Below are 49126 nucleotides of genomic sequence, written 5' to 3'. Positions count from 1 at the left end.
CGCGGGGGGCGCGCGCTCCGCCGCAACCTCCGGGGCTGGCTCTTCCTCGCCCCGGCCATCGCGCTCGTCGGCCTCTTCACCATCACCCCGTTCGCGCAGGCCATCCTCCTCAGCTTCCAGTCCTGGGACGGCGTCAGCCCCGACACCCCCTGGGTGGGACTGGCCAACTACGAGTTCGTCGCCTCCGACCCGATCTTCTGGGCCTCGATGCGCAACGTGCTCTACTTCGGCGTCGTCGGCTTCTTCGCCGGCAACGGGATCGCGCTGGGGATGGCGCTGGCGGTCAACAGCATCACGCGTGGACGGACCATCTTCCGCACCGTGTTCTACCTGCCGGGTGTGCTCTCGGTGGTGGTCGTGGGCCTGCTCTTCTCGTTCATCCTCGCTCCCGGGTCCGGCGTGCTGAACCGGCTGCTCGACCTCGCCGGCCTCGGCGCGCTGGAGCAGAACTGGCTCGGCGAGCCGTCGGTCGCGCTGCCCGCCGTGGCAGCCGTGTTCGTGTGGTTCCACTGGGGCTTCGGCTTCCTGCTGTTCCTCGCCGGCCTCCAGGACGTGCCCAGGGAGCTCTACGAGGCCGCGGAGCTGGACGGTGCGAACCGCTGGGCACGGTTCCGCTACGTCACGTGGCCCCAGCTCGCGCCGGTGACCTCCATCGTCAGCCTGTTGACGCTGCTGGCCGCGCTGCAGATCTTCGGCACCGTGCAGGTGCTCACCGACGGCGGGCCGGGCTATCACACCATGGTCCCCACCTTGGCCATCTACAACGAGGCGTTCGTGAACTGGCGGTACGGCAGCGCCGCGGCGATGTCGGTCATCTTCGGTGGTGCGCTCGTGCTGCTGTCGGTCGTCCAGCTCGCCGTCACCGGACGGAGGTCGCGCGCATGACCACGACGAAGGACACCAGGACGCCCTCCGGGGCGCGCCAGGGGAGCGCGGAGGAGGTCGGCACGCCGGACCGCCGTCGGCGCCCGGTGCGGCTGGACCGCGTCGGCCTGTACGGGCTGCTCGGCATCGCAGCCGTGACCGCCCTGTTCCCGCTGTTCTGGATGCTGTCCGGATCGCTGCAGACCCTGCCGGAGCTGCTCGCCAACGAGAGTTTCCTACCTACCGACCCGCAGTGGGGCAACTACGTCACGGCGTGGGTCCAGGGGGACCTCGGCACCTACCTGCGCAACAGCGTGATCTACACCGCCTGCGCGGTGGTGGGCATCCTGCTGGTCTCGAGCCTGGCGGGGTATGCCCTGGCCCGGCTCGACTTCGCGGGGAAGGGTGCCTTCACCGTCGTGCTTCTCGCCGTCATGATCATCCCGGCCCCGGCGATGTTCCTCGCGCAGTACAAGCTGCTCATCTCGCTCGGCCTGACGAACAGCCCGGTCGGCTACGTCCTTGTCCTCATCACCTCGGGCATACCGATGTCGACGCTCATCATGCGGAGCTTCTTCGCCGGTCAGCCGAAGGATCTCGAGGAGGCCGCAGCGCTCGACGGCGCCGGCCCGCTCACGATCTTCGCAAGGATCATCCTGCCCCTCGCACGACCGGGGCTCGCGGCCGTCGCGGTGATCCAAGGGCTGGCCGCATGGAACGAGTACCTCATGGCGCTCGTCATCTTCGACGACAACGCGCTCATGCCGGTACAGCGCGGGCTCACGGCGTTCACCTCGGCCGAGACGCCGCAGCAGCAGGTCCTCCTCGCGGCCACCGCCATCTCGATAGTGCCCGTCGTCATCTTTTACCTGATGGCGCAGCGGCACATCGTGCAGGGCATCGGCGCGGGAGCCATCAAGTGACGCCCGGCACAGCCCTGATGGTCATCTCGCCTCGTTCGCCGAGGCCAAGAGCGCTTTGATGATGCTGGCGCTGCCGTCGACCAGGATCTCGCCCTCCCGTGGTCCGTGAGGTCGCGGATGACCTGGTGGGCGGGTGCGTTGACGGTCGGCGGTACGGGCCATTTTCTGGAGGGTCATGTGGCCGCGCCTGGCAGAGGCCTGCTCGAGCGGCCGGCCACCGCGGCAGGCTGCGGCAGGTGCCCAGCTGTCAGCGAACGCAGTGCGGCCGCCGCGCCTTGCTCGTCGATGGTGCCCGTGACGCTGGTGGCAACGGCCTTTACCTGCTCGTCGGCCTGGCCCATGGCGACGCCGTGAGCGGCCCAGGCGAGCATCTCTGCGTCGTTCAGCCCGTCACCTATCGCGACCGTGTAGTCCGACGGCACGGCGAGGCGGGCGCGAACGAGCTCCAGGGCGGATGCCTTGGATGTTCCGTGCGGAGTCACGTTGATCCAGCGGGCTCCTTCAGGCGTCGCGCTCACGCCCAGACGGCGCAGGGGCTCGATCAAGGAAACCGCGCTGGGGCCGTTGACCACGACGCGAGTGGTGGGGGAGGCCCAGAGCTCCTCAAGCCGCTCGACCATCCGCTGGTGCCCATTGAGAAGTCCGTGGGCAAACCACTTGTTGACGAGCCAACCCCGTCCGAAGTCCTCAGCTCCGATCCGTACCTCGCGGAGGCGAGCGCTGGCCAGCAATGCCACCGAGCGAGCGTGGAACGTGCGTCGCTCATGCAGTGAGTACCCGTCGAGCGCGGTGTTCTCGAGGCGCGCGGTCACGGCCCCGTTGGACGCGACGATCCACTCGTCCGTCAGCCCGAGACTCTTGGCCACTGCCATGGCACTGGTCAACGTTCTGCCGGTGGCCAGAACGACGTGATGCCCGGAACCGCGGACCCGCTCGACTGCTTCGATCGTGGCTGGTGGGACATCCACGCCGCTGCTCACCAGGGTGCCGTCGATGTCCAGCGCGACCAGGTACCGCGGCGCGCCGATCCGTGACGGCAGGCCGTGCGTATTGCGCCTGAGGCCGGTTCGGAGATCAGCCGAGGGCCTCTCCGAACTGCTACAGATGGGCGCTCCCGGTTGTTCACGTGCAGATAGCTGGCTCGGCCATGCGTCGTTGAGCCGAATTAGCAGGATATAACGGGGCATACGGTGGCAGCGTGTCCGCAGGGAGTGCCCGTGCAGGAGCTGCACCGCGATCATGGTCTTGCCGGCCCGGAATGTCAGGATCGATAGTGTGCACCGGGGACTGAGCCTCCACGGGCCGGCGTCAGCACTGACGGCGTCGAACACCGCACCGTCCTGGTCGAGAGGTCCTGTCATGGCGTGGAGCACTCGAGAGCTCGCCGAGCTGGCCGGCACCACGGTGAAGTCCGTGCGGTTCTACCACGAGCGAGGCTTGCTCGAAGAGCCCGACCGACTTCCCAACGGTTACAAGCAGTACGAGGTCCGTCACCTCGTCAGCCTGCTCAGGATCCGTCGGCTCACGGAGCTGGGAGTCCCTCTCGCGGACATCGACACGGTCCGCGCGGGCGACACCGGCGCATCAGCGGCACTTCGCGAGCTCGACGCGGAACTCGCGTCGAGCATCGAACGTCAGGTGGAGGCTCGCTCCGCCATCGCGGCGATCCTGGACAACGGCGGTCCGGCCGACGTCCCACGGGGCTTCGAGGCCGTCGCACCCAGGCTTTCTCACGCCGACAGCTCGCTGGTCCACGTCTACGGTCAGCTCTACAGCCAGGCCGCCATGATCGACGTCCGGCGCATGGTCGAGGACGAGCCGGCCGGCGGGGCCGACGAGTTCGATTCCCTGCCTGATGACGCGGACGAGGCGACGCGACAGCGGATCGCGGCGCAACTAGCCCCGTACATCGTGCGGCAGCTGCGGCGCTATCCCCGCCTGACCGAATCGGGAGAACACCTGTCGAAGGGCGAGCTGGTTGCCCGGCAGACGCTTTCTGAAGCTCTTGCGGAGCTGTACAACTCGGCCCAGATCGACGTCCTCATGCGAGCGGGCCGTGCTGCGCAGGCGCAGCCAGGTCCGGAAGGCAACGTGAGAACCAGACCACGTCCCGGTCCCACCGGGTCCTTGACCCTGCCCTAACGGCATGGCGTGAAGTATCGCTCGGCCGTCGAGAGCCGACGGGCGTGCCTTTCACTTCATGGAGCACAGATATGCGACTCTTCCGGAGCGCTCTTCAAACCGTTCAGGCACATCGCCGCGCGTACCTGGTCCTGAACGCTGTCTTGTACGGCTCGGTCCTCGCCGGCTTCGGGGTCGGTCTGATCTTCCCCGGTCTGACCGCCGCGCAGATGGAGTCTTTCGAGCGTGAAGGTACTGGCGACCTGGTGAGGTCGCTGCTCGAGAACCCCTGGCTGTTCGCCCTCGCGATCCTGGCCAACAACGCCCTGCGAGCCGCCCTGCTCAACCTCGTCCTGCCGTCGCTCGTCGTGCCGTTCGCGGGGATCGTCTGGTACGCCTACACCCTGTTCCCCGTCGGCCTGCTCCTCGCACCGGTCGACCGGGACGGCTGGCTCACCCTCATCCCACACTCCCTCACCGTGGTCATGGAGATCCAGGCTTACGTGCTCCTCTCGCTCGGCGCCTACCTCTTGGGCAGGGCCTGGATCCGACCGCAGTCGGTCGGCGCCGAGAACCGTCGGCAGGCCTACGTGGGAGGGCTGCGCCAGCTCGGTGTACTGAGCCTTCCGGCGCTCGCGCTGCTCGTGGTCTTCGCGCTCTACGAGGCATTCTCGGTGATCTACCTGGTGCCCTTGCTCACCGGGGGCTGATGAGCCCTCTTCGTCGACCTGGGCGACGGGCCGGACCGGCGTCAGGCGTCGCATTCGTCCGGTTGCCTCGCGGGCCCGAGCGAGTGGGGCACACCTGTTGTTGAATCCGAGTAACGTCTATTCGGAAACGGTGGCCGCGATGAACGGTCTGAGCCTGGGGATCCCCGGGGTGGTGGGGGTCAGACCAGGAACGCACTTCTGTGCGCTCTACTCAGGCCCGGACGAGCGCGACCGGCTGTTGTTCTCCTTCCTGGAGGAGGGGTTGCGACACGGTGACAAGTGTCTGTGCCTGATCGACGACGTCGAGCCGGAGCGGGTCCGCGACCGGGCCTTGCGACCGGCGGGCCCGGAGCGCTCGCCCCGGTCGGCTCAGCTCGACGTCGAACGGGCGTCGGACACCTACCTCCGCTCGGGGGCGTTCAGCATCGACGACATGATGAGCTTTCTCCTCGAGCGGATGGACGCGGCCGTCGGCGACGACTTCGACCTCCTGCGTGCCGCCGGCGAGATGTCGTGGGTGCTGCCGGGTCCCCCGGGCTGGGAAGACCTGTTCCGCTATGAGTCGGCCGTCAACCAGGCCGTCGTGCAGATGCCCGCCATCCTCATCTGCCTCTACGACCTGCAGAAGTTCGGGGCCGACATGCTCGTCGAGGTGCTGCACACCCACCCGCGGGTCCTGCTGGACCGCACCGTGATCGACAACCCGCACTACGTGGACCCGACGGAGTACGCCCCGCCCGCCGAGCTCACCTCGGGATCGCCGTATCCGCTGGTCAAGGCAGGTGCGGGTCGCGAAGAGGTAACGGACGAGTGGGCGTCCCTGACCGACGCGGAGCTGCGGATCGCCTCCGGCGTCGCCCAGGGGCTGACCAACCGCGAGATCGCGGAGGAGCTGTACCTGTCCCCGCACACCGTGGATGCCCACCTCAAGCACGTCTACCTCAAGCTCGACATCCATACGCGCGTCGAGCTGACCGTGCTCGCCCTGCAGCACCACGGCGCAACGGGCTAGCCCGGGCCCGGTCCCTCGATTACCCCGTTCACGGGATGTGGGTGACGTGCACGCCCGAGCAGCATGGCCGGTGGAACGTACCTCCGGCGAATGGACCAGTCATGGGCAGGGCAGTCGGTATCGACCTGGGAACGACCAACTCGGTGATCGCGGCGATGGAGGGTGGACAGCCGCAGGTCATCCCCAACACGGAGGGCAACCGGACGACGCCGTCGGTGGTCGCCTTCCTGGAGAACGGCGAGCGGCTGGTCGGTCAGATGGCCCGACGCCAGGCGATCCTGAATCCGAAGGGCACGATCTACTCGGCGAAGCGGTTCATCGGCCGCAAGTTCGACGAGGTCAGCAGCGAGCTGAACGCCGTCTCGTTCGACGTGGTCGCCGATCCGGACGGCGCGGCGCGCTTCCGGGTCAACGGAAAGCTCTACGCCCCGGAGGAGATCTCGGCGCAGGTGCTCCGCAAGCTGGTCGACGACGCCGGGAAGTTCCTCGGCGAACGGGTCACCGAAGCGGTCATCACCGTCCCCGCGCACTTCAGCGACGCGCAGCGGCAGGCCACCAAGGACGCCGGCAGGATCGCCGGGCTCGAGGTGCTCCGGATCATCAACGAGCCGACGGCGGCGGCCCTGGCCTACGGGATGGACAAGCTCGAGAACGAGACCGTGCTGGTCTTCGACCTCGGCGGCGGCACGTTCGACGTGAGCATCCTGACGGTCGGGGAGGGGGTGGTCGAGGTCCGGTCGACGGCGGGGGACAGCCACCTGGGCGGCGACGACTTCGACCGCCGCATCGTCGACCACCTGGCCGAGGAGTTCAAGAAGTCCAACGGCATCGACCTCCGTGACGACCCCCAGGCCCTGCAGCGGCTGTTCGAGGCTGCCGAGAAGGCCAAGGTGGAGCTCTCGGCGGTGTCACAGACCGCCGTCAACCTGCCCTTCGTCACTGCTGATGCCTCGGGCCCCAAACACCTCAACGTCAACCTGATGAGATCGACGTTCGAGCAGCTCACCGACGACCTCGTCGAGCGCTGCCTCGGTCCGGTCAAGCAGGCCATGAAGGACGCCAAGGTGACCGCGGACGACATCGACGAGGTCATCCTCGTGGGCGGCTCGACGCGGATCCCGGCCGTGCAGGCGCTGGTACGCCGCCTGACCGGTGGCAAGGAACCCAACATGACCGTCAACCCGGACGAGGTCGTCGCCATCGGCGCGGCCGTCCAGGCCGCGATCATCAAGGGCGACGTCAAGGACGTCCTGCTGCTCGACGTCACGCCCCTGTCGCTGGGTCTCGAGACGATGGGCGGGGTGATGACCACGGTCATCGAACGCAACACGACCATCCCGGCCCGCCGCACCGAGATCTTCAGCACGGCGGAGGACAACCAGCCGGCTGTCGACGTCGTCGTCCTCCAGGGCGAACGGGAGCGAGCTGCCGACAACCGCGTGCTCGCCCGGTTCCGGCTGGAGAAGATCCGGCCCGCGCCCCGCGGCGTGCCCCAGATCGAGGTGACCTTCGACATCGACGCCAACGGCATCCTGCACGTCTCGGCGCGCGACAAGGACACCGGCGCCGAACAGCAGGTGACCATCAGCGAGACCTCGACGCTGAGCCAGGAGGAGGTCGACCGGATGATCAAGGACGCCGAGTCCCACCGTGGCGAGGACGCGGCGCTGCGCGAACGGGTCGACGCCCGGAACGAGCTCGACTCCGTGGCCTACCAGGTCGGCAAGGTGCTCGAGGAGGCCGGCACGTCCGTGCCCGAGCACGACCGTGCGCGTGCCGAGATGCTCGTCGGGGAGGCCCGGCAGGCTGTCGAGGGCGACGAGCCTGTCGACCGCCTCCGCGCACTCACCGGGGAGCTCCACCAGCTGAACCAGGCGCTCGGTGCCGCCACCCGCGGTGCCGGGTCGTCGACGGCCGGATCGTCGACGGCCGGGCCGGCGAGCGCCTCCGGTGGTGGGTCGTCCGGTGATGACGACGACGTCATCGACGCCGAGTTCACGTCCCACTGACCGCCATGTCCGAACACGAGGCACCCACGACAGCGGCTCCGGGGGACGAGCCAGGGGAGGACACGACTCCGGCGGACGAGGCACCGGAGCGCGAGGACGAGCGTGTGTCCGAGCCTGTCGACCAGGCTGGCCGGATCGCGGAGCTCGAGGACGCGTGGCGGCGCACGGCGGCCGAGCTGGACAACTTCCGCAAGCGGTGCGCCCGCGACGTGGTCAGCGCCCGCGAGCAGGAGCGGGCGGCCGTGGCGAGTCGATGGCTGCCGGTCCTGGACAACCTGGAGCGGGCGCTCGAGCACGCGTCGTCCGACCCGGACCCCGTGGTCGAAGGCGTCCGGGCCGTGCTCGCACAGGCGGTCGGCGTCCTGGCCGACCTCGGCTACCCGCGGCGTGACGACGCCGGCCGGGCCTTCGACCCGGCCGTGCACGAGGCGGTCAGCACCGTGTCGGGTGAGGGACTGGTGCCCGGCACGGTCGCTCAGGTCGTGCGTCCCGGCTACGGCTCCGACGACAAGATCCTGCGGCCGGCCGCGGTCGTCGTGGCCACCAGGGCCTCCTGATGGCCAGGGACTTCTACGAGGTCCTCGGTGTCGGCCGCGAGGCCGACGCGGCCGAGATCCAGCGTGCCTACCGCAGGCTGGCGCGCCAGAACCACCCGGACGTCAACAAGAGCTCCGACGCCGAGGAGCGGTTCAAGGAGATCGCCGAGGCCTACGACGTGTTGTCGGATCCCGAGCTGCGTCGCCGTTACGACGCCTTCGGCGACGACTTCCGACGCGTTCCCCCCGACACGGATCCAGCCGCCTGGCGCCGGGCCCGGACCTACGCCGATGCCGGCGCGGGCACGGGCGCGCGCGACCGACGGTCGTCGGGGGCCGGATTCGGATCGGGAGGCTTCGGGGACGACGTCGACATCGAGGACCTGCTCGGCGGAATCTTCGGCGGCGGGCGGCGCGGGGGACCGGGTTGGGACGCCTGGGGACCGGGCCCGGTCGCGGGTTCCGACCACGAGGCCGAGGTCGAGATATCGGTCGAGGAGGCCTACCACGGCACCGAGCGCAGCGTCGCGATCAGCGGCACCTCAGGCCCTCGCACGCTCGACGTCAGCATCCCGGCGGGTGTGGTCGACGGCCAGCGTATCCGGCTGCGCGGCCAGGGCGGGCCGGGCAGCGGATCGGCCGCGGCCGGGGACCTGTACCTGGTGGTTCGGATCGCCGACCACCCGCGCTACCGGGTCGAGGGTCGCGATCTCCACACCCTCGTCCCCGTCGCGCCGTGGGAGGCGGCGCTGGGCGCCTCGGTCTCCGTCGACACCCCTGGCGGCGCCGCCACGGTGAAGGTCCCGGCCGGCTCGTCCAGCCACCGTCGGTTGCGGCTCAAGGGCCGCGGGCTCCCGCACCGACGAGGCAAGCCGGGCGACCTCTACGCCGAGCTGCAGATCCGGGTTCCCGACGCTCTCACCGACGACGAGCGACGGCTCTTCGAGGAGCTCGCGAAGGTGTCCGGCTTCGACCCGAGGAGCAGACGATGACCGTAGCCAGGCACTACGCCCTCTCCCGGCCGTACCGGCTCAGCCTGGACAGCTATGCGCAGGTCACCGGCGTGCATCCCCTGCTCGTACGCCGCCTGGTCGCCCTCGGGCTGCTGGAAGTCACCCGCGACGCGCAGGGCCGGTTGTGGTTCGACCCCTCCCAGGTGCGGGAGATGGCCAGGATCCAGCGGCTGCGGATGAGCCTGAACCTCAGTTACTCCGCCATCGGGCTGGTGGTCGAGCTGCTTGACCGCATCGCGGAGCTGGAAAGGACACGTCGGCGAATGCCGCGACGAGGAGACGCCCCATGGACATGAACAGACTGACCCAGAAGTCGCAGGAGGCTCTGCACGACGCCCAGACGAAGGCGTTGCGCTTCGGCCATGTCGAGGTGGACGGGGAGCACCTGTTGCTGGCTCTCCTGGATCAGGCCGAGGGCCTGGTCGCCCCGCTGCTGACCCGTGCGGGGGCAGATCCGGAGCGGCTGCGCGAGGACCTGGAGGCGGAGCTCGGTCGCCGCCCGCGGGTCAGCGGCCCTGGTGTGACTCCCGGGCAGGTGCACATCACCCAGCGGCTGTCGCGGCTGCTCGACGCCGCGGACCGCGAGGCCCGCAGGCTCAAGGACGAGTACGTCTCGGTCGAGCACCTCGTCATCGCCCTGGTGGAGGAAGGCCCGGCCTCGGCGGCCGGGCGGCTCCTCCAGGCACAGGGGCTGACCCGGGACACCTTCCTGGCCGCGCTGACCGAGGTCCGAGGGCACCAGCGGGTGACCTCGGCGACCCCGGAGGGAACCTACGAGGCGCTCGAGAAGTACGGGCGCGACCTCGTCGCGGCTGCGACGGCCGGCAAGCTCGAGCCCGTGATCGGCCGGGATGCGGAGATCCGCAGGACCATCCAGATCCTGTCGCGCAAGAGCAAGAACAACCCCGTGCTGATCGGCGAGCCCGGGGTCGGCAAGACGGCGATCGTCGAGGGGCTCGCCCAGCGGATCGCCGACGGTGACGTGCCTGAGGGTCTGCGGGACAAGACCGTCTTCGCGCTGGACATGGGGGCGCTCGTCGCCGGGGCGAAGTACCGCGGCGAGTTCGAGGAGCGGCTCAAGGCCGTGCTCAACGAGGTGCAGTCCGCCGGGGGTCACATCCTGCTGTTCGTCGACGAGCTGCACACGGTGGTCGGCGCGGGCGCCGGTGAGGGGGCGATGGACGCGGGCAACATGCTCAAGCCGCTGCTCGCCCGCGGCGAGCTGCACATGATCGGTGCGACCACCCTTGACGAGTACCGCACGCACATCGAGAAGGACGCGGCCCTCGAACGCAGGTTCCAGCCGGTCCTCGTCGACGAGCCCGACGAGGAGGATGCCCTCTCGATCCTGCGCGGGCTCCGCGAGCGGTTCGAGGTCTTCCACGGCGTGCGGATCCACGACGGCGCGCTGGTGGCGGCGGTGACGCTGAGCCACCGCTACATCTCCGACCGCTTCCTGCCCGACAAGGCGATCGATCTCGTCGACGAGGCCTGCGCGATGCTGCGGACCGAGATCGACTCGATGCCGGCCGAGCTCGACGAGCTCACCCGGCGCGTGACCCGGATGGAGATCGAGGACGCGGCGCTCTCGGCGGAGGAGGACTCCGCGAGCAGGGCCCGCCTCGAGGAGCTGCGCAAGGAGCTGGCCGACGCGCGGGCCGAGGCCGATGCCCTGCGCGCGCAGTGGGAGGCCGAACGGTCGGCGCTACGAGAGGTGCAGTCCTTGCGTGAGGAGCTCGAACAGGTCCGCGTCGAGAGCGAGAGGGCCGAGCGCGAGTACGACCTCAACCGGGCGGCGTCGCTCCGACACGGCCGGCTCCCGGAGATCCAGCGCCGGCTGGAGGCGGCCGAGTCCAGGCTCGCGGGCAAGCAGGGCGCTCGCGGGCTGCTGCGCGAGGTGGTGACCGCCGACGAGATCGCCGACATCGTGTCGCGGTGGACCGGCATCCCGGTCACGCGGCTCCAGGAGGGGGAGCGTGACAAGCTGCTCCGGCTCGACGAGGTGCTCCACGAACGTGTCATCGGCCAGGACGAGGCGGTCCAGCTGGTGGCCGACGCCGTCGTCCGCGCCCGCTCGGGCATCAAGAACCCCCAGCGGCCCATCGGCTCGTTCCTCTTCCTCGGCCCCACCGGTGTCGGCAAGACCGAGCTGGCCAAGACGCTGGCGGCCGCGATGTTCGACACCGCCGAGAACATGGTCCGGATCGACATGAGCGAGTACCAGGAGCGGCACACGGTCAGCCGGCTGGTCGGAGCGCCCCCCGGCTACGTCGGCTACGAGGAGGGCGGTCAGCTCACGGAAGCCGTGCGCCGCAAGCCCTACTCGGTGGTCCTGCTCGACGAGATCGAGAAGGCCCACGTCGACGTGTTCAACACGCTGCTCCAGGTGCTCGACGACGGCCGCCTGACCGATTCCCACGGCCGGACCGTCGACTTCCGCAACACCGTGCTGATCATGACCTCCAACATCGGCTCGGAACACCTCCTCGATGGGGTCACCGCAGGTGGTGAGATCAAGGACGAGGCACGTTCCATGGTGATGCGCACCCTGCAGTCGCACTTCCGCCCGGAGTTCCTCAATCGTGTCGACGAGATCGTGATGTTCAAGCCGCTGACGCTCGCCGAGATCGAGCGCATCGTCGACCTCCAGCTCGAGGAGCTGCGCGAGCGGCTGGCCGACATGCGGATCACGCTCGACGTCACCACCGAGGCCCGCCGCTTCATCGCGGACCAGGGCTTCGACCCCGCGTACGGCGCCCGCCCGCTGCGTCGGTACATCGCCCGCGAGCTGGAGACGCAGGTCGCCCGGGCGCTGCTGCGCGGCGACGCCGCCGACGGCGGCACGGTCTCGGTCGACGTCGCCGACCGGATGATCACGGTGACCGCGACCGGAAACCCGGCAGAGGCGCGGGCAGTCGCATGACCGCATCCACCCCGACGTCGACGACGATCGTGTGCAGCCACTGCGGAGCCAGGAACCGTGTTCCGGTCGTCGCCCGGGGCACGCCCCGCTGCGGGAGGTGCAGCACCCCGCTGCGCTGGGTGGTGGACGCGAACGACGCTGACTTCCACGCCGTCGTCGACGAGTCGAGCCTGCCTGTGCTGGTCGACGTGTGGGCGCCGTGGTGCGGGCCCTGCCGCATGGTGAGCCCGGCCCTGGAGAAGCTGGCCGGCGAGCTGGCCGGCAACCTCAAGCTCGTCAAGGTCAACGCCGACGACAACCCCGAGGTGAGCCGCCGGTTCGACGTCCGGTCGATCCCGACGCTGGTCCTTCTCGACCACGGCGAGGTGGTCGACAAGCAGATCGGCGCCCTCCCGGAGCCGCGGCTGCGTTCCTGGCTGGAGTCCGCGCTCCCGGCGAGGTCAGGATGACGGCCCTGCGCCAGTGCCTGACCTGTGGCCAGGTCGGCTGCTGCGACTCGTCACCCATGCGGCATGCGCGCGCTCACGCCGCCGCGACGAGCCACGTCGTGGTGCGCTCGATCGAGCCGGGGGAGGACTGGAGGTGGTGCTATGCCGACGAGCAGTTCGTCTGAGGCCGAGCTCGAGGACCTGCCCGAGACCCCCGACACCACCGGTGCCTACCCTCGACTCACCGACGAGCAGATCATGCTGCTCCGCTTGAGATCCACCGCGTCGACCGCCCGGTCGTCAGCGAACGGCCGGAGCCTTGCTCCTCAGCGAGGTCAGCGCTCTCGTGGGTCCCGGAGAGCCGCCATGGCCTCCATGAGCGTCGTGTGGACATAGGTCAGCTCGGGCGTGGCGAACGACTCCCAGTCCTCGTCATCAACCGGCTCCGTCCAGTCGCCGTCCCCGTCGACGTCGGCCTCCTCGGCGCTGCCCGCGGCGTCGTTCGACGGGTTGTGCTTGTAGACCCACCACAGATGACCGAACGGATCCGCGAAGCGTGCCAGCACGTCGCCCCAGAACTCTGTCGGCTCGGTGACGACACGCGCGCCGGCTCCGGCGGCGCGCTGCAGTGTCGCGGCCGGGTCCTCGACGTAGACCCGGACGAATGCCGGCGTGTAGGGCCACTGCGGCTTGCGGTCCGCGATCGTGATCGTGGAGTCGCCGATCTGGACCTCTGAGTGCAGGACCAGTCCGTCGGTGTCGGCGGTGCGGGCTTCCGGAACCTCGGTCGCGTCGAAGACGTCGAGCAGGAAACGGATGAGGCCGGCGGCGTCGTCCGACCAGATGAAGGGGTCGACCGTCGCCGATCCGGAAGGGGCGGCTGGAACGGCGCGTGGGGTGGGAGCGGACATGGGCTCTCCTGGTTCTCGACCGGACTGCCAGTCTCGTCGGCCTTCCGGACAGTATTTGGCCACTTGTCGATCTAGCCTGAGGAGATGTCGACCAGTTCCCGCGCCCTCGAACTGCTCGGACTCCTGCAGAACCGGCGTCACTGGCCTGGTGACGAGCTCGCCGGCCGCCTCGGAGTCAGCCCGCGCACCCTGCGTCGCGCCGTGAGCGGGCTGCAAGAGCTCGGCTACCCGATCGTGACGACCCGAGGAACGGGCGGTGGCTACCAGCTCGGCGCCGGTGCGTCGCTCCCGCCGCTCGTGCTCAGCGAGGACGAGGCCGCGGCCACGGTGCTCGGGCTCAAGGCGATCGCCACGGGTGCCCACCCCGCTTCCGCGGACGACGCCGTGAGCGCGATGGCGAAGATCGTGCAGGTGCTCCCGCCCCGCATCCGCGGCAGGATCGACAGCCTGCGGGCCGTCGCCGTCCCCGCGAGCGTCGAGCAGCGGGCGGCCATCGGTGATGTCACGGCGCTCACCACGCTGGCGCTCGCGTGCCGTGACAGCGACGCGGTGGAGTTCTCCTACCGGTCCCACGGTGGTGACGAGTCCCGGCGGACAGTGCAGCCGCACAAGATCGTGAACGTGGACAACCGGCTCTACCTCGTCGCCTGGGACCTGGATCGTGCCGACTGGCGTACGTTCCGGATCGACCGCGTCACCGGACCGCACCGCACCGGGAACCGGTTCGCACCACGTCAGCTGCCCGGCGATGACCCCGTGGCCTTTGTGAACGCCCGGATCGGCGACCTGTCATCGCGCTTCCGCGTGCGCGCCACGGTGCACGCGCCCGTCGAGCGGATCAAGGCCGAGATCGTGCACTACGGGACCGTCAAGCCGATCGACGACGGCTCGTGCGAGGTCTGCATCGCCGCAGAGTCGCTGGACTGGGCGGCTTTCTGCCTCGTGGCGATCGGCGCGCCCTTCGTCGTGCACGGACCGGCTGAGGCTGTTGACTACATGCGGGCCTGGGGCCAGGCGCTGATGCAGGCGACGGCATCGGCCCCCGGGATCCGGTAAGTCACTCCACCAGATGTTCCGGGCGCACGACACGCCAGACGACGAAGGGGACTGCTGCACGCTCAGGTGACGACTGGTCTCATGCGGCGAGCTGGGCCGGTGCGGCATCGATCCCTGGAGGTATCAAGCTCTCCCGACGCGAGTTGGAATATGCCGCGATGAGGGGAGATTGACAATCGTCGAAGCGCCAATCAGGAGGGTGACGAATGCCGCGTCTGCGGATCCACGGGAACGATGTCCACTTCCAGGAGTACGGCGATCCAGGATCCCCGCCGCTCGTGGTCGTGCACGGGCTCTACGGCGAGGCATCGACGATGGCGCCGCTGGCTGAGCGGTTCGCGGACCGGTTCCGGGTCATCGTGCCCGACGCGCTCGGCCACGGCCTGTCGGCGCACCCACCCGCCTTCAGCCTCGAAGACCAGGGGCGGATGCTCGCCGGCCTGATCGCTGCCCTCGGCTACGACGCGGCTTCGCTGCTCGGGGTCTCGATGGGCTCCTACCTGTCCGCGCAAGCGGCGGCCCACGAGCCCGCACGGATCTCCGGGCTCGTACTGGTCGTCTCCAAGGCGCACGGGCGGACCTCGTCGATGGCCGCCTATGCTGCCCGCGAGGGCTTCGACCTGGCCTCCGCCACCCCGGAAGAGATCGTCGGGTTCATGGCCGGGGCTCTGTGGTCGCCGCACACCCTGCAGCCGCGCCGCGAGGAGCTCCTGGCCGCGCAGCTCCGCTTCCAGCAGGTGGTCCTCACCCCGGAGGACCGGGCCGTGATCGACCAGTCGCTGCGTGACTTCGACCTGCGGCCCATTCTTCCGGCGATCACTGCGCCGACCCTGGTCGTCTCCGGTAGGGCCGACGGGCTGAACCCGCCCGAGGCCGGCGAGGAAGTTGCCCGCGGCATCCCCGGGGCTCGGTTCGAGGTCTACGAGCACTCTGGCCATATGTTGCCCTTCGAGGAGAGGGACCGGCTCGTCGCCGAGGTCGAGGGCTTCCTGCTCGGCTGAGAGGTAGGTCCCGGGACCCCTCCGGGGGCGTGCGGGGCGGAGGCGATGGACGTACTCCCATCGAATCGCAATATAAGGGTGCGCGTCAGGCCGGCGTCTCGGGCGAGGTCGCGCCGTACCGTCCCGGCGGCCTCGACGCTCGGTGTGACGCGGCCCGTCGGGCCGGATGGTGCCGCGTGAGAACGCCGAGAACGGGCCCCCGCTGCGGCACGGCATCACGTGGCGATCCGGTCCCGGAGCGAGCCCTCCACGTCGTCGAGCGCAGTCTGGATGCGGCTGTAGACGCGTGGGTTCAGGAGGGCGGTGCCGTCGAAGTCACTGGAGGAGGCGTAGACGGAGACGGGCAGTGTCCGTGCCTGAAAGAAGGCGAAGAGCGGCCGGAGGGCGTGGTCGACGACGAGTGCGTGGTGGTGGCTGCCGCCGGTCGCGAGCAGGAGTACCGGCCGGTTGGCCAGGGCGTACTGCTCGACCAGGTCGAAGAAATGCTTGAACAGGCCGGTGTAGGAGCCGCGGAAGACCGGGGTCGCCGCGACAAGCAGGTCGGCCGTCTCGGCGGTGCGGAGCTCGGCGTCCACCTCGGGGGTGACGCTCTCGCGGTCGACGGCGGTGGTGAAGCCCGCACCGAGGCGGTAAACGTCGACACGGTGCACCTCGACGGGCATCGTCCGCTCCAGGGTGCGGACGGCGACGTCGGCCAGGGCGGCGGTCCTGGACTGTTCGCTGGGGCTTCCGTTGACGACGACCACACGGAGTGGCGTGGGCTCAGGCATCGCCGGGCTCCTTGTCGAAGGTTGCCGTCTCGCCGAGCGCCTTGCGGACGGCTGGTGCGACCTCGGTGCCGAGGCGTTCGACGGCGGCCAGAAGCTCGCGCTGCGGCATGCTTCCCGAGCCCATCTGGACGATGATCCGGGTCAGGCCGTACAGCTCACGGAAGCGAAGGATCTTGTCGGTGACCTCCTCCGGGTCGCCGACGAGGTAGCTGCCGGCGGGGGAGGCACCGGCGTCGAACGCTTCGCGCGGCAGCATCATCCCGCGGCCACGTTGGTGGTTGTGCTCCATCATGAACCGGGCGAAGGACGGGTACATGGTGTCGCGTGCCTGCCGCGAGCTGCTGCCGACGTAGCCGCCCACGCTGATGCTGACGGGCAGGGTCGCAGGGTCGTACCCGGCCTGCTCGGCTGCCGCGCGATAGAGCTCGATCGACTCACGGTGCAGGTCCATCGGGCCGAACAGGATGGCGAGCGCGAGCGGCAGGCCGCGCGTGCCCGTGCTGACCGCCGACGCGGGAGAGCCTCCGACGCCGACCCAGATCGGGATGGTCTCCCCGTAGGCGCGGGGCGCGATGTCCGCGTCCACGAGGGGAGGGCGGAGCCTTCCGGTCCAGGTGACCGGGTTCTCCCCGCGGATGCGGAGCAGGAGGTCGAGCTTCTCGCGGAAGAGCTCGGAGTAGTCGGCGAGGTCGTACCCGAACAGCGGGAACGACTCGGTGTAGGAGCCCCGGCCCGCGATGATCTCGGCCCGGCCCGCGGAGAGCAGGTCGATCGTGGCGAACTGCTCCCAGACGCGCACGGGGTCCTCCGAGCTCAGCACGGTGACGGCGCTGGCGAGCTTGATCCGCTTGGTGGCCTCGGCCGCGGCCGCCAGCAGGATCGTCGGCGCGGAGCCGACGAAGTCGCTGCGGTGGTGCTCGCCCATGCCGAAGACGTCCAGGCCGACGTCGTCGGCGACCCGGGCCAGCTCGATCGTCTCCCTGGCTCGCTGGTGCGGGGTGCGGGTGGTGCCGCTCACGGGGTCCGGTGTGACCTCGCCGAAGGTCATGATCCCGATCTCGAATGCCATTCGTCTGCGTCCTCTCTGTGGTGCCGCGAACTGTGGCGACACCCGAACAACCTTCCTGCGCAGGCAACTATTCCGACGACGCGTCGTGCTTCGACTAGGTTTTGCCCATGGCGACTGAACGGCTGACCGGGCTCGAGGACGAGGCATGGCGTGGCTTCCTGGTCGCCCACGAGCGCATCTGGCGTGAGATGGAGGACGGTCTGGCTCCGCTCGGGGTCAGCATGGCCGAGTACAGCGTGCTCGGGCTGCTGGGAGAGGCCGGCCCGGGCGGGATGCGGCTGAGCGAGCTGGCCGAGCTGCGGGGGATGTCGACCGGAGGGTTCTCACGGCTCGCGGGCCGGCTGGAGCGCCGCGGCCTGATCGAGCGCCGCCGGGTTCCCACCGATGGTCGCGGGTACGACGTCGTCCTCACGCGAGCAGGGCGGTCGTTGCTGCGCGCGGCGTGGAAGCGTCAGCGCGCCGACATCGAGCGGCTCTTCCTCGGCAGGCTGAGCGACGAGCAGCTCAGAGCCCTGGCCGGCGTCTGGGGAAGTCTCGCCGACCACGAGGCCGGCTGATGCCCTCGGCGGCTTCGTCCGCGAAGCCAATTCTGAGCTCCATGTTCTGGCGGATCGCCTGTACCGGCTGGCAAGAGTAACGCTGCACGCGAGTGAGGATCGGGCCGCAACCGCCGATAACCGGTTCGAGCACTATTCCGTCTGGAGAGGGAGTGATCACCGCCGAAGTGCTCGCCATAAAACTGAACCGGATCACGGCCACTCGTGGTGGCGGCCCGGGGGCACTCGACGTCGAAGCCTGCCCTCAGCGGTTCTTGCGGAAATGGTTGATCAGTGCGATGGCTGCGAAAGCGAGCCAGCCGACGAGGACTGTTGTGACTGCCGCGACGAACAAGCCGCTGCCGATTGTGTATGCGATCACACCCGAGGCGGCCCCGGCAATGAGCGGCATCAATGCGTCGCCATCGACTCGGCTTCGTCGTTCAGGCGTTTGACCCATGTGTATGAGGCTATCGCGAGGCCGCGGCGCAGCCCATGTACCTTCCTGCTCCGGCATGGGCAGCGAGAAAAGTGTGCCAGGCGACCCTCTGGAGCGTAGTCAGCGATCCCTGTCCAAGAGGTGTGCGGCCGGGCGTCGGCCGCTGCTTGCCCGGGTTCTCGGCGAGTCCCGACAACACCTTGTCGAGGTGGACCGGCGGCGGTGGGGCGTCCGACACGACAAGCGACCCTTCTGGCGCGGCAAGCTGACCGCAGAGTCTCCCAGGAGCGGTCTTCGCAGGTCACGCCGCCCTAGCGATCGGGGGAGGGCGTGACGATACCTGCCAAGTCCTCCTCCGGACACCGCATCGGTGGCGTGGGTCAGAGCCTGAGCGGCTCTGCCGCCTTCGAGAGGCCCAGCAGACCCATCGGAGCAGGTGGCGTCCCGCCCGGTCGGGCGGGACGCCGTGGCGTGGTCAGGCTGCAGCCGGGCTGTTTCAGGTCACGCCGCGAGCTGCTTCTTCAGGGTCTCGACGTCGTGGACGTTGGACATCTGCACGAACTTGCCGTCGCGGACCTTGTACATGGCGATCTCGTCGATCTCGATCCGAGCGCCCGTCGGCGCCACACCGAGCCATTGCTTGGTGGGTGTGCCGTGGTTGACGGAGTGGCAGGACAGCGTCCCGCCTTCTGCGTCGATCACGACCTCCTTGATCTCCCACCGGATGTCAGGGACGGCGTCCGCGATGCCCTTGAGCGCGGCGATGACGTCGTCGCGGGTAGCCGGCTGGCCGTGGGAGACGATCGACTCGGCGACGAACTCGTCCATGCGGTCGAACTCGTGCGCGTTGAGCGCCTTGGTGTAACGGTCGTAGAACTCGCGGATGTTGAAGTCGGACATGACTGCCTTTCTCGCCCGGTGTCCGGGCCTGTGCTCATGTTCACCTGCACCCTCGATGCTGCCGGAGCGTGTCCGTAAGATCCATGACGCGGAGTCCATACTTCTTTACACATCGTCCAGGCTCTGCCGGTCAGGGGAGCGTGACCGTCACCGCGGCGGGGGCGGCCGCCATCGATGCCCGGATGAGTCCCCGCAGCTCGGCGCGGGTCGCGTTCGTCTCGGCGTCGGGCGCCGAACGCCACACGTCGACGGCGGCCCGGTGGCCGGCGACAGCGACGGCGCACACGATCCGGGCCGAGAGGTCCGCCCCTGGTGTGCCGGCCAGCCGTTCCACGATCGCGTCGACCACCTGCTGCGTGAATCGCTCGCACACCAGCATGCCCGCAGCGTCGATCGTCGGGTGGGTGCCGCTCAGTCGTGCGCTCAGCACTGCGAGGCGCTCCCAGCCGGGTGGCATCTGATCGACGACGTCGACCAGTGCGTCGCCCAGAACCACCAGCAGCGGCCCGCGGCGCGCGAGCACCTGATCGAGCTCGGTGATCAGCGTGCGCCAGACGTCGTTCAGCGGGGTCAGGGCGAGGTCCTCCTTGCCGGCGAAGTAGCGGAAGAAGCTCCGCTTGGACACCTCGGCCTGGTCGCACAGCCAGTCGACGGTCACGGCGTCATACCCACGCTCGACGAAGGCTGGCAGCGCGATCTCGACCAGCCGCTGCCTGCTGCGGGCGATCCGTCGGCTGCGCAACGTGCCGGTGGCGGGCGTCGTCGTCATGCGCCGATCCTAGCAAAATGGCACTCAGTAGCAGTTGGCATACAGTAGCGCCATGCTCGCATGGACGGTCGACCACTCGTCACCCAGTCACCTCGGCCTGCGGGAGGTGCCGGACCCGGCACCAGGACCGCACGACGCGGTCATCCAGGTGCGAGCCTTCGCGCCGAACCACGGGGATCTGGAGGTCCTGCCCAGCCTGCCTGACGGCATGATTCCCGGCTGGGACGCGGCAGGCGTCGTCGTGGCCGAGGCTCTGGACGGGACCGGGCCGCGCCTCGGGCAGGTGGTGGCGTCGCTGGGGACGGACAGCGCCTGGGCGGAGCGTCGGCTCGTGACCGCAGAATCTGTCGGGGTCGCCCCCGACGGCGCTGATCCCCACCGCACGAGTGTCGTGCCGGTCGCCGCCACCAGCGCGCTGCGCGGGCTGCGCCGCCTCGGCCCGCTGCTGGGGCGCCGCGTACTGGTGCTGGGCGGGACCAGCGCTGTCGGGCTGTTCGCCGTGCAGCTCGCTGCCCGCGCCGGTGCCGAGGTGGTCGCGACGACCAGGAACCCTGCCGCGCACCAGCGGCTGGTCGAGCTCGGCGCGCACGAGGTCATCGCCTCGCCGTCCGACCTGGACGGCGACGTCTCCGGCGTGCTCGACCTCCTGGGCGGTACGTACCTGGTCCAGGCGTTCGCGCGGCTCGCGCCCGGCGGCACGCTCGTGGCGCTCGGGCATGCGGCCGGGCAGGGGGAACACTTCGCGTACGGCGACCTTTTCGGCGACGCGGCCCGGCACGACCGGTCCCTGACGACGTTCTTCCTCGGCGCCGAGCCCGACCTCGGCCCCGACATGGCGTGGCTCGCGGCCGAGATCCACGGCGGACGGCTCGACCCGGTGGTCGGAGCCGTGCGGTCATGGCGCGAGCTGCCGGATGCCTTCGCCGCCGGGGTGGAGCGGACGTCCGGCAAGATTGTCCTGACCATCGAGTGAGGGACCAGGACTTCTGGCGGTCCACCGCGGAGAGAGCCTCACCGCGAGGAGTGGTCCTGGGCCCACCAGGCCGTCGGCCGGACGACGAACGCGACGTGGCCGGTTCGCACGGGATACGCGGCCCCCGTGTACTTGCGCGCGATCTGGTCGATGATGTCCTGGCCCCGGCCGCCGTCCACCCGCTCGACGACCACGCCCCGGACGGACGCCATGTCGTAGGCGTTGTCGGGGGCGGTGACCGAGACGGCGACGCGCGGATCACGAGCGAGGTTGCGGTCCTTGCGTGACCCCTCGATCGTGAAGAAGACCAGCTCGGAGTCGCCGTGCCGGTCGATCCACAGCGGCACCGAGTGCGGACTGCCGTCCGTGTCGAGCGTCGCCAGGTGCGCGACGGCGCCTCCGGAGAAGTAATGGACGACGTCGGACCAGTCCTTCATGAGGTTCCTTTCGTACTCTCCTGCGAACGCCGCTCGTGTGGCGACCGCTGTCAGCGTGCCTCGGCACCGGGGTCGAGCAGAAGTGACGCTGCGTCGCCACCTGCCGCGTGCCTGCTCGCGTGACGGCGCGGGGTGAGTCCCAGCAGACGTCGCCTGTGGCTGTCTCACTCGTTGAGACAGTATCCGATGGTTCTTGTCGGGTTTGTGCGGTCTGGCTACCTTCCGCGGCACGTCGCCCCGCGACGGTCGTCCAACCTGAAGGGAGCTCCTCCGCATGTCCGACAGCACTCCTGGCACAAGCCCCGCCGCCACACCCGTCACCGTGGAGTCGGTGCGCCGTATCCACCTGTCCGAGGACTGGCTCGCCACCGGCGTGGGCCTGGCGCTGGTCGTCCTCGGCATCCTCGGCCTGATCCCTGAAGGGCTGGTGCCCTGATGAGCACACCACCGCAGCCCGCCACGCCCGACGACGACGCAACGCCCGCCGCCACGCCCACCGCCGTCGACGGCGACCGTCCGGGACCGAGCGACCCGGGCGACGTCGCGCTGGCCGGTTCACCCGTCCAGACCGGCCGGCGTCAGGGTGCCGTCTGGGTCGTCGCCGGCCTCGTGGTGCTCCTCGGGATCGCGTGGCTCACCCGCTACCTGGAGCAGAACGTGCCGGTCTGGCTGGAGGACACCTCGCTGGGCGGGATCGCCAAGTCGGTCGAGTACCCGGTCTATGCGATCGCGCTCGGGCTGCTCGGCAACCTGGTGCTGTCCCTGACCGGCGTCAGGGACAGGCTGGCCGCCGCGTTCCGCACCGAGTTCTTCATCAAGACCGGTCTGGTGCTGCTGGGCGCAACCGTCAACCTGGCGCTCATCGTGACGGCGGCGGGCCCCGCCATCGCGCAGGCGTTCGGCCTGATCGTGCTGGTGTTCGGGTTCACCTGGTGGCTCGGCGGGCGGCTCGGGATCGACCAGAAGCTGCGGGCCCTGCTGTCCTCGGCGGTGTCCATCTGCGGCGTGAGCGCGGCGATCAGCGCGGCCGGGGCGGTGCAGGCCAAGAAGGAGCAGCTCGCCTACACCGCGAGCATCGTGATCCTGTTCGCGCTGCCGTCGATCTTCGTGCTCCCGGCCCTGGCCGAGGCGCTCGACCTGTCCCCGGCGGTGGCGGGCGCGTGGATCGGCGGCAACATCGACACGACGGCGGCGGTGACGGCGGCCGGCGCGCTCGCGGGGGACGACGTGCTCGCCGTGGCGGCGATCGTGAAGGCCACGCAGAACGCGCTCATCGGGGTCGTCGCGATCGCGCTGACCGCCTGGTTCGCCTTCCGGGTGGACCGGACCGAGGGCGCGCCCCGTCCGCGGGCTTCCGAGCTGTGGACGCGGTTCCCGAAGTTCGTGCTCGGGTTCCTCCTCGCGTCGGTCGTGGCCACCGTGTACGTCAACACGGTGGGCGCGGACGCTTCCGCGGACAACATCGCGGTCCTCAAGTCGCTGAGCACGGTGTTCTTCATCGTGGCCTTCGTGTCGATCGGCCTGGAGTTCAAGGTGTCGGCGGTGCGCGAGGCGGGTTGGCGTCCGCTGGTCGTGTTCGGTGCTGCCGCCGTGTTCAACCTCGTGGTCGGGCTCGGCCTGTCCAGCGTCCTGTTCGCGGGGGTCGAGGTCTAGGCGGGTGCCGGCCCGGACCCGCGACGCCGGGGACGGGCCGGCACCGTCGTCCGGCCGTGGTTCACTGACCCCGTGACGCGACCCCTGCGCAAGCTCGGTTTCCTGACCATCGGCCTGTTCGACCCGGACCACCCGCGCGCGGGGCACGAGGCCACCCTGCGGCTCATCGAGCTCGGCGAGCAGCTCGGCCTGGACAGCGCGTGGCTGCGCCACCGGCACCTGCAGCACGGCATCTCGTCCCCGGTGGCGGTGCTGGCCGCGGCCACGCAGCGCACCAGCCGGATAGAGCTGGGTACCGCCGTGACCCCGCTGGGCCTGGAGAACCCGTTCCGGCTGGCGGAGGACCTCGCCACTGTGGATGTGCTCTCCGGCGGCCGGCTCAACCCCGGGGTGAGCGTGGGCCCGCCGATCCACTGGGACCACCTGCGCGACCACCTGTATCCGACCACGTGGCAGCACGAGGACTTCTCCAAGGCGCGCGTGGAGCGGCTGCTGCACAACCTGTCGGGCGGCGCGGTCTCCACGTTCGAGGGGACCGAGGGCATCGAGACGTACTCCACGCGCATCCAGCCGTACTCGCCGGGCCTGCGGGAGCGCGTCTGGTACGGCGCGGCCTCGGCGTCGTCGGCGGCCTGGGCCGGGTCGGCGGGCATGAACCTCCTGACCTCCTCGGTGCTCGACGCCGGGGACGCGGAGCGCCCGGACTTCGCGGCGCTCCAGCGCGAGCAGATCGAGCTGTTCCGGGCCGCCCACCCGGCCGGGCAGGCGGCCCGGGTCTCGCAGGGCCTGGTGGTGATCCCCACGGACGGCGCCACGCCGGACCAGGTCGCCCGGTACGAGGCGTACGCGGCGGCCCGCCTGCCGCGCACCGCGGCGCCCGTCGCGGCGGGACCGCGCCGCATGCTCTTCGCGCCCGACCTCGTGGGGCCCGCCGAGCAGCTCGCCGAGCGGCTGAGCGCGCACGCCGGCTTCCAGGCCGTGGACGAGGTCGCGTTCGCGCTGCCGTTCACCTTCGACGAGCCGGACTACGTGCAGATCCTCACCGACCTGGCGACGCGGCTCGGACCGCTGCTGGGCTGGGAGCCCGCGCGGCCCTCGGCCTGACGCCGCACGACGAGGTCCACACCCGAAGAGGCATCCCGTGCGGACGACGTGCGTCCGGAGGCCCCCTGCCCGGTCTAGGTGTCGTACCCGGCGCCGCATGCTGCCGTGACGACCTCGCGCCACAGCTGAGGGTGGGTGTGCCAGAAGTCGTGGGGCACGTCGGGAACCGTCTCGAATCGAGCCTTGGGGACGAGCGCGCGCAGCTGCGCGAGCGGCCATGACGGGCGGATGTCCGCGCCCGCGGCGAGGAAAGTCATCGGCACCGGAGAGTCGGCGAGCTTCCGCCAGATCCCGGGCTCGTGGATCCAGTCGAGAAACGATGCCTGGAGGGAGGTATGGACCTCGGGAGACCAGGCGATGTCGGGTGCTGGATCGGTTGCTTTGCCCGCCTCGTACTGCGCGGACCAGGTGCGGTCCTTGTGCAGCCCGTGCCCGGCGATGCCGACGACCTGGGCCACCGACCTCGGGTGGTCGAGTGCGTAGCGGACGGCCAGGTCGCTGCCCCAGGAATGGCCCAGCACGGTCCATCGTTCGACGCCGGCAGCGTCGCGCACCTCTTCGAGGTCGGCCACCGCCTGTGCCATGGTGTGTGGGCCACCGCCGGACCGGCCGACGCCGCGGGGCTCCGGAAACCATGCCCGGAAACCCTGCGGAGCCAGCTCGTCGGCCTCCAGGTAGTGGACACAGCCTGGTCCGCCGGACAGCACGACGACGTCCGGCCCCGCACCGTGGACGCCGACATGGAGTCTCGTGCCGTCCGGGGTCGTCACTGCCGTGGAGTCCATTGCGCGATGCTATCGATCGTGTCCAAGCTCCTCCGAGGAGCCTGGCATGCGGATCTCCGGGAGCGATCGAGCACGAGAGATGGGCGTCCCCTGCCCAGAGGAGGTAAAGGACTGTGGCGAACCCGCCGTTCGTCTTGGAATCAATGATCTGGTGGATCGTTCAGCGCGAACCGTCGGAGATTCGCTTCCCGGCCGTGCGAGACGTCATGAGTCGAGCGCTGCGCCGAATGGAGGCGCTGGATCGCGACAGTGCTGGACTGTACGCGCACCTGGTCGCGCGCGCCGAGTCCGAATTCGAGCACGAGTACCTTGATTCCTGCTTTCCGGAGGCGGCCGGCTTGACCCCGGCTTCGGAGGTCTCCCTACGCGGTGTGCCTGGCACTCCGATGCACATCGACCACCCGGACCGTCGATGGCGAGTTGACAATGTCGACTTTGAGATACGCGACCTGGACGCCGCCGTCGAACTGTGGTGGTTCGGCAGGCGCAACACAGAAGTGCTGGACGATCTCATCTTTGACGGCGTCGAAATTGCTGTCTCGAACGTGTTGGGACGCTCCCGGCGTCAGGCCAGGATGTTGTTCGACGGGCTCTGGGATGAGGCGCGCGACGCTCACGAGAAGTCCTCGTTGATCACCGCTCTCGCCGAAGAGTTCTCTCGACGAGATATCTTTCAGGATTTTCCGATCTTGTATCGGTGGACCGACGTCGATGGTCCGGTTCGCGAGGAGATGCTGAATCAGGGCTATCTGGCCGGCCGGGCGGACGGTCCATCGGGTCCACCTCCCGAACGGCCTGACTGGGTGGCAATCGCGCGGGGCTTTTGGACAGACGTGCGCGAGCTGGATGAGGAGGGCCGCCAGGATGCTGCGATCGATATGGAGGTGCTCTTGCGCGGGCCGGTTTTTCGGTCCGTCTTCATCTTCCGAGAGCTGTGGTCAAGCGCGCACAATGACGACGAGCTGATCTGGTTGTTGGACTATTTTCGTTTTCCGTTCTGCGAACTGGATTTGTCGACGAAAATCCCAGAGATCAAGGATGCTGCCCGCCGAAGTGCGGAAATCCGGTATGTGCTGGAGAGGCTCACGTCGTAGCAATGGGGGTGTTGGTCGTCGTGGCTCCGTCGGACGGTTCCGCAGCCCGGTGCCCGCGGGGCGGGTGAATGTGCACCGCATGGCGCACCACCTCTTGACCACCAGCGGCTGCCCCGATAGTCCGGTATGTGCCGATGGCCAGGCGCGAACGATGCCGCTGGTCACCAGCGCACAGACCCAGCTACCAGCAAGGAGAGTCGTGAGCCGTGCCCCACGTACCACCCGAGTCCTGAACACTGCGCTGGGCCCTTTTGTCAGGGGCTACCGGGACCCCGCCGCGTCCTGGGCGAAGGCGGTCGCGCAGGTCGAGAAGACCGCAGGTACCCAGGACCGCCGGTTCGCCGACGACCTCGGCCAGATCCTCCAGGGGGCAGCCGAGATACCGCGGCTGTCGCCGCTGGGCTGGTTCCTGATCTTCAACGAGGTCAAGGGCAAGTACGCCAACCGGCTGCGGGTCAACCGGGTGCTGTCCGAGCACCCGCAGGTCGCCGAGGAGCAGATCATCGCGCCGGTGTTCGTGTGCGGGCTGCCGCGCACCGCCACCACGCTGGCCCACCGAGTCCTGGCGCAGTCGCCCGACCACCGTGGTCCGCTGACCTGGGAGCTGCAGCACACGACCTTGCACGACCCGCTCGCGGCGCGGCGGGTGATCAAGCAGCTCGAGCAGGCCCTGTCCCTGATGGAGCTGGTCGCTCCCGGTCTGCAGCACAAGCACCCGACGTACATCGACCGGCCGGAGGAGTCGGTGCTGTTCTTCGCGCACGGACCCCAGTGGCCGCTGCAGCGCGGACCTATGCCGTCCTACAGCGCCTGGCTCACCGACCAGTACGACGTGACGTCAGAGTACGAGTACCTGAAGCTCGGCCTGCAGGTCCTCCAGCACGGGCGCGAGCCCAAGCGGTGGGTGCTGAAGTACCCGGGGCACCTGGGCGACATGGACACCATCCAGAAGGTGTTCCCGGACGCGACGTTCGTGTGGACCCACCGTGACCCCGTCACGGTCATCGGCTCGTTCGCCAGTCTCCTGGAGACGCTGCAGGCGATGTGCCTGTACGAGACCGACCCTGCGGCGATCGGACGAGCCACGCTGGATCATCTGGTCACCCAGGTCGAGCGCGGCCTGGCCGCGCGGATGAGCATGCCGCCGTCCTCGATCGTGGACGTGCCCTACCACAAGCTGTCCGCCGACCCGGTCACCGTGGTTCCCCGCCTGTACGCGGCGATCGGGGCGAGGTGGACCACCCGCGACCAGGAACACCTGGCCGAGGTGATCGCCAGGCCGAAGGGAGCGCCGTCCCACCAGTACGACCTGTCCCGCTACGTGGACCGTGCCGAGGCCGAAGCGGCCTTCGCGCAGTACAACCGCATGCTGGACCGCCTCGACCTGCGTGACGCCACCCCGGCCGTCGAGCTGTGACAGGCATCAGCGAAAGTCCCCGGCATGGTCGATCGCCCACTGCTCGAAGGGGCGGCCGGTCGAGCCGGTGACGGCCGCGTAGTCGGGCGTGGGGGCCTCGGGACGGTCGACGGTGCTCGCCCATGACCTGAGGGCGCCGTCGGCCATCGCCGCGGACCACCCGGCGGACATCAGCGCCTCGCGGACCTCCTGCGCGGGGAGCTCCTCCCAGGTCACCGTCCTCCCGACGGCGGCCCCGATGGCGCGCGCCTGTTCCCGCTGCGTCAGCGCCGAGGGGCCGGTGATCTCCGGTACGGCGCCGACCAGCCGGTCGGTCAGCAGGGCGATCGCGGCGACCTCGGCAAGATCGGCCTCGTGCACGAGCGCGCGGGCGCCGTCGCCGTAGACCCAGCTGACCGTCGACCGCTCCCGCACCTGCTGCGCCCAGCCGAGGGTGTTGGCCGCCATCCCTCCCGACCGCAGGAGCGTCCACTCGACGTCGGAGTCGCGGACGGCCTGCTCGATGTCGGTGTGGAACTGGAGGATCGGGTCGGGGGCGGGGGCGCCGTCGTCCCGGACCCCGATCGCCGAGAGGTAGACGACGCGCCGGACGCGTGCCGTGATCAGGTCCACGACTGCTCGCGTCAGCTCACCACCGCCCAACGGCCATACCAGGAAGACGCGATCGACGTCGCGGAGCGCGGCTCGCACGGAGTCGAGGTTCGTCAGGTCCCCGCGCACCACCTCGACGCCGTCGGGCAGGTCGGCGGAGCCCGGGGTGCGAACCATCGCCCGGACCGTCACGTCCTCCCGGTCGGCGGCCAGGCGTCTGACGAGCGCACCCCCGACGTTCCCCGTCGCGCCGAAGACCAGGACCCTTGCTGTTCCGGTAGTCATGCGGTGATCGTGCGACTTCGACCCGGGTCGAAGTCAACGCGTGGGTTGCTCGATAGGCTCGTCGAGTGACCGACCACCGCGAGCAGCAGCCGGAGATGAGCGTGGGGGAGCTGGCCAGGCGCGCCGGGGTCAAGGCCTCGACCGTGCGTTTCTGGGATGAGCATGGTCTGCTCAGGAGCCGGCGCACACCGGGGAACCAGCGACGTTTCGACGACGTCTCCCTGGCTCAGGTGCGCTTCATCCGATGGTCGCAGGACGTCGGCGCGTCCCTGGACGCGATCCGGTCCGTCCTGCACAAGCTGCCCGCGGGGGTCGCTCCGAACCGCGCGGTCCAGCTGAGAGCGGCCCGCTGCTGGCGGGAGCACCTGGACCAGGAGTCCCGCGAGCTGCGGGCCCGGTACCAGCGATTGACTCAGCCATTGGCGTGAGCTTCTTCGCCTGACGTCTAGCCACCATCATCCGGGCCGGACGCGGCCGAGCACGCGGCCCGTGACATTGCCGGGCCTCTGGTCAGGTCCACTGCACACTCGTTTCCACGGCCGGTACAAGGGTCGCGAGCAGTGCGAACACGGCGCGCAGGTCGGCCTGGCTCGGCGTGGGCAACGCGGTCGACCCGCCAATCATCAGGAGGTGCGGTACCAACGCGGCGACGCGCGCCTGGTCCGGGTCGGGCAGGACGTCGCGCCACAGAGGGGTGAGGGCCTCGAGCCGTGCCGTGTCGACCCGCTCCTGCACGGTGCGCGCGGCCGGGTCGGCGAACGCCCATCCGCGGACCGCGGCCTCGAGGCGGGGGTCGAAGGAGAAGTGGTCCGGCAGCCGTGTCAGCGCGTCCCGGGGCGGCAGGCCGGCGACGGCCGCCAGGGCTCGTCCCACCGCATCCAGAGAGTCCTGCTCGTACCGATCCAGGATCGCCTGCCGATAGTCCTCGATCCCGCCGAAGTGGTGATGGAAGGAGCCCTTCGTCAGCCGCAGCCGCCCTGCGATCCTGTCGATTCGTAGGCCTGTGGTTCCTTGCTCGCTGAGAACAACCAGGCCTTCGTCGATCCACTGCTCGCGCGAAATCATCTATAGAACATACCATGCCGCATGGTATGTTCGGCGGATGGTGCTGCTTCCCGACCCTGCCTGGCCCGTCGTCGTGCTTGCCGTGATCTCACTCGTGGACGGCGTCCTGTGCCTCAAGCCTGCCTCCTTCATCGCCGCGTGCTTCGACGACGTCGGCTTTCCTCGCACGTACTGGTGGGTGGCGTCGCCGATCAAGTTCGCTGCGGCCGCAGGTCTCGTGGCTGGCATCTGGATCCCAGGACTGGGTGCGCTTACCACCGCCTGCCTGGTGCTGTACTTCGTGCTCGCGATCGCCATGCACGTCCGGGCGCACGACTTCGGCCGGAACCTGTTCCTCAACGCCACGGGGATGCTCCTGCTCTGCGTCGCGACGCTCGTGTTCACGTGGTCGTGAAGTCCGCCGTCATCGCCATGTCCTCGTGCTCCAGGTTGTGGCAGTGCAGCAGGAACGCCCCCGCGTGGTCCGCGAACCGGACTGCCACCTCGACCCCTCCCAGGGAAGCTGCCGTCGTAGGTCCGCGACGCCGATGCCGAGCGCCACCGCGACCGGGCTTTCGTTTGAATGTGGAAGGATTGAAAATGCGCGCGAACGGGTGAAAGCCAACTCGGAGGTGTTACATTCCAATGCGGAATGATTCAATCTGGATGCGGACCGATTGAATCCGTTTCCTGGACGTGACCGGCCTGTGAACAATGGTCGACCCGCTTGAAGATCCCGATTTTGTCTCGGCATGATGAAAGCAATTCACCGCGACAAAAACGAGGGGTCATCGTGAATCACCAGCCCATTCTCACCGTGACAGGCATGCTCGCGGCCAGGGCCGAGGAGAGGCCCGACGCGACCGCGATAGAACGTGTCGGCGCCGGCCGGCTCAGCTACACGGCATGGAACCGGCGCTCCCGCGCGGTCGGCCACGGCCTCGTCGCCCGGGGCGTCCAGCCCGGTGACCGGGTGGTCGTGCGCGCCTCCGGTGACTGGATCGCCTTCGCGGTCGCCTACGTCGGGGTGCAGGCCGCCGGCGCGATCGCCGTACCGGTGCTGGCGTCCGGCAGCGACGACCACATCGCCCGCGTCTGCGCGGAGGCCGGGGCGGTCGGCGTCATCGCCGACGTGCCCGTGGCCGGGCTCCCGGGCTGGTCGCAGACGGTGCGCCAGCTCGAGGCGGGCCGGCCGACCGGCTCGACCGGGGTGGCGGTGAGCGGCGCGGACGACGCCGAGATCCTCTTCACGTCCGGGACGACCGGACGGCCCAAGGGCGTCGTCTCCACCCACGACAACCTCACGCACGCGGTCCGGCCGCGCGGTGACGTCGCGCCGACGGGGGAGGAACCGGTGCGGAGGGTCCTGCACGCGCTGCCGCCCGCCACGAACGCGGGCCAGAGCCTCATGATGCAGACGCTGAGCGCTGCGCCGCACAGCATGATCGTGCTCGAGAAGTTCGACGCCGACGGTTTCCTCGGTGCCGTGCAGGAGCTTCGGCCGGACGACGTGGTGCTGGTCCCCGCCTACGCGCTCGCGCTCCTGCGGGTCGGGACGCGGTACGACCTGAGCGGGGTGCGGCAGGTGCGGACCACGAGCGCGCCGATCTCGGCCGCCACGCTGGCCCGGCTCGCCGAGCTGTTCCCGACGGCGAGCATCGTGAACATGTACACCTCGACCGAGAGCTGGCCCGCGCGCCTTCGGATGCGCTTCGACCCGGTCCGGCCGTTCTCGCTCGGCAAGGCGCACGGCCGGAGCGAGGTACGCATCGTCGACGGCTCCGGTGAGCCGGTGGCCGCGGGCGTGTCGGGGTCGGTACAGCTCCGGATGGACGGCGTGCGCCCGCGTCGCTACTGGAACGACACGGACGCGAGTGCCCGGGTCTTCCACCCGGACCGGTGGGTGAGCACCGGCGACGTGGGCAGGCTGGACGACGACGGGTACTTCTACCTCGAGGACCGCAGCGCCGACACGGTCAACGTCGGCGGGCGCAACGTGTCCACGCTCGCCGCGGAGGGCGCCCTCGAGGACCACCCCGACGTGGAGGAGGCGGCGGCGTTCGGGCTGCCGCACCCGACGCTCGGGCAGTACCTCGTCGCCACCGTCATCGGCTCCAAGGGCCTCGATCCCGACCAGGTCCGCTCCTTCGCCGCCGCGCGGCTGGGGGAGTCCGACGCCCCCAAGCGGGTCGTCCAGGTCGGGCGCTTCCCGCGCAACGCCCTGGGCAAGGTCGTCAAGCGTGAGCTGGCCGCCAGCGTCTCCGGGCTGATCGCGCGGGACGCCGGGCACGGCGTGGTGGCGAGCGACACCGAACGCGCGGTGGCGGCCATCTGGGGGCGGGCCCTGGACGTGGCTCCCGCCACGATCGGCCCGGACGCCGAGTGGCTCTCGCTCGGCGGATCGTCGCTGGAGGCGGCCGAGGTAGCCCTGCTCGTCGGCGACGAGCTGGGGCGGGACGTGCCCGAGCGGGTGCTGCACACGAACCCGACCCTGCGCGCCTACGCCGCCGCCGTGGACGCGGCGCCGCCGGCGGACCAGGTCCGGCTGCGACCCCTGGGTCGCGCTACCCGGGGGGTGGCCGGATGAGCACGCTGTACGCCGCGACGCACTATCAGCGCTCCCTCTACGACGCGACCGGCGGGCAGGCCTCCGGCGTCAACGTCGGTGCGGCCGTGCGGATGCGCGGCCCCGCCGCCCCCGGCCGGGTCCGCGCCGCACTCGACGCGCTGACGGCCCGCCACGAGGCTCTGCGCACAACACTCACTCGCCAGGGCACGAGCGGCGGCACCGGCGACGTCGGCCCCGCGCACCAGATCGTCGGCGACCACGCCCCGCCGGACCTGCGCGAGGTCAGCGTCGCCGACGTCGCCGAGGACCAGCGGGAGCCGGCCTGCGCCGCGCTCCTGCAGGAAGAGCTGCGGCGGCCGTTCGTGCTGGCGGACAGCCCTCTTGCCCGGGCCGTGCTGGTGACGCTCGCCGACGACGACCGGGTGTTCGCCGTGATCGCGCACCACGCGATCATGGACGGCTGGTCCGCCGGCGTGATCCGCGACGAGCTCCCGCACCTGTACGAGCACGGCGCGAGCGCGACGCTTCCGCCGCCCGCGCTGCACCTCGCCGACTACGCCGTGTGGGAGGCCGAGCTGGCCGACGACCCCGCGACCCAGCGGCACTGGCACGCCGCCCTGGCCGACGCCCGTCCCCGCCTCACCTTCCCGCACACCGTGTCCGACGTCGGGGCGGTCGCCCGCACCACGCCGCGTCCGCTCCCGCTCGACCACGGCCTGACGCTGGGTGCGTTGCACCCGCTCATGGCCGCGGAGCGGGCGAGCGTGACCGCCGTCCTGCTGGCCGCCCTCGCGGCGTCCCTGAGCGACCACGCGACGAACGAGCGGATCACGTTCGGCGTCATGCGGTCGAACCGTCAGCAGCGTGACGTCCGCGGCACGGTCGGGTTCCTCGCCGGGCACGTGCCCGTCACGGTGGACCTGTCCGGCGACCCGTCGTGCGCGACGCTCGTCGGGCGCACCGCCGACGCCTATGACCGGGCGATCTCCCGCCCGGCACCGGCCGGCGTGCTCCGCGAGGCGCTGCCCGACGTCGGCCATGGGCCACTGTTCGACGTGTCGCTGAACTACAGCCACGGACAGCAGGCCGACACGGTGGTCACGGGCGCTGGGGTCGCGTTCTCGCCGTTCGACCTCGCGCACGAGGAGCCCACCGACCACCCCTGGTGGGACGGCGCCTCCCTGCTGGACTTCCAGGTCGGGTCCGATCCGGCCGGGAGACTCTCGGGTGTCCTCGTGGCGGACGCCAACATGCTGGGGGACCCGGAGGCGGCCGGTTTCGCCGAGCGGTTCGCCGCCGCGCTGCGCAGGTTCGCCGACCGTCCCGGAGACCGCATCGGTGATCTCGGCACCGCGCCGGAGCTGGCCCGGTGAGCGCGCTCGCCGCCGCCGCCGGGACCGTCGTGCTGCCGGCCACCCATCTCCAGCAGGAGTGGGTCGCCGCGGTCGGCGGACGCGAGTCCAACCACAACATCCCGCACGCGATCGAGATCACCGGACCGGTGGACCTCGGCGACCTCGCCGCCGTGCTGACGGCGCTGGTGGAACGGCACGAGACCATGCGCGCGGCCTTCGTCCACGCCGGCGCCGGGATCGCCCAGCAGGTCGTCGCGCCGTTCGTTCCCGACCTGGGGTTCGAGGACCTGTCGCGCCTGCCGCAGGCGGACCGGCGTGCCGCGCTCGAGGAGATCGCGGTCCAGCGGTGCGAGCAGCCGGTCGACCTGTTCACCGTGCCGCTCTGGTCGGCCGTCGTGGTCCGGATGGCGCCGCAGCAGCATGTCCTGCTGACCGTCTGGCACCACGCCGTCTTCGACGGGTGGTCCAACGCGGTGCTGTTCCGCGACTTCCACCAGCTCTACCGGGCGCGGCTCGACCCCGGGTACCCGCCGCCGCCCGCGCCGAAGGTCCAGGCGGGCGACTACGCCGCCCACGAGCGCACCCTCGGGCTCGGGGCGAACGCCGGGTACTGGGGCGAGCAGTTCCCGGCCGACCCGCCGCGCCTGCCCGTGGAGCGCACCGGCCCGGACGACCCCCTGTGGCTGGAGGCGCACCCCCTTCCGCTCGTGGCGGCGGCTGCGGCCGGCGCGGTGCTCCGGATCGGCGCGCAGCACGGCGCCAAGCCGGCCAGTGCCCTGCGCGCCCTGGTCCTGGCGTCGCTCACGCCCTACCTCGGCGACGACGTGATGATCGGGTGCGTCACGGCCAACCGGGACGTCCCGGGGCTGTCGCAGACCGTCGGTCTCGTCAGCGACCACGTGCCCGTCCGGGTCGACCTGCGGGACAACCCGTCGTTCGGCGAGCTCGCCGGCCGCGTCCACGACGCCACGCGGCGCGCGCACCTGCACCGCGTCCCGGTCGGGGTGCTGCGTCAGGAGCTGCCCGGTGCGATCCAGCCGGACGGCTCGTTGTTCGACCTCTCGATCAACTACATGCCGCATGCCCGGGCCAGGGCCGTCACGATCACGGCGGCGGACGGCGGCAGCATCGGCATGCTCCTCCGTCCGCTGCCGACCGACCGGCTCCGGCCGCGGATGGCGTCGTCGTTCAGCGGGGCCGTGCGCCTCGGTTTTCAGCTCCGCCACTCGCACGAGGGCCATGTCTCCGGCGATCTGTGGGCGCACCGCCCCGCGTTCAGCACGAGGACGCTCGATGCGCTGACGGGAAACCTGGGCCGCGCGGCACACGAGGTGCTCGCCTCGCCCGGGCGGGGGATCAGGGACCTGGCGGTCCGGGGAGGGGGTGCGGACTAGCCCGGCGACGTCGCCATCGCGAGCCGCTGCTGGGTCGCCCAGGCCTTGGCGGTCACGGCCACCGGGATCTCGGGATCGAGCAGCCAGGCGGTCTCCAGGCCGTTGACGAAGGCGATGATCTCGACGGCCTTGAGGCGGGTGTCGACGTCGGCCCGGATCTCGCCACGGTCCTGCGCGGACGCCAGGACCGCGGCGACCCGGTCGACGGTCGCGTGGTACCGGCCGGCCAGCCGGGGGTGGAGAGCGCCGTCCTCGCCGAGGTTCTCGACGACCAGCACCGTGTGCATGCCGACCGTCTGGGAGTGGCCGGCCCAGCGCGTGACGTTGTGGGCGATGACGTCGAGGATGCCGAGGCCGGCGTCGGCGTCCCTCCACAGGATCTCGTCCTCGGTCTCGTCGCGCCGGTCCAGCACGGCGTTGAGCAGCGCCTCCTTGGTCGGGTAGTGATAGAGGAGGCCGCTCTGCGACACCCCGGCCTCGGCGGCGATCTCCGCGAGATTGGTGCCGCGGGACCCGTTGCGCGCCACAAGACGGGTGGCGGCGTCGACGATCAGCTCCTTCCGGGCCCTGCCCTTCGCCGACTCGGTCTTCTTGACGCCGCCGGCATCTCGTGCCGCCCCAAGATCATATTGCCGTCCCATATCCAGACCCTATCTCTCTACTTGACGGCGCCCTGCAGAAGGGCCTTCACGAAATGCCGCTGGAAGAACAGGAAAACCAGCAGCGAGGGGGCGATGATCAGCAATGAACCGGCGCACAACAATGCGATGTTCGTACCGTGCTCACCCTGGAATGCGCCCAGCCCGCCGGCAACGGTACGCATGGTCGGGTCGTCGATGAGCACGAGCGGCAGCAGGTACTGGTTCCAGGTCGCCAGGAAGAACAGGATCGTGAGTGCCGACAGCGCAGGCACCGCGAGCGGCAGCTGGACCTGACGGAAGATCTGCCACGGGGTGGCGCCGTCGAGCTCGGCGGCCTCGGTCAGCGCCGTCTCCACCCTGAGGAAGCTCGCCCGCATCCAGAACACCCCGAACGGCATGAGCAGCCCGATGAGCGGCAGGATGACGGCCCACCGTGTCCCGAGCAGCCCCATGTCGCGCAGGTTGTAGTAGAGCGGCGTGATGAGCGCCTCGAACGGCAGGGTCAGCCCGACGAGCAGCAGGGCGTTGACGAGCCTGCCGCCGGGGACGTCGAGCTGCGCGAGCCCGTACCCGGCCGCGGCGGCCATGGCGACGGCGGCCGGCACGACGCCCAGCACGATCAGGACGCTCGACTCGAACAGCGCGAGGAAGTTCGCCGCGGTCCAGGCGTCGGCGAAGTTCTGCCACTGCGGGTCCTCGGGCCAGGCGAGCCCGGGCGGTGTGCTGTTCTGCGGTGCGAGCGCGGCCGTGAGCATGCTGAGCAGGGGCAGGACCGCGAACGCCATGAGCGCCACGAGGATGACGACCCGCGAGACGAGGCCGTGGCGGGTCGACGAGACGGTGTTCATCCGTGCCTCCCGAGTCGCTGGATGGGCCAGATGACGAGCAGGACGAGGGCCGCGAGGAAGACGGCGAGGGCAGAGGCCTGGCCGACCTGCTGCTCCAGGAAGGTGAGCCGGTAGATCTCCACGCCGGGCACCATCGTCTGGTACCCCGGGCCGCCCTGGGTCGCGATCTGGACGACGTCGAAGCTGGCCAGTGCCGCGATCGTGCCGATGGTCGCGCAGACGGCGATCTCCCCGCGGAGCCCGGGAAGAGTGACCGCGAAGAACTCGGCGACGCGACCCGCTCCGTCCAGGCGGGCGGCCTCGTAGAGCGAGGGGTCGATCTTGCCGACGCCGGACAGCAGGAGCACCGTGCAGAAGCCGAACGACAGCCAGAACCCGATGACGCCGACGGCCGGCAGCGCGAACGTGAAGTCGCCGAGCCACGCTCGCGTCAGGGACTCCAGGCCGACCGCGCTCAGCGCCTGGTTGACGAGCCCGTCGGTGGAGAACATCCACGTCCACGCGATGCCCGCCGCCACCGGCGGCAGCACCTGGGGGACGAACAGCACGACCCGCGCCGTGGTGTTGAACGCACCGATCCGGAGCTCCCGGATGAGGCTCGCGGCAACAAGCCCCAGGCTGACCGGGAGGACGGTGTAGAAGAAGATGAGGACGAACGCGTGGAGCACCGACCCGAGCAGCTCGGGCTCGGTGAAGATCGCCCGCCAGTTGTCCAGGCCCGCCGGCGTCGCCGGCCCGATGCCGTCCCAGTCGTAGAACGAGAACTGCACGGACTGGCCCAGCGGGTACAGGACGAACGCGCCGTACATGATCATCGCCGGCGCCACCCAGAGCAGGGCGCTCCACCGCCGTGCCGGACGCCGTCGTCGTCGTCGAGCAGGATGTGGGCCTGGTGGTGGCCCGGTGTCCGGAGCGGTCGCAGTCCGGTGTTGCACCAGGTGGCCTGGTGGTTCGGTACCCGTGTCCCGTGTCATGGTCTCACCCCCGGACATCTACTTCTCCGCCTCTTCGTAGTCCTTCTGGATCGCCGCGGAGAACTCGGCCGGTGAGGTCTTCCCGGCCACGAGCAGCTGGGTCTGCGGGACCAGGGTGTTGGCGTGCATCGACGCGGTCGAGTTCGACATGAAGTCGACCAGGCCGTCGCTCTCCAGCAGCATCTGGAACGACTCGACGGTGCCGGCGACGAGCGACCCGGGCTCGGAGTCCGGCAGGGACGCGTCCTCCGGCCCGCCGGGCGGCAGGCCGAGCAGGTCGAGCGTGCTCTGCCGGGCGCCGTCGTCCGTCTGGATGAAGTCCAGGAACGCGGCCGCGACGTCGTGCTGGTCCGACCTGGTGGGGATCGCGAGCACGCCGGCGGCGGTCATCGCGGTGAAGGGTTCGCCGGCGTCGTCGGGCGGGAAGAGGAAGAAGCCGATCTCGCCACCGCCTGCTTCCTGGAGCACGGGTGCCTGCCAGTTGCCGCTCGGGAAGAAGACGCCCTCACCCTCGGCGAACCTCGCCGGGGCCTGGGTCTGGTCGATGCTGTTGACGTCCTCCGGCAGGTAGCCCTCGTCGCTCCAGCCCTGGAGCGTCGTGGCGGCGTCCACCAGGGCGGGTGTGTCGATGTCGGCGCCCGGCGTGTTGTAGTTCCAGTCCTGGACCACCTGGGTGCCGTCCGCGGAGTTCATCTGGAGGTTCTGCAGCGGGTACGCAAGCCCGCCGTCCTTGCCGTTGACCATCATCGGCAGCAGGCCGGCGTCCTTCGCCTTCTGCATGCTCTCCTCGAGGTCGCCGAGGGTGGCGGGCGGCTCGGACATGCCGATCTGCTCCGCGAGGGACTTGTTGTAGTAGATGCCCGTCAGCCCGAACCCCGGTCCGGCGCCGTACAGGTGCCCGGTGCCGCGCTGTCGCCCGTCGTCGCCCACGCGGGTGGAGGCGAACTGCGACTGCGGCCACGCGGTCCAGCCGTACGCCTCGGCGTACGGGTCCAGGTTGGTCAGCAGCTTGTCCTCGACCAGGTTCCCGAAGGAGGCCAGCCGGACCAGGTCGGGTACCTCCGTGCCCGAGATCAGGCGGGGGACGTTCGTCGTCAGGCTGTTGAAGTCCTCGCCGGTCACCTGCACGGTGACGTCGGGGTGCTCGGCCTGGAAGGCCTCGCCGAGCGCCTCGTAGAGCGGCACGTCAGGGGTGGACACGAGCACGTCGAGGGTGACCGGCTCGTCGCCGATGCTCGTGCTCACGTCCGTCGGCGTGTCGGACAGCGGGCTCTGCGCGCCCGGCGCGCCGCACGATGCCAGGAGGGCCGTCAGGACGACGGGAAGGGCGATGTTCCGGCCCGGTCGGAGGCTTCGCCGGGGGAGAGTGGTGTTGGTACGCATGACAGCTCCTCACGAATGGATGTCGGACGGTGTGCTGATCGCGAGACCCGCGCGGTCCGGCTCTCGGCGGGCAATGGCTCGGTGGGCGAAGGCTCGGCGCAGCGCCGAGCCGGCCTTGTCCAGGGCGTCGGTCGCGTCCGGCATGACGCCGAGATACTCGATGAACCCGTGGATCTGGCCCACGTAGTCGTGGACCTCGACGGGGACGAGGTCCTCGCGCAGGCGCGCGGCGTACTCGACGGACTCGCCGCGAAGGATGTCGTGCTCGGCGGTGATGACGACGGCGGGGGAGACGCCGCGCAACGTCTCGGCGTGCAGCGGCGAGACGACGGGAGAGCGTCGCATCGGCCGGTCGGGGACGTAGGCGTCCCACAGGTAGGCGATCCGCTCGAACGCCGTCCGGCCGTAGTCGGCCGTCCCCGCGAAGGTCGAGTACGACTCGACGAACCGGCGTTTGCCCGGGGTGTCCATGGTGCTGTCCAGGACCGGGTACACGAGCAGCTGTAGCGCCAGGTCGACCTGGGAGTCCCGCGCCCGGAGCGCGGCCGCCGCCGCGAGGTTCCCTCCGGCGCTGTCGCCCCCGACCGCGACCCTGGAGAAGTGTCGCCGGGCCCAGCCGACGGCGGCCCAGGTGTCGTCGAACGCGGCGGGGAACGGGTGCTCGGGAGCGAGCCGGTAGTCGATCGTGAGCACGGCGCACCCGGCCCGGTTGGCGATCGCTCGCGCGACGCCCTCGCAGCAGTCCAGGTCGCCGAGCATCCACCCGCCGCCGTGCATCCAGACCAGGACGTCGTCCTCGTCGCCCCGTGGTCGGTAGAGCCGGGAGGGGACGCCGCCGGCGTCGACGGTCTCCGCGGAGGCGACGGGCTCCAGCCGGCCGCGGAACGCGAGGACGTGGTCGCGGGCCTGCTTCCGCAGTGCGGGGACGTCGCGGCCCCAGTGGTTCACCTGGGGTGCGAGCGAGTCGAGGTACCTCTGTACCTGCGCGCTGGGCACGGGTCTGATGGGTGTCGCCATGGGCTCCTCCTTGAGCGGGGCGGGCCTGCGGTGTCAACAGGCAGGCAAGAGTGACCACTTCGTCGTGGTCTTCTGGCATCGATGTGGAGTCTGCGGTCGGTCACCGCTGGTCGGGACCTCGCAGTACGCGGTCAGTGAGTGCCGCACCGCTGCGGCACGTGCCGTGAATACCGACTGAGTAGTCAGTCTGTTCTGTGCTTTTGAATCTAGCTCGCGCTTGGCGATGTGTCCAAGCCACCGGATGCGGTGTAACCGATTCGTGACCCCCCGGGCCACGTTCAGCGCCTACAGCGTCGATGAATCTCGCGGCGCCCCGGGGTCTACGGTTCGTTCCCCTCCCGTCGCTTGAAGGAGACATCCGTGAAGCTTCTGCTCACGTCCGCCGGTGTCAAGAACGCGAGCATCCATGACGCGCTGCTCGGACTGCTCGGTCGGCCGGTCGCCGAGTGCGACGCCCTCTGTATCCCCACCGCGATGTACGGGCACCCCGAGGTCGGCCCGGGAGTCGGGGCGTGGAACTTCATCGCCGGACGCTCCGCCGAGCCGATGACCGAGCTCGGGTGGAAGTCCGTGGGGGTGCTGGAGCTGACGGCGCTGCCCACGATCGACCGCGACCACTGGGTCCCCAGGCTTCAGGCCGCGGACGTCCTGCTGGTGGCGGGCGGTGATGCCCTGTACCTGAGCCACTGGATGCGGGAGTCCGGTGTCGCGGACCTCCTGCCGTCGCTCACCGAGACGGTCTACGTGGGGATGAGCGCGGGCAGTATGGTGATGGCGCCCCGCATCGGGCAGTTCTTCGTCGGGTGGACGCCGCCGTCAGGCGGGGACGCCACGTTGGGGGTCGTCGACTTCTCGATGTTCCCGCACGTCGACCACCCGATGCTGCCGTACAACACGATGGCCGCCGCCGAGCTGTGGGCGGCCGGGATCGGTGGTCCGGCGTACGCGATCGACGACGACACCGCCCTCGTCGTGGTCGACGGGTCCGTCGAGGTCGTGTCCGAGGGGAGCTGGAAGCTCTTGGGCGGCCAGTAGATCGCATGCATGCGTGACGACGTCGGATTGCTCGCGGTACCTGTGCAACCTTTGACCCATGTGACCCGTAGTGGGTGGCATGAGGCGGGAGAGCGGGACAACCATGGGCGACCTCGGGGTGGGCATGCCGTCGGACGGCGGTGCGGGGCTCGGTGTGCTGGTCGAGGTGCCGCGGACCCGTGACGCGGAGTTCACGGCGTTCGTGCGGGACTGCGGGCCGTACCTGCACCGGACCGCGTACCTGCTGTGCGGGGACCCGCACCGCGCGGAGGAGCTGGTCCAGTCGACGTTCGAGCGGGTCTACCGCACCTGGGCCAAGGTCAAGCCGGGCACGCAGCGCGCCTACGCGCGCCAGATCCTGGTCAACCTACGCATCGACGGCTGGCGGCACACCCGCCGCGAGTCGTTCCCGGGCGACGACAAGATCCCCGTCGCGCCGGCCTCGGACCATGCCGGGCACGTGGTGCTGCGCGACGAGCTGGTCCGCGGGCTGGCGCAGCTCCCGGTCAGCCAGCGGCGGGTCGTGGTGCTGCGGCACCTGCTGGACCTGCCCGAGGCGGAGGTCGCCCGGGAGCTCGGGATCGCCGTCGGCACGGTGAAGGCGGCCAACTCGCGCGGGCTGGCCCGGCTGCGGGACCTGCTCGTGGCGCAGACCGAGACGATCGAGCCGGTGGCCTTCGACGAGCAGACCGTGCTCGACCGGAGCCGGGCCGCGCTGCGCCGGCGCCGGGCCCGGCAGGCGGTCGGGGCCGCGTGCGTGGTGCTCCTGCTGGCGTTCGGGGTCGTGACGCGTGGGCCGGTGCCGTTGCCCGTCGTGGGCCCGGTGGTGCTGCCGGGCGGGGACCTGATCGCGCGCCTGTTCGACGGCGGCCGGGTCGAGCGCACCGACGGGTTCACACCGGTGCCGGGACCGGACCTGGCGGGCAGCACGCCCCTCGCCTGCCCCGAGAACGTGCCCGGTCCGACGCCGGCCCGGGCACCGGAGGCCGGCGAGGATGTCGGCGTGGTGGTCGATCCCGTCGTGGTCGACGCCGCCGACGCCCGCCCCCTGAGCTGCTACGACGTCGACGTCGAGGCGGTCACACCAGCGGCGTTCGACGACGAGACGGGCAGGCCGGTGACAAACGACGGGAAGCCGATGCCGCAGCTCGGCGGGCTCACCGAGACCGGCGACATCTGGGCTGCCGAGGGGCAGTTCGGGCCCAGCGGCGCGCTCGAAGGAGCATTCGTCCAGGCCGATGCCCACCGTAGCGACGGGCCGACCACGTCGATACCGGCCGACACGATCAACGACGTCGTGCTGGTGCCGTACGACGTCGCTGCACGGGGTGACCGGGTGGTGTGGGGCGAGACGACCGGCGAGCAGGGTCCCACTCGCACCAGCCAGGTGCGCACCTTCCAGGCCGGCGGGGAGCCCAGGACGCTCACCACCTACGAGGGATACGTGTGGGAGGTCGCGCTCACCAGCGACCACGCGCTGTGGACGGACGGGGCGTCGGAGGACGAGCGGCGCCTGCTCACCACTGCCCTCGACGGCGCCGGGGCACCGACGGAGCTCGCGGACCACGTCACTGCTGTCACGGCGGACGACGACGAGGTGGTCGCTGCCGTGCTGGGACCCGGGTCCGCTGACACCCGCACGACGTCGATCCGGTTGTTCGAGGATCTGGCCGACGAGAACTTCACCGGCAGCACGTTGTTCGAGATCGAGCACGGCCCGTCGGACAGGGTCCTGGAGGTCGCCGTCTCGGATGATCTCGTTGCGTGGACGACGGTGTCCGACACGCAGGGCACGACGCTCTTCGTCGTCGACCGGCGTGGTGGGACGGACAGCGTCGTGCGGGCTCCCGACGAGAGCATCAACGGCCTGCGTGCGTCGGGCAGCCTGCTCCTGTGGAACAGCGCGGACGGCGAGGACCCCAAGGGGCCGGCCTACCTGTATCGCGCCCTACCCGCGGTCTCCGGGTACGACGGGCCGGACCTCGCCCGGTTCGTAGGCGACACCGAGAGGGCGGACCTCGCCGGCGACCGCGTCGTCTGGGGCGAGGGCTTCGTCCCGCAGACCGCGTTCGCCCGGGCGTGGCTCATCGAGGGCACCGTCACCCCGACGCTCGACCGCGGCTGACCGGACTCTTCGACCGGGCATGGTCGAGCCGTCACAGTGTCGAGGGTGCCGCTCATCGCTGGCCCCGTCGCCGGTAGCGCGACACATGGTCCGTGATGAGATCGTGAGCGAGCGTGATGTCCCGGGCTCGAGCGCGCGCTTGGGTACCAGGATCGGGGTCGGGAAGCTGCTGCTGGCGCCGTAGAGCAAGAACACCTTCTCGGTCTCGACAGCAGACTTCACCGCGTTCCACTTGTGCGTCGAGGCCACCGATTCCTGTTCCAGTGTGATCCCGTCTGCGTCGATCCTGCAGATTGTCGGGTTCCTGGCGCCTGACTGCCCCGCCCAGAGACGCCTGGGTACCACGCTGGGCACGAGAAGGTTCCAGACCAGCGCGGCGACGGTGGCGACGGTGAGGGTCAAGCCAAGGGCGCGAGCCGCTGGATAGTTCCACGAACCCACGGTCAGCAGCAGCCCGACCACGGAGGAAACGGCGAAGTAGGTAGCCATGCGGCGCGGTACGAAGGTCAGGCGAACGAACTCTTTGACGTCACCAAGTTCAGGCGTCCATTGAACGTTGATCTGCGGTCGCGCAGCTGGGGTGTCGGAATCCACGGGGCGAGTCTTCCAGCCGTATCGGCGAGACCGAGCAAGCCCACACCAAGACTGCTCAGAGAGGGTTGGCTCACTGGCGTTCCGGGCTGTGTCGCGGGCACCACCGACGAAGCGGGCCCACTCGTAGTGGGCCCGCCTTTGTTGTGTCGTAGAGGATCCGCAGGTCCACAGCTAGACGCGGCCTCCCGCTGTCGCCGCATCCGGCGCGTACCGCTCCGGAGCGCTCGGCTCCGGGGCGGTCGGCGTCGTGAACCACCCTCCGTAGGTCAGCAGCAGCCCCATGACCGCCAGCGCGGCGAAGAAGATCCGGGCCGCGATCGTCGCGGTCGGCGAGTCCATGGTGGCGTCGACCCCGGTCTGCATCGCGTCGGGCGTGACGATCAGGGCGAACCCGCGGAGAGCTACGAACCAGCCGAACAGTGACACGGTGATCGCGAGCGGGCCGCGCCAGCTCCGGTGCCCGCCGATGATGATCAGGCCGCCCAGCAGCATCATGGCGCCGAGCATCAGGACCAGGATCGGCTGGGCGAACAGGTCGCCGATTCCCTCCATCCCGTCGGGCAGGCGGATCGCGTAGATGGTGGTGAACGTGGCGACGTAGGGACCGATGACGCGGGCGAACGCCCGGGTTCGCAGCTGTGCCTCGATGCTGGCAGCACGCATGGTCTTACTCCCTCTCCTTGGGGCGGTAGCCGACCTGATGGAGGACGGCGCGCAGGAAACGCTCGGTGTCCTGCGCCGTGCAGGTGTCCGGGTAGGTGACCAGGTGCTGCCAGCCCGCGCCGGAGAGCAGATCCAGCAGGACCTGCGGGTCGGTGTCCGCGGGCAGCTCCCCGCGGTCCCTGGCCTGCTCGAAGACCTTCATGCGGGTATCGCTGCGCTGGTCCCCGAACTGGTTCTGGTAGGCACGTGCGATCTCGGGGTAGTCCTCGAACGCGCCGTAGAGCCGACGCAGGAGCCGGCGCTGGCGGGTGTCGGCGAGGACGGACGCCCAGCCGGTCAGCAGGTGCTCGACGTCGCGGATCTCCGGCGTCGCCGACGGATTCCCGTTGGCGGCCTCGAACGCAGCCAGCAGGAGCTGGGTCTTGTCCGGGAAGCGCCGGCACACTGTGGCCCTGGTGACCCCCGCACGCCGGGCCACCTGCTCGACGCTGGTCGCGTCAGCGCCGCGTTCGATCAACAGGTCGAGGGCGGCGGCCAGGATGGCGGCGTCGGCCTCGCTGCTGCGCGGCCGGCCGGGGGCACGGTCGGTGGTTCCCATGCGACTTACAATACAGTGCAGCTCTGTATTGTAAATGGCGCCGGCGTGCGAACTACGACTCCGGGTGCGATGAGGGTGCTGCGGTGAAGAGGCGGTCCAGGTGTTGATCGATGGCGGCCAGTGCGGCCCGGGGGTCGATCACCCCGAGCTCGAGCAGAGGCGTGAACCCGGTCAGCGCGATGATGAGATCTGTCTCGATGTCCGGGTCTCGGTCCGGAGCGACCTGGCCCTGAGCGATCGCCTGTCGGACGAGCTGCTCGACCATGGCGCGACCGTCACGGAGCCCGAGGGCCGCCTGGTCGCGGAGTGCCGGATCGTGCAGGGCCTCCAGGACGTAGGCGGCGCTCATCCGGGATGAGGCGCGGGAGTCGGCGTGCAGGGGCAGCATCTCGGCGAGCACCAGGCGCAGCACGTCCCTGGGGTGCGGCGGTTGGTCGAGCGCGGCCAGCCCGCGGGTGACCCGGTCGCCGGTCCGGTCGGCGGCACGCTCCATCGCGAAGGTCAGCATCGCCTCGCGGGTCGCGAAGTAGTGCTGTAGCTGCCCGAGCGAGACCCCTGCTTCGCGGGCGACCTCACGCAGCGTCGCCCGGGTCCAGCCGTGCTGGTCGACGACCCGCCACAGTGCCTGGGCGATCGCCTCGCGTCGTTCCTGGTGGTCCACGAGCTTCGGCACCTGGCCGCCCCTCTCCGTTGGCAATACGCATGACATAATACACGCGTATTGAAACCTGGATCGGAGTGACGATGGCTGATGACCCGCACCCACCGCCCGCGTTCTTCAACCCGTACGCCGTCGCCATCGACGAGGAGGTGGCGATCGGGCTGCTGGCTGACATGCACATCCGGAGGGCGATCGAACGTGGCGAGTTCGACGACCTGCCCGGGAGCGGCAAGCCGCTCGACCTGCCTGACCGCCACGATCCCGACTGGTGGCTGAAGAACCTGATGAAGCGCGACGGTTTCGTGCAGCTGCCGCCCTCGATCCAGCTGCGCAAGGAGGACGCCGCGCTGGACGAACGCCTCGACGAGATGTGGAGCGAGGCGGACGTGCGTCAGGAGATCGAGGAGTTCAACGGGCGAGTGCTTCGTGGTCGCTACCAGCCGCCCGCCGGACCGCCCTTGGTCACCATGCCGCGGGACGTCGAGGCGACGGTTGCCGCGTGGGCGGACCGAAGGGCGGCGCGAGCCGCGGAGGCGCGAGCGAGCGCACGCGCGGAGGCGCCCGACGAGAGCCGTCGCCACCGTCGACGCATCCGTCGGCGCCGGGGCCCGACCAGCACGGCAGCCGGCTCGGATGCCGTGCGAGACGCTCCGCGGCATGCGTAGGGTGAATTTCCGATCAGATGTCGATCTGGAGGTGCGCGATGAGCTTGCCGACGACCATGCGAGCCGCACGGATCACCGCACACGGTGGTCCTGAGGTCATCGAGGTGACCGACGTTCCGTTGCCGGCCCCGGCCGAGGGCGAGGTGTTGGTCGAGGTGGGTGCGGTGGCGTTGAACAACACCGACCTGTGGACCCGGGAGGGCGCGTACGGCCGTCCGGATGACGCGCGGGCCCGGTCGGGCTGGAGGGGGCCGATCGAGTTTCCTCGGATCCAGGGTGCGGACGTCGCTGGGCACGTCGCGAAGGTAGGTGCGGGAGTCGACCCCGGGCTCGTCGGCCGCCGGGTGGTGGTGGACCCCGCGATCTACGACGGCGAGGAACCCGACGCGAACCCGGTGGGTCTCATGGGCAGCGAGCGCGATGGTGGCTATGCCCAGTACGTGACGGCTCGCGTCGATCGAGTGCACGACGTGACCGCCTCACCCCTCACCGACGACCAGCTCGCAAGCCTGCCGACCGCCTACGGGACGGCGCTCGGCATGATCGAGCGCGGTCGGCTGCGCGCGGGGGAGACCGTCCTGGTTTCTGGTGCGTCGGGCGGTGTGGGTCTTGCGGCCGTGCAGATCGCCCGGGCACGGGGCGCGCGCGTCGTCGCCATCAGCAGCGGCTCGAAGATGGGCGCGGTCCGGGACGCCGGTGCCGACGAGGTCGTCGACCGGGCCGAGCCCGTCGTCGGACAGGTCCGCGCCGCCGCGCCGGAGGGTGTCGACGTCGTGCTCGACGTCGTGGCCGGCGATCTGGTCGGCGACGGCCTGGCGCTGCTGCGCGAGGGCGGCAGGTGGGTGATCGCCGGGGCGCTGGGTGGTTACGAGGTGACCTTCGACGTCCGGCGGCTGTACCTGCACAACGCGCAGGTGATCGGCTCCGCGATGCATACGCCCACGCATTTCGCGCTTCTGATGGACCTCGCAAGGCGCGGGGAGATCCAGCCCGTCGTCGCGGCCGAGTTCCCGTTGGATCAGGCCGCGCTGGCCCAGGAAGAGCTGGCCCGTCGGCGCCACGTGGGCAAGCTGGTCCTGCACCCGGACGGGACGTCAGCGCCGGGCGGAGCCCGCGCGCTCGCGCAGGGCATCTAGGGCGGGGGTGCCCCGAGGAGTGCCTTCTCCGGCGTGCCCCGACGAGCGCTCTGGGGCGTGACCCCGGTCCAGGCCCGGAAGGCTCGGTAGAAGGAGGTGGTGTCCCCGTATCCCAGGAGGTAGGCGACCTCAGTGGTGCGCAGGCCTTCGACGTCGAGGTAGTGGCGGGCGAGCTCCTCGCGGGTGGCGGTCAGGACGCCCTGGAACGTGGTGCCCTCCTGCCGGAGCTGGCGTTGCAGGGTGCGCGGGCTGGTCGCCAGGCGGCTGGTGACGGCGCCGATCGAGGCGTCGCCCGCCGGCAGGGTGTCGCGGAGGGCGGCACGGACCCGGTCGGTGACGGTTGCCGAGGCGTCGAGATCGGACAGCCGACGTCGCAGGTCTGGTGCGAACACCCGCCACATGGCCTCGTTCTCGGTCAGGAAGGGCCGGGACGCGTCCGCGGTGCCGAACGTGATCGAGTACGTACCGGACGTACGGACCCGGGCGCCGAGATACTCCTCGAGCCGGGGCAGGTCCGCGGGTCGGTTTGCAACCGTCACACGTGAGGGACGGACGGGCTCGCGGGTGGCGATGCGGGCGAGTGCCACCCAGAACACCAGCTCCACGACCGCCAGGAGCGGAGGTGGAGCTGACGCCGCCGACGTCGGCCAGGTGTAGGAGATCGTCAGGCCCTGACCGGACTCGGCGGACATCCGCAGGGGGCCCATGAGCGCCTTGTAGGTGGCGACGCGGCGGGCGGCGGCGGTCAGGTCGGTACTGCACAGGGCGGCGAACAGCGGCGGGGAGAACATCTCGACCGAGATCGCCCTGCCGATGTCGACTGCCAGGGACCGGTCACCTCCCTCGACCTCCAGGGCGGTCCAGAACCGGTAGTACTCGTCGGCCGACAGCTCGATGGGGCGTCTCGCGAACAGGTCCGCCGGGAGCCGCGCCCGGCGGAGCACGACGGGCGGGGCGATGCCGATGTCGCGCAGCAGCGCCTGGACGGTCGGCTCCAGCTCGAATCGTTCTCCAGCCACCATCGCAGCCTAGGCCCGGAGAGCGCCCACCGGTATGCAGATCACGCCAAGGTCATCGCACGGCGCGCCACCCCACGGTGGCGCGATCTGCAACTGGTTCGGCGCGGTGGGCCAGTGAATCCATGGGCCGGCGCCTCTAGCTTGGGTGAGGTCCGCATCGCAGAAGTGCAGTCACAGGAACAAGGAGCCACACATGGCCGACAAGATCGCCCTCGTCACCGGAGCGTCCTCCGGTATCGGTGAGGCCACCGCCCTCGAGCTGGCCTCGGCCGGCTACGTCGTGTACGCGGCCGCCCGCCGCGCCGGACGCATGGAGCACCTCAAGGATGCCGGCATCCGCCCCATCTCCATGGACGTCACCGACGAGGACTCGATGCGGGCCGGGATCGACCTGATCGTCGCCGAGGCGGGACGGATCGACGTCCTGGTCAACAACGCCGGGTACGGCTCCTACGGGGCGCTCGAGGACGTGCCGATGGACGAGGCGCGCTACCAGTTCGAGGTCAACGTCTTCGGCGCCGCCCGCCTGACCCAGCTCGTCCTGCCGCACATGCGCGCCAACCGCTCCGGGAAGATCGTCAACGTCACCTCGATGGGCGGCAAGATCCACACCCCGCTGGGCGCCTGGTACCACGCCACCAAGTTCGCCCTGGAAGCCATCAGCGACTGCCTGCGCCTGGAGCTCGAGCCGTTCGGCATCGACGTCATCGTGATCGAGCCCGGCGGCATCAAGACCGAGTGGGGAAGCATCGCCGCAGACAAGCTCCGCGCGGCGTCGGCCGAAGGTCCGTACGCGACCCAGGGCAACGCCGTGGCCGCGTCCCTGGACGAGGACGGCCGGTCCTCCTCCCCGGCGCTGATCGGACGCACCATCACCAAGGCCGTCCGAGCGCCCCGGCCCAGGACGCGCTACGCCGTGGGGTTCGGTGCCAAGCCGCTGATCCTCCTGCGCGACGTCCTGCCCGACCGCACCTACGACGCCCTGATCCGCAGGGCAACCGGGGTGCCCGCCTGAGCGACGGACGGCCCGCGTCCTGCAGGGCATTCCTCGATCAGGAGCATCGTGGTCCGATCGC

The 49126-nt window shown here is 70.2% G+C and carries 52 protein-coding genes and 1 pseudogene; 31 read left to right on the top strand and 22 right to left on the bottom strand.

The window, feature by feature from the left end; all coding sequences use genetic code 11:
- Together ACFWEJ_RS02595 and ACFWEJ_RS02590 are read left to right on the top strand one after the other, a co-directional pair.
- Positions 1-885: carbohydrate ABC transporter permease (locus ACFWEJ_RS02595; RefSeq protein WP_377227644.1), on the top strand; the 885-nt coding region annotated here is incomplete at its 5' end.
- Entirely contained in the window at positions 882-1787 is a 906-nt protein-coding gene (locus ACFWEJ_RS02590) for a carbohydrate ABC transporter permease (RefSeq protein ID WP_377227643.1), read from the top strand. The genes ACFWEJ_RS02595 and ACFWEJ_RS02590, both read left to right, overlap by 4 nt.
- A gap of 173 nt (positions 1788-1960) precedes the next feature.
- Here the strand turns inward: ACFWEJ_RS02590 and ACFWEJ_RS02585 are convergent, their stop codons facing one another.
- Positions 1961-3118 carry an HAD family hydrolase gene (locus tag ACFWEJ_RS02585; protein WP_377227642.1) on the bottom strand — a complete coding sequence of 386 codons (1158 nt, stop codon included), beginning with the start codon at positions 3116-3118 and terminating at the stop codon, positions 1961-1963.
- Between the two features lie 28 nt (positions 3119-3146).
- On the opposite strand from ACFWEJ_RS02585, the gene ACFWEJ_RS02580 reads away from it, so the two are divergent.
- From ACFWEJ_RS02580 to ACFWEJ_RS02535, 10 genes are all read left to right on the top strand, one after another.
- A complete protein-coding gene (locus tag ACFWEJ_RS02580; RefSeq protein ID WP_377227641.1) occupies positions 3147-3929 on the top strand; it encodes a MerR family transcriptional regulator in 783 nt (260 codons plus the stop codon).
- A gap of 245 nt (positions 3930-4174) precedes the next feature.
- Positions 4175-4618: a hypothetical protein gene (locus ACFWEJ_RS02575; RefSeq protein WP_377227640.1), complete on the top strand. Its 444-nt coding sequence runs from the start codon at positions 4175-4177 to the stop codon at positions 4616-4618.
- Positions 4619-4757: 139 nt separating this feature from the next.
- The gene (locus ACFWEJ_RS02570; RefSeq protein WP_377227639.1) at positions 4758-5630 is read left to right on the top strand and encodes an MEDS domain-containing protein; all 873 of its coding nucleotides are present in this window, start codon (positions 4758-4760) and stop codon (positions 5628-5630) included.
- A gap of 101 nt (positions 5631-5731) precedes the next feature.
- The gene (gene dnaK / locus ACFWEJ_RS02565; RefSeq protein ID WP_377227638.1) at positions 5732-7639 is read left to right on the top strand and encodes a molecular chaperone DnaK; all 1908 of its coding nucleotides are present in this window, start codon (positions 5732-5734) and stop codon (positions 7637-7639) included.
- A 5-nt stretch (positions 7640-7644) separates the two neighbouring features.
- Positions 7645-8196: a nucleotide exchange factor GrpE gene (locus ACFWEJ_RS02560; RefSeq protein ID WP_377227637.1), complete on the top strand. Its 552-nt coding sequence runs from the start codon at positions 7645-7647 to the stop codon at positions 8194-8196.
- On the top strand, positions 8196-9167 hold the full coding sequence (locus ACFWEJ_RS02555) for a DnaJ C-terminal domain-containing protein (RefSeq protein ID WP_377227636.1): 972 nt from the start codon (positions 8196-8198) through the stop codon (positions 9165-9167). Before ACFWEJ_RS02560 ends, ACFWEJ_RS02555 begins: the two co-directional genes overlap by 1 nt.
- The gene (locus ACFWEJ_RS02550; protein ID WP_377227635.1) at positions 9164-9484 is read left to right on the top strand and encodes a chaperone modulator CbpM; all 321 of its coding nucleotides are present in this window, start codon (positions 9164-9166) and stop codon (positions 9482-9484) included. The genes ACFWEJ_RS02555 and ACFWEJ_RS02550 overlap by 4 nt, the downstream gene beginning before the upstream one ends.
- On the top strand, positions 9475-12111 hold the full coding sequence (clpB, locus tag ACFWEJ_RS02545; protein ID WP_377227634.1) for an ATP-dependent chaperone ClpB: 2637 nt from the start codon (positions 9475-9477) through the stop codon (positions 12109-12111). Before ACFWEJ_RS02550 ends, clpB begins: the two co-directional genes overlap by 10 nt.
- On the top strand, positions 12108-12560 hold the full coding sequence (gene trxA / locus ACFWEJ_RS02540) for a thioredoxin (protein ID WP_377227633.1): 453 nt from the start codon (positions 12108-12110) through the stop codon (positions 12558-12560). Before clpB ends, trxA begins: the two co-directional genes overlap by 4 nt.
- Positions 12557-12724: a UBP-type zinc finger domain-containing protein gene (locus ACFWEJ_RS02535; protein ID WP_377227632.1), complete on the top strand. Its 168-nt coding sequence runs from the start codon at positions 12557-12559 to the stop codon at positions 12722-12724. The genes trxA and ACFWEJ_RS02535 overlap by 4 nt, the downstream gene beginning before the upstream one ends.
- Before the next feature lie 150 nt (positions 12725-12874).
- Here ACFWEJ_RS02535 and ACFWEJ_RS02530 read toward each other — a convergent pair whose 3' ends face one another.
- Positions 12875-13450, bottom strand: a complete 576-nt coding sequence (locus ACFWEJ_RS02530; protein ID WP_377227631.1) for a VOC family protein — start codon at positions 13448-13450, stop codon at positions 12875-12877.
- Positions 13451-13534: 84 nt separating this feature from the next.
- Between ACFWEJ_RS02530 and ACFWEJ_RS02525 the strand changes: the two genes are divergently transcribed.
- Positions 13535-14506, top strand: a complete 972-nt coding sequence (locus ACFWEJ_RS02525) for a helix-turn-helix transcriptional regulator (protein WP_377227630.1) — start codon at positions 13535-13537, stop codon at positions 14504-14506.
- Between the two features lie 206 nt (positions 14507-14712).
- Positions 14713-15507 carry an alpha/beta fold hydrolase gene (locus ACFWEJ_RS02520; protein ID WP_377227629.1) on the top strand — a complete coding sequence of 265 codons (795 nt, stop codon included), beginning with the start codon at positions 14713-14715 and terminating at the stop codon, positions 15505-15507.
- A 215-nt stretch (positions 15508-15722) separates the two neighbouring features.
- On the opposite strand, the gene ACFWEJ_RS02515 is transcribed toward ACFWEJ_RS02520, so the two are convergent.
- Complete coding sequence (locus ACFWEJ_RS02515; protein WP_377227628.1) at positions 15723-16277, bottom strand: NAD(P)H-dependent oxidoreductase; 555 nt, start codon at positions 16275-16277, stop codon at positions 15723-15725.
- On the bottom strand, positions 16270-17346 hold the full coding sequence (locus ACFWEJ_RS02510; RefSeq protein WP_377227627.1) for an LLM class flavin-dependent oxidoreductase: 1077 nt from the start codon (positions 17344-17346) through the stop codon (positions 16270-16272). The genes ACFWEJ_RS02515 and ACFWEJ_RS02510 overlap by 8 nt, the downstream gene beginning before the upstream one ends.
- A 107-nt stretch (positions 17347-17453) precedes the next feature.
- Here ACFWEJ_RS02510 and ACFWEJ_RS02505 point away from each other — a divergent pair, with 107 nt between their 5' ends.
- Positions 17454-17903: a MarR family winged helix-turn-helix transcriptional regulator gene (locus tag ACFWEJ_RS02505; protein ID WP_377227626.1), complete on the top strand. Its 450-nt coding sequence runs from the start codon at positions 17454-17456 to the stop codon at positions 17901-17903.
- Positions 17904-18147: 244 nt separating this feature from the next.
- On the opposite strand, the gene ACFWEJ_RS02500 is transcribed toward ACFWEJ_RS02505, so the two are convergent.
- From ACFWEJ_RS02500 to ACFWEJ_RS02490, 3 genes are all read right to left on the bottom strand, one after another.
- Positions 18148-18342, bottom strand: coding sequence for a hypothetical protein (locus ACFWEJ_RS02500; RefSeq protein WP_377227625.1), 195 nt, complete (start codon positions 18340-18342; stop codon positions 18148-18150).
- Positions 18343-18822: 480 nt separating this feature from the next.
- Positions 18823-19221 (bottom strand): ester cyclase, encoded by a 399-nt coding sequence (locus tag ACFWEJ_RS02495; RefSeq protein ID WP_377227624.1) that lies wholly within the window; start codon positions 19219-19221, stop codon positions 18823-18825.
- Between the two features lie 130 nt (positions 19222-19351).
- Entirely contained in the window at positions 19352-19990 is a 639-nt protein-coding gene (locus ACFWEJ_RS02490) for a TetR/AcrR family transcriptional regulator (protein WP_377227623.1), read from the bottom strand.
- Positions 19991-20042: 52 nt separating this feature from the next.
- On the opposite strand from ACFWEJ_RS02490, the gene ACFWEJ_RS02485 reads away from it, so the two are divergent.
- The gene (locus ACFWEJ_RS02485) at positions 20043-20963 is read left to right on the top strand and encodes a zinc-binding dehydrogenase (protein ID WP_377227622.1); all 921 of its coding nucleotides are present in this window, start codon (positions 20043-20045) and stop codon (positions 20961-20963) included.
- 38 nt (positions 20964-21001) lie between these two features.
- Here the strand turns inward: ACFWEJ_RS02485 and ACFWEJ_RS02480 are convergent, their stop codons facing one another.
- Positions 21002-21400, bottom strand: a complete 399-nt coding sequence (locus ACFWEJ_RS02480; RefSeq protein ID WP_377227621.1) for a TIGR03618 family F420-dependent PPOX class oxidoreductase — start codon at positions 21398-21400, stop codon at positions 21002-21004.
- A gap of 274 nt (positions 21401-21674) precedes the next feature.
- On the opposite strand from ACFWEJ_RS02480, the gene ACFWEJ_RS02475 reads away from it, so the two are divergent.
- The 3 genes from ACFWEJ_RS02475 (at position 21675) to ACFWEJ_RS02465 (ending at position 24157) form a co-directional block, all read left to right on the top strand.
- The gene (locus tag ACFWEJ_RS02475; protein WP_377227620.1) at positions 21675-21836 is read left to right on the top strand and encodes a hypothetical protein; all 162 of its coding nucleotides are present in this window, start codon (positions 21675-21677) and stop codon (positions 21834-21836) included.
- Complete coding sequence (locus tag ACFWEJ_RS02470) at positions 21836-23053, top strand: YeiH family protein (RefSeq protein WP_377227619.1); 1218 nt, start codon at positions 21836-21838, stop codon at positions 23051-23053. The genes ACFWEJ_RS02475 and ACFWEJ_RS02470 overlap by 1 nt, the downstream gene beginning before the upstream one ends.
- Positions 23054-23125: 72 nt before the next feature.
- Positions 23126-24157, top strand: a complete 1032-nt coding sequence (locus ACFWEJ_RS02465; RefSeq protein ID WP_377227618.1) for an LLM class flavin-dependent oxidoreductase — start codon at positions 23126-23128, stop codon at positions 24155-24157.
- 74 nt (positions 24158-24231) lie between these two features.
- On the opposite strand, the gene ACFWEJ_RS02460 is transcribed toward ACFWEJ_RS02465, so the two are convergent.
- Positions 24232-24942 carry an alpha/beta fold hydrolase gene (locus tag ACFWEJ_RS02460; RefSeq protein WP_377227617.1) on the bottom strand — a complete coding sequence of 237 codons (711 nt, stop codon included), beginning with the start codon at positions 24940-24942 and terminating at the stop codon, positions 24232-24234.
- 113 nt (positions 24943-25055) lie between these two features.
- On the opposite strand from ACFWEJ_RS02460, the gene ACFWEJ_RS02455 reads away from it, so the two are divergent.
- Both ACFWEJ_RS02455 and ACFWEJ_RS02450 read left to right on the top strand, forming a co-directional pair.
- Positions 25056-26036: a hypothetical protein gene (locus tag ACFWEJ_RS02455; RefSeq protein ID WP_377227616.1), complete on the top strand. Its 981-nt coding sequence runs from the start codon at positions 25056-25058 to the stop codon at positions 26034-26036.
- A gap of 199 nt (positions 26037-26235) precedes the next feature.
- A complete protein-coding gene (locus ACFWEJ_RS02450) occupies positions 26236-27453 on the top strand; it encodes a sulfotransferase family protein (RefSeq protein WP_377227615.1) in 1218 nt (405 codons plus the stop codon).
- Positions 27454-27459: 6 nt separating this feature from the next.
- Here ACFWEJ_RS02450 and ACFWEJ_RS02445 read toward each other — a convergent pair whose 3' ends face one another.
- Positions 27460-28329: an SDR family oxidoreductase gene (locus ACFWEJ_RS02445; protein ID WP_377227614.1), complete on the bottom strand. Its 870-nt coding sequence runs from the start codon at positions 28327-28329 to the stop codon at positions 27460-27462.
- A gap of 65 nt (positions 28330-28394) precedes the next feature.
- Here ACFWEJ_RS02445 and ACFWEJ_RS02440 point away from each other — a divergent pair, with 65 nt between their 5' ends.
- Complete coding sequence (locus ACFWEJ_RS02440; protein ID WP_377227613.1) at positions 28395-28757, top strand: MerR family transcriptional regulator; 363 nt, start codon at positions 28395-28397, stop codon at positions 28755-28757.
- A gap of 82 nt (positions 28758-28839) precedes the next feature.
- Here ACFWEJ_RS02440 and ACFWEJ_RS02435 read toward each other — a convergent pair whose 3' ends face one another.
- Positions 28840-29394 carry a TetR/AcrR family transcriptional regulator gene (locus ACFWEJ_RS02435; protein WP_377227612.1) on the bottom strand — a complete coding sequence of 185 codons (555 nt, stop codon included), beginning with the start codon at positions 29392-29394 and terminating at the stop codon, positions 28840-28842.
- A gap of 37 nt (positions 29395-29431) precedes the next feature.
- Here ACFWEJ_RS02435 and ACFWEJ_RS02430 point away from each other — a divergent pair, with 37 nt between their 5' ends.
- A complete protein-coding gene (locus ACFWEJ_RS02430) occupies positions 29432-29788 on the top strand; it encodes a DoxX family protein (RefSeq protein ID WP_377227611.1) in 357 nt (118 codons plus the stop codon).
- Here ACFWEJ_RS02430 and ACFWEJ_RS02425 read toward each other — a convergent pair.
- Positions 29775-29876: a multicopper oxidase domain-containing protein gene (locus tag ACFWEJ_RS02425; RefSeq protein ID WP_377227610.1), complete on the bottom strand. Its 102-nt coding sequence runs from the start codon at positions 29874-29876 to the stop codon at positions 29775-29777. The genes ACFWEJ_RS02430 and ACFWEJ_RS02425 overlap by 14 nt on opposite strands.
- Before the next feature lie 323 nt (positions 29877-30199).
- On the opposite strand from ACFWEJ_RS02425, the gene ACFWEJ_RS02420 reads away from it, so the two are divergent.
- Genes ACFWEJ_RS02420 through ACFWEJ_RS02410 form a run of 3 tightly spaced genes read left to right on the top strand, consistent with a single transcriptional unit; the run spans position 30200 to position 34691 of the window.
- Positions 30200-31960, top strand: coding sequence for an AMP-binding protein (locus ACFWEJ_RS02420; protein WP_377227609.1), 1761 nt, complete (start codon positions 30200-30202; stop codon positions 31958-31960).
- Complete coding sequence (locus ACFWEJ_RS02415) at positions 31957-33315, top strand: condensation domain-containing protein (protein WP_377227608.1); 1359 nt, start codon at positions 31957-31959, stop codon at positions 33313-33315. The genes ACFWEJ_RS02420 and ACFWEJ_RS02415 overlap by 4 nt, the downstream gene beginning before the upstream one ends.
- Positions 33312-34691, top strand: coding sequence for a condensation domain-containing protein (locus ACFWEJ_RS02410; protein WP_377227607.1), 1380 nt, complete (start codon positions 33312-33314; stop codon positions 34689-34691). The genes ACFWEJ_RS02415 and ACFWEJ_RS02410 overlap by 4 nt, the downstream gene beginning before the upstream one ends.
- On the opposite strand, the gene ACFWEJ_RS02405 is transcribed toward ACFWEJ_RS02410, so the two are convergent.
- The 5 genes from ACFWEJ_RS02405 to ACFWEJ_RS02385 all read right to left on the bottom strand — a co-directional run bounded on the left by ACFWEJ_RS02405 (position 34688) and on the right by ACFWEJ_RS02385 (position 39554).
- Positions 34688-35332 carry a TetR/AcrR family transcriptional regulator gene (locus ACFWEJ_RS02405; protein WP_377227606.1) on the bottom strand — a complete coding sequence of 215 codons (645 nt, stop codon included), beginning with the start codon at positions 35330-35332 and terminating at the stop codon, positions 34688-34690. The genes ACFWEJ_RS02410 and ACFWEJ_RS02405 overlap by 4 nt on opposite strands.
- A 17-nt stretch (positions 35333-35349) precedes the next feature.
- A complete protein-coding gene (locus ACFWEJ_RS02400; protein ID WP_377227605.1) occupies positions 35350-36180 on the bottom strand; it encodes a carbohydrate ABC transporter permease in 831 nt (276 codons plus the stop codon).
- Positions 36177-36995: a carbohydrate ABC transporter permease gene (locus ACFWEJ_RS02395; protein ID WP_377227604.1), complete on the bottom strand. Its 819-nt coding sequence runs from the start codon at positions 36993-36995 to the stop codon at positions 36177-36179. The genes ACFWEJ_RS02400 and ACFWEJ_RS02395 overlap by 4 nt, the downstream gene beginning before the upstream one ends.
- 177 nt (positions 36996-37172) lie before the next feature.
- Positions 37173-38537 (bottom strand): ABC transporter substrate-binding protein, encoded by a 1365-nt coding sequence (locus ACFWEJ_RS02390; RefSeq protein ID WP_377227603.1) that lies wholly within the window; start codon positions 38535-38537, stop codon positions 37173-37175.
- 9 nt (positions 38538-38546) lie between these two features.
- Entirely contained in the window at positions 38547-39554 is a 1008-nt protein-coding gene (locus ACFWEJ_RS02385; RefSeq protein ID WP_377227602.1) for an alpha/beta hydrolase, read from the bottom strand.
- Between the two features lie 360 nt (positions 39555-39914).
- Between ACFWEJ_RS02385 and ACFWEJ_RS02380 the strand changes: the two genes are divergently transcribed.
- Both ACFWEJ_RS02380 and ACFWEJ_RS02375 read left to right on the top strand, forming a co-directional pair.
- Positions 39915-40589: a Type 1 glutamine amidotransferase-like domain-containing protein gene (locus tag ACFWEJ_RS02380; RefSeq protein ID WP_377227601.1), complete on the top strand. Its 675-nt coding sequence runs from the start codon at positions 39915-39917 to the stop codon at positions 40587-40589.
- Positions 40590-40668: 79 nt separating this feature from the next.
- Positions 40669-42714 carry a SigE family RNA polymerase sigma factor gene (locus tag ACFWEJ_RS02375; protein WP_377227600.1) on the top strand — a complete coding sequence of 682 codons (2046 nt, stop codon included), beginning with the start codon at positions 40669-40671 and terminating at the stop codon, positions 42712-42714.
- Positions 42715-42852: 138 nt separating this feature from the next.
- Here the strand turns inward: ACFWEJ_RS02375 and ACFWEJ_RS02370 are convergent.
- From ACFWEJ_RS02370 to ACFWEJ_RS02355, 4 genes and pseudogenes are all read right to left on the bottom strand, one after another.
- Positions 42853-43203 (bottom strand): annotated as a pseudogene (locus ACFWEJ_RS02370) (YcxB family protein); the annotation flags it as partial.
- A gap of 276 nt (positions 43204-43479) precedes the next feature.
- Complete coding sequence (locus ACFWEJ_RS02365; RefSeq protein WP_377227599.1) at positions 43480-43971, bottom strand: hypothetical protein; 492 nt, start codon at positions 43969-43971, stop codon at positions 43480-43482.
- 4 nt (positions 43972-43975) lie between these two features.
- On the bottom strand, positions 43976-44569 hold the full coding sequence (locus tag ACFWEJ_RS02360; RefSeq protein WP_377227598.1) for a TetR/AcrR family transcriptional regulator: 594 nt from the start codon (positions 44567-44569) through the stop codon (positions 43976-43978).
- Positions 44570-44621: 52 nt separating this feature from the next.
- Complete coding sequence (locus ACFWEJ_RS02355) at positions 44622-45242, bottom strand: TetR/AcrR family transcriptional regulator (protein ID WP_377227597.1); 621 nt, start codon at positions 45240-45242, stop codon at positions 44622-44624.
- A 71-nt stretch (positions 45243-45313) separates the two neighbouring features.
- Here ACFWEJ_RS02355 and ACFWEJ_RS02350 point away from each other — a divergent pair, with 71 nt between their 5' ends.
- Together ACFWEJ_RS02350 and ACFWEJ_RS02345 are read left to right on the top strand one after the other, a co-directional pair.
- Positions 45314-45895 (top strand): DUF1992 domain-containing protein, encoded by a 582-nt coding sequence (locus tag ACFWEJ_RS02350; RefSeq protein ID WP_377227596.1) that lies wholly within the window; start codon positions 45314-45316, stop codon positions 45893-45895.
- Positions 45896-45933: 38 nt separating this feature from the next.
- Positions 45934-47031, top strand: coding sequence for a zinc-binding dehydrogenase (locus tag ACFWEJ_RS02345; RefSeq protein ID WP_377227595.1), 1098 nt, complete (start codon positions 45934-45936; stop codon positions 47029-47031).
- Here ACFWEJ_RS02345 and ACFWEJ_RS02340 read toward each other — a convergent pair.
- Positions 47028-48050 (bottom strand): AraC family transcriptional regulator ligand-binding domain-containing protein, encoded by a 1023-nt coding sequence (locus ACFWEJ_RS02340; RefSeq protein ID WP_377227594.1) that lies wholly within the window; start codon positions 48048-48050, stop codon positions 47028-47030. The two genes, ACFWEJ_RS02345 and ACFWEJ_RS02340, sit on opposite strands and share 4 nt — an antisense overlap.
- Before the next feature lie 193 nt (positions 48051-48243).
- Here ACFWEJ_RS02340 and ACFWEJ_RS02335 point away from each other — a divergent pair, with 193 nt between their 5' ends.
- Entirely contained in the window at positions 48244-49065 is an 822-nt protein-coding gene (locus ACFWEJ_RS02335; protein WP_377227593.1) for an oxidoreductase, read from the top strand.
- The last annotated feature ends 61 nt before the right edge of the window (positions 49066-49126 follow it).

It is taken from the genome of Promicromonospora sp. NPDC060204 (assembly GCF_042728455.1).
Taxonomy (GTDB): Bacteria; Actinomycetota; Actinomycetes; order Actinomycetales; family Cellulomonadaceae; genus Promicromonospora.
This window is presented reverse-complemented; position numbering and strand designations above follow the sequence as displayed.

Bases quoted from the DNA above. Each gene is read 5' to 3' on its own strand.
- ACFWEJ_RS02485 (WP_377227622.1), top strand. From the start codon at position 20,043: ATGCTCGCATGGACGGTCGACCACTCGTCACCCAGTCACCTCGGCCTG.
- ACFWEJ_RS02460 (WP_377227617.1), bottom strand. From the start codon at position 24,942: ATGGACTCCACGGCAGTGACGACCCCGGACGGCACGAGACTCCATGTC.
- ACFWEJ_RS02500 (WP_377227625.1), bottom strand. From the start codon at position 18,342: ATGGGTCAAACGCCTGAACGACGAAGCCGAGTCGATGGCGACGCATTG.
- ACFWEJ_RS02335 (WP_377227593.1), top strand. From the start codon at position 48,244: ATGGCCGACAAGATCGCCCTCGTCACCGGAGCGTCCTCCGGTATCGGT.
- ACFWEJ_RS02430 (WP_377227611.1), top strand. From the start codon at position 29,432: ATGGTGCTGCTTCCCGACCCTGCCTGGCCCGTCGTCGTGCTTGCCGTG.
- ACFWEJ_RS02560 (WP_377227637.1), top strand. From the start codon at position 7,645: ATGTCCGAACACGAGGCACCCACGACAGCGGCTCCGGGGGACGAGCCA.
- ACFWEJ_RS02520 (WP_377227629.1), top strand. From the start codon at position 14,713: ATGCCGCGTCTGCGGATCCACGGGAACGATGTCCACTTCCAGGAGTAC.
- clpB (WP_377227634.1), top strand. From the start codon at position 9,475: ATGGACATGAACAGACTGACCCAGAAGTCGCAGGAGGCTCTGCACGAC.
- ACFWEJ_RS02385 (WP_377227602.1), bottom strand. From the start codon at position 39,554: ATGGCGACACCCATCAGACCCGTGCCCAGCGCGCAGGTACAGAGGTAC.
- ACFWEJ_RS02350 (WP_377227596.1), top strand. From the start codon at position 45,314: ATGGCTGATGACCCGCACCCACCGCCCGCGTTCTTCAACCCGTACGCC.
- ACFWEJ_RS02555 (WP_377227636.1), top strand. From the start codon at position 8,196: ATGGCCAGGGACTTCTACGAGGTCCTCGGTGTCGGCCGCGAGGCCGAC.
- ACFWEJ_RS02405 (WP_377227606.1), bottom strand. From the start codon at position 35,332: ATGGGACGGCAATATGATCTTGGGGCGGCACGAGATGCCGGCGGCGTC.
- ACFWEJ_RS02375 (WP_377227600.1), top strand. From the start codon at position 40,669: ATGAGGCGGGAGAGCGGGACAACCATGGGCGACCTCGGGGTGGGCATG.
- dnaK (WP_377227638.1), top strand. From the start codon at position 5,732: ATGGGCAGGGCAGTCGGTATCGACCTGGGAACGACCAACTCGGTGATC.
- ACFWEJ_RS02445 (WP_377227614.1), bottom strand. From the start codon at position 28,329: ATGACTACCGGAACAGCAAGGGTCCTGGTCTTCGGCGCGACGGGGAAC.
- ACFWEJ_RS02495 (WP_377227624.1), bottom strand. From the start codon at position 19,221: ATGTCCGACTTCAACATCCGCGAGTTCTACGACCGTTACACCAAGGCG.
- ACFWEJ_RS02530 (WP_377227631.1), bottom strand. From the start codon at position 13,450: ATGTCCGCTCCCACCCCACGCGCCGTTCCAGCCGCCCCTTCCGGATCG.
- ACFWEJ_RS02475 (WP_377227620.1), top strand. From the start codon at position 21,675: ATGTCCGACAGCACTCCTGGCACAAGCCCCGCCGCCACACCCGTCACC.
- ACFWEJ_RS02515 (WP_377227628.1), bottom strand. From the start codon at position 16,277: ATGCCTGAGCCCACGCCACTCCGTGTGGTCGTCGTCAACGGAAGCCCC.
- ACFWEJ_RS02505 (WP_377227626.1), top strand. From the start codon at position 17,454: ATGGCGACTGAACGGCTGACCGGGCTCGAGGACGAGGCATGGCGTGGC.
- trxA (WP_377227633.1), top strand. From the start codon at position 12,108: ATGACCGCATCCACCCCGACGTCGACGACGATCGTGTGCAGCCACTGC.
- ACFWEJ_RS02395 (WP_377227604.1), bottom strand. From the start codon at position 36,995: ATGATCATGTACGGCGCGTTCGTCCTGTACCCGCTGGGCCAGTCCGTG.
- ACFWEJ_RS02345 (WP_377227595.1), top strand. From the start codon at position 45,934: ATGAGCTTGCCGACGACCATGCGAGCCGCACGGATCACCGCACACGGT.
- ACFWEJ_RS02550 (WP_377227635.1), top strand. From the start codon at position 9,164: ATGACCGTAGCCAGGCACTACGCCCTCTCCCGGCCGTACCGGCTCAGC.
- ACFWEJ_RS02510 (WP_377227627.1), bottom strand. From the start codon at position 17,346: ATGGCATTCGAGATCGGGATCATGACCTTCGGCGAGGTCACACCGGAC.
- ACFWEJ_RS02400 (WP_377227605.1), bottom strand. From the start codon at position 36,180: ATGAACACCGTCTCGTCGACCCGCCACGGCCTCGTCTCGCGGGTCGTC.
- ACFWEJ_RS02470 (WP_377227619.1), top strand. From the start codon at position 21,836: ATGAGCACACCACCGCAGCCCGCCACGCCCGACGACGACGCAACGCCC.
- ACFWEJ_RS02390 (WP_377227603.1), bottom strand. From the start codon at position 38,537: ATGCGTACCAACACCACTCTCCCCCGGCGAAGCCTCCGACCGGGCCGG.
- ACFWEJ_RS02480 (WP_377227621.1), bottom strand. From the start codon at position 21,400: ATGAAGGACTGGTCCGACGTCGTCCATTACTTCTCCGGAGGCGCCGTC.
- ACFWEJ_RS02365 (WP_377227599.1), bottom strand. From the start codon at position 43,971: ATGCGTGCTGCCAGCATCGAGGCACAGCTGCGAACCCGGGCGTTCGCC.
- ACFWEJ_RS02525 (WP_377227630.1), top strand. From the start codon at position 13,535: ATGTCGACCAGTTCCCGCGCCCTCGAACTGCTCGGACTCCTGCAGAAC.
- ACFWEJ_RS02490 (WP_377227623.1), bottom strand. From the start codon at position 19,990: ATGACGACGACGCCCGCCACCGGCACGTTGCGCAGCCGACGGATCGCC.
- ACFWEJ_RS02570 (WP_377227639.1), top strand. From the start codon at position 4,758: ATGAACGGTCTGAGCCTGGGGATCCCCGGGGTGGTGGGGGTCAGACCA.
- ACFWEJ_RS02580 (WP_377227641.1), top strand. From the start codon at position 3,147: ATGGCGTGGAGCACTCGAGAGCTCGCCGAGCTGGCCGGCACCACGGTG.
- ACFWEJ_RS02590 (WP_377227643.1), top strand. From the start codon at position 882: ATGACCACGACGAAGGACACCAGGACGCCCTCCGGGGCGCGCCAGGGG.
- ACFWEJ_RS02535 (WP_377227632.1), top strand. From the start codon at position 12,557: ATGACGGCCCTGCGCCAGTGCCTGACCTGTGGCCAGGTCGGCTGCTGC.
- ACFWEJ_RS02435 (WP_377227612.1), bottom strand. From the start codon at position 29,394: ATGATTTCGCGCGAGCAGTGGATCGACGAAGGCCTGGTTGTTCTCAGC.
- ACFWEJ_RS02360 (WP_377227598.1), bottom strand. From the start codon at position 44,569: ATGGGAACCACCGACCGTGCCCCCGGCCGGCCGCGCAGCAGCGAGGCC.
- ACFWEJ_RS02420 (WP_377227609.1), top strand. From the start codon at position 30,200: ATGCTCGCGGCCAGGGCCGAGGAGAGGCCCGACGCGACCGCGATAGAA.
- ACFWEJ_RS02415 (WP_377227608.1), top strand. From the start codon at position 31,957: ATGAGCACGCTGTACGCCGCGACGCACTATCAGCGCTCCCTCTACGAC.